Genomic DNA, 56,227 nt, shown 5'->3' with positions numbered 1-56,227 from the left:
ACTGGCGCGTGGACCTGGAAGACGTGCACATGAACATCGAGGCGCGCCTGACCGACCGCATCGGCATCGTCGGCAAGAAGCTGCACACCGGACGCAGCCGCAACGACCAGGTCGCCACCGACATCCGCCTCTGGCTGCGCGACGAAATCGACGTGATCCTCGGCGAAATCACTCGTCTGCAGCAGGGTCTGCTGGGTCTCGCCGAGGCCGAAGCCGACACCATCATGCCCGGCTTCACCCACCTGCAGACCGCCCAGCCTGTGACCTTCGGCCATCACCTGCTGGCCTGGTTCGAGATGCTCAGCCGCGACTACGAGCGCCTGGTCGACTGCCGCAAGCGCACCAACCGCATGCCGCTCGGCTCGGCCGCACTGGCCGGCACCACCTACCCGATCCAGCGGGAAATCACCTGCGAGCTGCTGGGTTTCGAAGCGATTTCCGGCAACTCGCTGGACGGCGTCTCCGATCGCGACTTCGCCATCGAGTTCTGCGCCGCCGCCTCCGTGGCGATGATGCACCTATCGCGCTTCTCCGAAGAGCTGGTGCTCTGGACCAGCGCCCAGTTCCAGTTCATCGACCTGCCGGATCGCTTCTGCACCGGCTCCTCCATCATGCCGCAGAAGAAGAACCCGGACGTGCCCGAGCTGGTACGCGGCAAGACCGGCCGCGTGTTCGGCGCGCTGACCGGTCTCCTCGCGCTGATGAAGGGCCAGCCGCTGGCGTACAACAAGGACAACCAGGAAGACAAGGAACCCCTGTTCGACGCCGCCGACACCCTGCGCGACTCGCTGCGGGCCTTCGCCGACATGGTTCCGGCGATCAAGCCCAAGCGCGAAATCATGCGCGAGGCGGCGTTGCGCGGCTTCTCCACCGCCACGGATCTGGCCGACTACCTGGTGCGCAAAGGCCTGCCCTTCCGCGACTGTCACGAGATCGTCGGCCATGCGGTGAAGTACGGCGTGCAGACCGGTAAGGATCTGGCCGAGATGAGCCTCGACGAACTGCGCCAGTTCAGCGATCAGATCGGCGACGACGTGTTCGCCGTGCTGACCCTGGAAGGCTCGGTGAACGCCCGTGACCATATCGGCGGCACGGCGCCTAATCAGGTGCGCGCCGCGGTCAAGCGCGGCCTGGCGCTGCTCGCGTCCCGCTGACCGGAGTCGGCCGACCGCTTGCGGTCGGCTGTTCAGCTTGCGGCCGACCCGGGCTGTCGCGCCGTCTGGCGCTACAGCTCGGTGACCGTCATCGGGCCGATGTACGGTTCCAGCGGCAGGCGATGGCCATCCCCACAAGCCCGCCAACTGGCGCAACAATGCGCTCACCCTCTCCCGTTCAGGAAGCTTGAGATGCCCCTCGACATTCGCCCCGCGGTTCGCGAAGACGCCGCATTGATCCTGCGCTTCATCACCGATCTGGCCATCTATGAAAAGGCCGAGCACGAGGTCAAGACCGACATCGCCGGCATCGAGAACAGCCTGTTCGCCGACGGCAGCAGCGCCCATGGTTTGATTTGCGAGCTGGACGGCGAGCCGATCGGCTATGCGGTGTACTTCTTCAACTACTCGACCTGGCTGGGCAAGCACGGCCTGTATCTGGAAGACCTCTACGTCACACCGCAGCAGCGCGGCGTCGGCGCCGGCAAGGCTCTGCTGCGTCATCTGGCCAAACTGGCGGTGGCACGCGGCTGCGGGCGCTTCGAGTGGTCGGTGCTGGACTGGAATCAGCCAGCCATCGACTTCTACGAATCCATCGGCGCCCGGCCGCAGAGCGAGTGGATCGGCTACCGCCTTGCCGGCGACGCACTGTCAGAGTTCGCGGCAGGTTGAGCAATCGTTCCAGCACGCCTGCGCCACCAGCCGCGATGCCGCCGCGCAAAGCGCGCCTGCCCTTTGCCAATGCCTGGTTCTTCCCGGCTGCCGCGCTCTACGCGGCGCTGATCCTGCCGTATTCGCTACTGGCACTACTTGGCCTGCTTCCCGCGTTGCCCGGGCTCGCCACATCCGCCGGTCACGCCCACGAAATGCTCTTCGGCTTCGCCCTGGCGGTGATCGCCGGCTACCTGCTCGGCCCGCAGCGACTGCGCTTTACCCTGACGCTGCTCGGCTGCTGGGCGCTCGCACGACTGAGCTTCCTGCTGTGGCCGGGCTCGTGGCTGGCACTGATCTGCGCCGCCGCCTTTGCCACCGGCCTTGCCTGGAAAGTGTTGCCGCGCTTTCTCGGCGCCGCGAAGAAATGGCGTAACCAGAGCGTCGCACCCGTGGTCGCCGGGCTGAGTCTGCTCAGCGCCATCGCCAGCGGCGGCTTTGGCGCTGGCTTCGACCGCCTCATGCTGGAGGAGGCGCTGCTATTGCTCGCCACCCTGATGTTCTTCATGGGCGGACGGATCATCGCGCCAGCCATCGCCGGGTACGCGCAGAGCCGGGGATGGCGACTGGATGCGCGGGTGCAGCCGCAGATCGAAGGCGCCGTGCTGATCCTGCTCGGCCTCGCTCTGCTGCTGAATCTTCTGCCCTGGCCGCTCATTCGGCACCTGACCGGCGCCGTACTGGTCGCCGCTGCCGTACTCACGACCATCCGCCTGCTGCGCTGGCAACCCTGGCGCTGCGCAAGGCCCGAGTTGCTGACGCTGCTGCTCGGCTATGCCTGGCTCGCCATTGGCCTGCTATTGCTTGGCCTGGGTACGCTGCTACCGGCGCTGCCATTGAACGCAACGCTGCACGCCTTGACCGTCGGCGCGCTGGGCAGCCTGACTTTCGCAGTCATGGCCCGCACGCGGCTGATCTACCGTTTCCGCGATCCCGCGGCGCAGCGCTGGATACAGGGCGTGGCGTTGCTGATCAGCTTGGCGGCGCTGGCTCGCGTGCTGCCCGCCGTGCTGAGTCAGCCTCACCCGGCCTGGCTGCTGCTCGCCGCCGGTTGCTGGTCGCTGGCCTTTATGGCGCTGACCTTGCTGCTCTGGCGTTGTCGCGACGCCCATTCGGATAGTCCTCGCGGCAACGCTAATCACTGAGTCATCGACCGGAACTCTCGCGCATTACGCTTGACCTACATGCAACCGCCGGCGACTGCTCCCATGTCCGCCGCCGCATTCGCCGAGGCCTGCATGACCGACCTGCGCACCCTGCTACTGAACCAGGACACCCAGGGAGCCGAGCTCTTCGACTCGCCCAAGGAGCGCCTGATCTTCTACCGCTCCGAAATACATTTCGAGTCCTCGCTGCTGGCCGAACGCACCAGCGCCTACCTGTCGTCGCAGTCGTTCCTGATGATTGCCTTCGCCTCGTCGATGGCCAACAGTAACCCTGAGTGGGGCGAGCTGTTCCGCCTGGTGGTGCCGGCGATTCTCTCGGTGCTCGGCCTCATCACATCGCTGCACGCGATGCCCGGCATCAAGTCCAATTTCGACGTCATCGAGCGCTGGCATCAGAAACAGTCCGAACTGCTGCAGCTCGAAGGCCGCGTCGGCATGCTGCCGAACAACGAATCGGCGCTGTTCGGCGAAGGCAGCAGCCCAGTCGGCGGGCCTCGCTACAAGCGCACCCTGCTGTTTTCACTGCGCACGCCGATCATCTTCTCGCTGGTCTGGAGCGCATTCGGCCTGCTCTGCCTGGCCCTGAGCCTGATGGACTGACGCGCCGCAGCATTGCTTCACGGGGCAGCCGGTGCTTAGCTGGATGCATCCGTATGGAGGAAGCCATGTCCGATCCAGACCGCCCCCGCTATCGCGTCGATGCCGATCGCCAGGCCGCTCAACGCCGGGTACGCTACGTCGAAACCAACCGCCCGGATGACGGCAGCTGCACGATATGCCAGCTGGACGCAGAAAATCCGGCCCCGCTCGACGAGACCCCTGCCATGGCGCAAGACACCCCTAGCAACGATGAAGATGAAGCGTTCGCCGAAGAAACCCTGATCCAGGCGATCGAGAATCAGCTTGAAGCCGGCGAGCCCGCGGCCACCCAGGCCACGCTGAACAAGCTGACGCTGGTCGGCTACGAGCGCGACGAATGCCTGCAGATGATGGCGCTGGTCCTCGCCCACGAGATCCGCGCGATGCTCAGCGAAGACCGCCCCTTCGACGGTGCGGCCTACGAGGCCATGCTGCGCAAGCTGCCGGAACTGCCGCAGGCATCCGAATAGGACCTGGATCAAGGCAGGGTCGCCGCCAGCATCTACACTCAGCGGACAGGGCATGAGCCCACCACCCGAAGGAGCGAGCATGTCGTACACCCCTGAGTTGGTCGCCGAACTGGAAGTGCTTTGCCAGTTCAATCTGGAAAACCTGCAGGAAGGGCTGAAAGTGCATCACGATGCCAGCCCGTCCACCATCGCCGCTTTCGGCCGCCTCCACGCCAAGGGCCTGATCACCCAGAACGATGGCGGCTACCTCACCAGCCTTGGCCGCGACGCCGCTGAACAGGCGCAGACCCTGCTTACCATCCTCTCGGAAACCGCCACGGCCTGACACCGCATTGCCGTTCCGCTTCGCCAGTCCAGGGTTACGGATGATGCCGACCCTGGCCGTTGGTCGCTCACAGCTGGCAAACTTGCGCCCCGCCTCAAGCCGCACGCCAAGTGGCCGATGAACAGGGGTTAGCCTCGCCTGCACGAACCACCATGACCCGCACCCAGCACATCCACCCGATTCTCGAAGACGGCATCGACCGCAAGGTGCTGGCCACGCTGCGGGCGCGCTTTCTGGCCATCAACAGTGCACGTCTGGAGCGCGCCGCCCAGGCCATGTCGACCCGACAGCAGCAGGTACTCAAGCTGCTGCCGCTGTTGTTTCACGTTAACCATCCGATACTGCCCGGCTACGTCTCGGCAAGCACTCCCGCCGGGCTGGCCCATTTCGAGCCGGATGCCGAGCAACTGGCCGAAGCCCAGCGCCTGAGCCGCTCGTTCGCCTACAAACCGGTGCGCGGCAAGACACTCCAACCCATCCTTGGCCTGTTCCTGATGGGTAGCCTGGGCACCGTCGCGCAGGATGAGCACAGCGATCTGGACGTTTGGGTCTGTCACGATCCGGAGCTGACGACGCAGCAGATCGAGGAACTGCATCGCAAGTGCGAGCTGTTACGCAGCTGGGCCGCGAGCCAGGGCAGCGAGGCGCACTTCTTTCTGGTCGACCCGCAGCGCTTCACCCAGGGCCAGCGCGAAGCCAAGCTGACTTCGGATGACTGCGGCACCACCCAGCATTACCTGTTGCTCGACGAGTTCTACCGCACCGCGCTCTGGCTCGGTGGCCGCACACCACTCTGGTGGCTGGTGCCGGATTACGAAGAGCATCGCTACGCCGAGTACGTCGCGACGCTGCTGGCCAAGCGCTTCGTGCGCGCCGACGAAGTGCTCGATCTCGGCCACCTTGGCCAGGTGCCGCCAGGGGAGTTCGTCGGTGCCGGTCTCTGGCAGCTGTACAAGGCCATCGACGCGCCCTACAAATCGCTGTTCAAGCTGCTGCTGGTCGAGGTCTACGCCAGCCAGTACCCACAGTTGCGCTGCCTGGCGCTGGATTTCAAGCAAGCCATCTATCAGGGTCGCCTCGACGCGCTGGACGAACTCGACCCCTACATCGCTGCCTACCAGGCCATCGAACGCTACCTCAGTGAGCGCGGCGACCGTGAGCGCCTGGAGCTGGCCCGACGTTGCCTGTACCTGAAGATCAACCGACCACTGAGCCGGCCACCGGTCAACCGCAGCAAGAGTTGGCAGCGCATCCTGCTGGAACGTTTTACCCGTGACTGGCGTTGGGACGAAAAACAGTTCTCCCTGCTCGACAACCGCAGCCGCTGGAAGGTCCGGCAGGTCAGCCAGGAGCGCCGCGCGCTGGTCAACGAGCTGACCTATGGCTACCGCTTTCTCAGTGAGTTCACCCGTCGCCTGCAGGCGACCAGCGCGCTCACCAGCCGCGACCTCGGCGTACTGGGGCGCCGCCTGTACGCCGCCATCGAGCGCAAGGCCGGCAAGGTGGAGGTGATCAACCTCGGCATATCGCCCGACATGAGCGAAGACAGCCTGACGCTCGTCCACGGCTACGATGCCGCAGGCGATGCCCATTGGTCGCTCTACCAGGGGCAGCTCACGGCACCGGAGCTGTCCAACTACGCCCCGCTCAAGCGCGCGCGCGAACTCGTCGCGCTGCTCGCCTGGTGCCATCGCAACGGTGTCGTCGATGCCAGTACCCACCTGTCGCTGTTTCCCGGCGACAGCGGCCTGAGCGAGGCAGAGCTGTTCGCGCTGTTCAGCGATCTGCGCCGCGTACTGCCCCTGCCCCTGCAGCCGGTCAGCGAGGAAGCGCTGCTCGCCGCCTGCCGCCCCAGCCGCGTACTGCTGCTGGTCAATGTCGGGCTGGATCCGATGCAGCTTGCACCGGAGCAGCCGACGATCGCCGAACAGGCCATCCAGAATGCGGCACCGGAAAACCTCGTACTGAGCATCGATCAGATCACCCTCAACAGCTGGAACGAGCTGATGGTGACCCGCTACGAGGGACCGACAGCCCTGCCACAATGCCTGCGCGACTATGTCGAGCAGACGACACGCGAGACGGAGCCGCAGCTGCAGGTATTCTGCTTCGCCCGCAACCGCGGCCAGGCCATCGGCCGGCGCGTCGAAGAAATATTCCACGATGCGTGCGCCAGCCTCGCCGCCGCCCCGGCTGCCCGCTACCTGCTGCAGGTCCGTCAGCACTTCCATGTGCTACAGCGTGACCACGACAGCCTGCGCGTGAGCAGCCTGAACGACCGCGACGCGCTGGTTGAACATCTCGCCGAGGCGCACCACGCCTACAGCCCGCTGCAGCTCGATCGCAAGGCGCTGGAGGGTGAGGAACTGGCGCTGATGCTGGCCCAAGGCCGCCCGGGCTGCCTGCAGGTGTTCTACCGTAGCCTGGGCGAAACGGCGGAGCTGAGCGTACTCGACGAATGCAACGCGCTCTGGCAGCAGACATTGCCTTATCGCGACGAGCGTTCGCTGCTCAAGCCATTGCTGCGCTTTCTCGAATCGATGCTCTATCGGCGCAGGGCGCAGCAGACCGCCACCATGGCGGAGACCACCGATCCGGCAATCCTGATCTACCGCATCCGCCCCGCCAGCACCACGCAACCAGCGCAGCTGGAACGCCGGCCGCTACCGCAAGGCGAGATCAACGATCCGTTCTACGACGTGCAAGCCATCGTCGATGCGAGCGAGAACGGCCGTTCCCAGGTCACGCTGTACTGCAACCAGCAGGAATTTTCCGGCCTGGAGTACGGTACAGACCTGTTCGCCGCCGTGGCGCGCACGATCCTCGCACACCGCCGCGCGGGCGAACGCTACCCCTGTTACATCACCGATCTTGACCTCTCCGGTTTGCACGGAAGCGGCCGTAGCCAGACGGTGCAATACCTGCGTTACAAGTCGCGGCTGGAGGCGGCACTGAACGCGGTCTTGGAACAATAGAAGGAAACTGACGGGGCCTCAGCGAACGTCGCGGCGCGAGGTTCTGGCCCGACGAACCAGCAGCAGGGTGCAGTGCTATCGAACGGTTGTTGCTTCAAGAGAGGCAGAGCTGCCGGAAGCTGTTACCAGCCCGAGCGCAGCGGCGGCCGGGCTGATCATTTCGCAAGCGCTGCCCGTCAGAACGGATCGCCGGCCGCTTCGGGCTGGTATTCGATGGCCAGCAGGGTGAGCTTGATCATTTTGCCGCCGGGGGCCGGCCAGTCGATGTGCTGGCCGACGCTCATGCCCAGCAGCGCAGTGCCGACCGGGGCGAGCACCGATACGGTGCCTTCCTTGCCGGCATCGTGTGGGTAGACCAGCGTCAGGTGGTAGTCCTTGCCACTGCCTTCATCGCGGCAATGCACACGCGAGTTCATGGTCACGACACCGGCAGGCATCTCGCTGCGTTCCACGATCTGCGCCCGCGACAGTTCCTGCTCGAGCGCTTCGGCGGCCGGACCGTAGTCGTCCAGACTGTCGAGCAGCCGCTCGAGGCGCTGCAGATCGAGTTTGGTAAGGATGATCGGCGGTGCACTGGTCATGGGTTCTGGCAAGCTCCTGCGAAAAATAAAACACGAAAAAAGCAAAACCCCGCCCGAAGGCGGGGTTTTGTTGACCTGCGAGAGACACTATCACAGCAGCCCGAATAAGCAAGGCCCCTGCCGACAGCCCCCGGAATACGGGGCCTGCGCGGCGCTGGCGTCACAAATCCTCGAACTCCAGCGACTCGCCGCCCTGCTCCAGCGTGACCCGCGAAAGCAACTCACCGAGCCGTTCGCCACTGGCATCGCACAACCACAACTGGCTGCCCTCGTCATAATCGAAATGAAAGCCACCGGAGCGCGCCGCCACCCACAGCTGGCGCAGCGCAGGCTGACGACTGAGGATCAGCTGGCTGCCATTGTCGAAGCGAACGGTCAGCACGCCACCGGAGTTTTCCAGGTCGACATCCAGGTTGGTGTCGTCGAATACGTCCTCGACGCTCTCCTGTACGGCATCGACCAGATCGTGATAACGGGCTTCACTCAGGCTCATGCAAGACATCCTCGAATTGTTCTGCGCGCGACGAGGCCGCGCTCAACGGCGGCGAGCTTAGCAGGCCCCGCCCGGATCAAGCGAGCCGGCGGCCAGCAACGCCGCCGTGTGACGTGCTGCTCGCATAGGCAATCTGCCGGGTGCTGGGTATACTCCGGCGATTAGATTTTTCAAGGATTCCAGCCCCCATGAAGCGCCTTCTGCTTCCCTTCATCGCCCTTGCCGTCTTCGCCGCCGCGCTCAGCGGTTGTGGCCAGAAAGGTCCGCTGTACCTGCCGGATGACGAGCAGACCGTCAAAGAACGTTCCAAAGACCGTTTCGAACTCTAAAGGAGGCTGTTCATGGAGGCCTTCTCGTACCGCGACGGTCAACTCTTCGCGGAAGGCGTGGCACTGCCCGCACTCGCGCAACGCTTCGGCACCCCGACCTACGTCTACTCCCGCGCGCACATCGAGGCCCAGTACCGGGCCTATGCCGATGCGCTGGATGGCATGCCGCACCTGGTCTGCTTCGCCGTCAAAGCCAATTCCAACCTTGGCGTGCTGAACGTGCTGGCGCGCCTCGGCGCCGGCTTCGACATCGTCTCGCGCGGTGAGCTGGAGCGTGTGCTGGCCGCCGGCGGACAGCCGGGCCGTATCGTCTTCTCCGGCGTCGGCAAGACCCGCGACGACATGCGCCGCGCGCTGGAAGTCGGCGTGCACTGCTTCAACGTCGAATCCACCGACGAGCTGGAGCGCCTGCAGCAGGTTGCCGCCGAGCTGGACATGAAGGCGCCGGTGTCGCTGCGGGTCAATCCGGACGTGGATGCCGGTACCCATCCATATATTTCCACCGGTCTGAAAGAGAACAAGTTCGGCATCGATATCGAAAACGCCGAGGCGGTCTACGCCCGGGCCGCCGAGCTGGCGAACCTGGACGTGGTCGGCGTCGACTGCCACATCGGTTCGCAGCTGACCAGCCTGCCGCCCTTCCTCGATGCCCTCGACCGCCTGCTGGCGCTGGTCGATCGGCTCGCCACCCGCGGCATCCAGATCCGTCACCTCGACCTCGGTGGCGGCCTTGGAGTGCGTTACCGCGACGAGCAGCCACCGCTGGCCGGCGACTACATCCAGGCCGTGCGCCAGCGCATCGAAGGCCGCGGGCTGGCACTGGTGTTCGAGCCGGGCCGCTCCATCGTCGCTAACGCCGGCGTGCTGCTGACCCGCGTGGAATATCTCAAGCACACCGCGCACAAGGACTTTGCCATCGTCGATGCGGCGATGAACGACCTGATCCGCCCGGCGCTGTACCAGGCCTGGATGAACGTGGTCGCGGTGCAGCCGCACGAAGGCGATACCCGTCGCTACGACATCGTCGGGCCGATCTGCGAGACCGGCGACTTTCTCGCCAAGGATCGCGAGCTGGCGCTGGTCGAAGGCGATCTGCTGGCGGTGTGTTCGGCCGGCGCCTACGGCTTCGTCATGAGCTCCAACTACAACACCCGCGGCCGCGCCGCCGAGGTGCTGGTGGATGGTGACCAGGCCTTCGAAGTGCGCCGTCGCGAGAGCGTTCAGGAGCTGTACGCCGGCGAAAGCCTGCTGCCCACTTGAGGCCAAGATCATGCTTCTGCGCTTTACCAAGATGCACGGTCTGGGCAACGACTTCATGGTCATCGATCTGGTCAGCCAGCACGCGCACATCCAGCCCAAGCACGCCAAGCAGTGGGGCGACCGTCACACCGGTGTCGGCTTCGATCAGCTGCTGATCGTCGAGCCGCCGCAGAACCCGGACGTCGATTTCCGCTACCGCATCTTCAACTCCGACGGTTCGGAAGTGGAGCAGTGCGGCAACGGCGCGCGCTGCTTCGCCCGCTTCGTGGTCGACAAGCGCCTGACCGTCAAGCGCAAGATCAAGGTCGAAACCAAGGGCGGCATCATCGAGCTGGATATCCGCCCCGATGGGCAGATCCGCGTCGACATGGGCCCGCCGCGACTGGTGCCGGCCGAGATTCCATTCCAGGCCGAGCAGGAAGCCCTGAGCTATCCGCTCGACGTCGATGGCCAGCGCGTAGAGCTGGCCGCCGTCTCCATGGGCAACCCCCATGCGGTGCTGCGCGTCGACAGCGTCGAGCAGGCGCCGGTGCATGAGCTGGGGCCGAAGATCGAGCATCACCCGCGCTTTCCGCAGCGGGTCAATGTCGGCTTCCTGCAGGTGGTCGACCGCCGCCATGCGCGGCTGCGCGTGTGGGAGCGCGGCGCCGGGGAAACCCAGGCCTGCGGCACCGGCGCCTGCGCGGCTGCGGTCGCGGCGATTCGCCAGGGCTGGATGGACTCGCCGGTACAGATCGAGCTGCCGGGTGGCCGTCTGTCCATCGAATGGGCAGGTCCGGGGCAGCCGGTTATGATGACCGGCCCCGCCGTTCGTGTATTTGAAGGACAGGTTCGCCTATGACCGACCAGACTCAGGGCAGCACCCCGCTACCCGACGCCGAAGCCGTCGCCGCCTACCTGCGCGCCCATCCGGAATTCTTCGTCGATCACGACGAGCTGATCCCCGAGCTGCGCATTCCCCATCAGCCGGGCACCGCCGTGTCGCTGGTGGAGCGCCAGGTCAAGCTGCTGCGCGAGCGCAACATAGAGATGCGCCATCGGCTGTCGCAATTGATGGACGTGGCACGCGACAACGACCGCCTGTTCGACAAGACCCGCCGCCTGGTGCTCGACCTGCTCGACGCCAGCAGCCTGGAAGAAGTGGTCAGCGCGGTGGAAGACAGCCTGCGCCACGAGTTCCAGGTACCCTACGTCAGCCTCATCCTGTTCAGCGACGCGACACTGCCGGTGGGCCGCTGCGTCAGCACCGGCGAGGCGCAGCAGAGCATCGGCGGCCTGCTCGACGGCGGCAAGACCATCTGCGGCGTGCTGCGTCCGCACGAATTGAGTTTCCTGTTCGGCGAAGATGGCGGCAGCGTCGGCTCCGCCGCGGTGGTCAGCCTCGACGACCAGCTGGGGGTTCTCGCCATCGGCAGCCGCGACCCGCAGCACTACAAGAGCTCGCTGGGCACCCTGTTCCTCGGTTATATCGCCGAAGTGCTCGCGCGCGTCTTGCCGCGCTTCGGCACCCCGCTGCGCTCGGTACGCTGAGCGCAGCCGCCGGCGTCGGCTGGCGCGGCCGTTCTTTTCGCGAGCGAGGGAGCCCGGTGCAGAACGAACTCGACGCCTACTTCGAATACCTGCGCAGCGCGCGGCAGCTGTCCGGCCATTCGCTGGATGCCTATCGTCGCGATCTGGACAAGGTTCTCACCTACTGCGAGCGCGAGCGCATCGCCGGCTGGCGCGACCTGCAGGGCCGCCATCTGCGCCACCTGATCGCCGAACAGCATCGCCAGGGACAGTCCAGCCGCAGCCTGGCACGCCTGTTGTCATCAGTGCGCGGACTGTATCGCTACCTCAACCAGGAAGGGCTCTGCGAGCACGACCCGGCCACCGGCCTGTCCGCCCCCAAGGGCGAACGCCGGTTGCCGCGCCTGCTGGATACAGATCGCGCCATGCAGCTGCTCGATGGCGGTGTCGAGGACGATTTCATCGCCCGTCGCGATCAGGCGATGCTCGAACTGTTCTATTCCTCCGGTCTGCGCCTGTCCGAACTGGTCGGTCTGAACCTTGACCAGCTCGACCTCGCCGCCGGTCTGGTGCGGGTACTGGGCAAGGGCAACAAGGTGCGCGAACTGCCGGTCGGCAGCAAGGCGCGTGAGGCGCTGCAGGCCTGGTTACCGTTGCGAACGCTGGCCGGGCCCGCCGACGGTGCGGTGTTCATCGGCCAGCAAGGGCGTCGCCTCGGCGCCCGTGCCGTGCAGCTGCGGGTGCGCCAGGCCGGTGTGCGCGAACTCGGTCAGCATCTGCACCCGCACATGCTGCGCCACAGTTTCGCCAGCCATCTGCTGGAATCCTCGCAGGACCTGCGCTCGGTGCAGGAGCTGCTCGGCCATGCCGACATCGGCACGACGCAGATCTACACCCACCTGGATTTCCAGCACCTGGCCAAGGTCTACGACCATGCGCATCCGCGCGCCAAGCGCAAGCAGGACACCGACACATGAGCATCCGCCTGATCACCTTCGACCTCGACGACACCTTCTGGGAAACCACGCCAGCCATCCAGAGCGCGGAAACCGCACTGCGCGACTGGCTCGCCGCCTATGCACCGCGGCTCGGCGATTTTCCCATCGAGGCGCTGGGTGCAATACGCCGCATGCTGGTGGAGCAGGAGCCGGCGCTGCGCCACCGCATCAGCGAGCTGCGCCGGCGCATTCTGCAACATGCCCTGCAGGATGCCGGCTACCCTGCCGACGAGGCGAACGGCCTGGCCGAGCAGGCGTTCCAGGTGTTCCTCGATGCTCGTCACGAGGTGCAGATCTTCCCCGACGTGCAACCCACCCTGGAGTTCCTGGCCAATCACTACACCCTCGGCGTGATCACCAACGGCAATGCGGATGTGCGCCGCCTGGGCCTGGCGGACTACTTCCAGTTCACCCTGTGCGCTGAGGATCTGGGCGTCGGCAAACCGGATCCGCATCCATTCCAGCAGGCCCTGCGCCTGGGTGATGCGCGCCCGGAACAGGCGGTGCACATCGGCGACCATGCCCTGGACGACATCGCCGGCGCACAGCAGGCTGGGCTACGCGCGGTGTGGTTCAACCCGAAGCGGATCGCCTGGGCGCACGACTACCAGCCCGACGCCGAGATCCAGCGCCTGGCCGACCTGCCCAAGCTGCTGCTCGCCTGGCGCGACAACTGAGCCACCGCCAGCGCGCCGCTGAAACGAAGAAGCCCGCTCAATAGCGGGCTTCTTCGTGATCCGTGCAGCTCAGATAGGACGGCTGCCGTACTTGCTATCCGGCTTCTTCGGCGGGTCGGCGACCACATTGGGTTCGACCTCCTGAACGCGGCCGCCACGTGCCAGGAACTCTTCCATGGCCCGCGCCAGCGCTTCGCGCTCCTTCTGCTTGGCTTCCAGGCTCGGCAGCTCGTCCGGCTCGGCGGACTTGGCCTTGGCCTTCTTGGTCGGCGTGGCCCGCTCGCTGTCGGTGCCCTCCTCGTCGAGGCTGTCGTCGCCGTCATCGGCAGCGTTCAGCTCCTCCCCTTCCTCCTCGTCGCCCACTTCCAGATCGTCTTGTTCTAGTTCTTCGTCGCTCATGTTCTACCTCATGGCTTGCCAAAGCGGAGTAAGTTATAGCCCAGCGATGCGGAATGACCGACATCACCAAAAAAAATTCAACTTGCCGTCCCGTGCAGCGTTGCCACTATCTGCCGCGCGCCACCCTGGTCGCGGTGCTCTCCGAGATAGACGCCCTGCCAAGTCCCCAGTGCCAGGCGCCCCGCGCTTACCGGCAGGCTCAGCTGGCAGCCGAGCAGGCTGGCCTTGAAGTGTGCCGGCAAGTCGTCCGGACCTTCGTAGTCATGCTCGTAACCGTCCTCGCCCTGCGGCACCAGACGATTGAAGAACCGTTCGAAATCGCGCCGTACCGCTGAGTCGGCATTCTCGTTGATCGTCAGCGAGGCCGAGGTATGCCGCAGCCACAGGTGTAACAGACCGACCTGACATTGCCGCAGTTCCGGCAGCGCGCCGAGCACCTCGTCGGTGATCAGATAAAAGCCGCGCGGCCGGGCGCGAAGGGTGATCAGGGTCTGTTGCCACATGTTCGAAGACTCATGTTCAACGACGGGTCGCGCGCATTCTAGCGTGGCGCCGAAAAAAACAAAGGGCGCCAAAAGGCGCCCTTGTCATGACCCTTTGAGTCGTTACTGACGAGTGAACTCCGGATAGGCTTCCAGGCCGCATTCGACAACGTCCACGCCCTCGTACTCTTCTTCCTCGCTGACGCGCAGGCCCATCACCGCCTTGATGATGCCCCAGACGATCAGGCTGGCGATGAACACCCAGAGGAAGATCGAGACCAGACCCAGCAGCTGGGCACCGAAGGTGGCATCGGCGTTGGTCAGCGGTACGGCCAGCAGGCCCCACATGCCGGCGACACCGTGCACGGAGATGGCACCGACCGGGTCATCGAGCTTGAGCTTGTCCAGCGCGAGAATGCTGAACACCACCAGCACGCCGCCCACGCCACCGATCAGCGTCGCCTGCAGGGCGCTCGGGGTCAGCGGCTCGGCGGTGATCGCCACCAGACCGGCCAGCGCACCGTTGAGCACCATGGTCAGGTCGGACTTGCCGAACAGCAGGCGCGCAGTGATCAGCGCCGCAATCAGGCCACCGGCCGCGGCGAGGTTGGTGTTGACGAAGACCTGGGCAACCGCGTTGGCGTCCTCGATGGTGCTCATTTTCAGCTGCGAGCCACCGTTGAAGCCGAACCAGCCCATCCACAGGATGAAGGCGCCGAGGGTCGCCAGCGGCAGGTTGGCACCGGGAATGGCGTTGATCTGGCCGTTCGGGCCGTACTTGCCCTTGCGCGGACCAAGCAGCAGGACACCAGCCAACGCCGCGGCCGCACCGGCCATGTGCACGATGCCGGAGCCGGCGAAGTCGAGGAAGCCGGCGGCATCCAGGAAACCACCGCCCCACTTCCAGAAGCCCTGAACCGGATAGATGAAGCCGGTCATCACCACCGCGAAGGCGATGAACGCCCACAGCTTCATGCGCTCGGCCACCGCACCGGAGACCACCGACATGCAGGTCGCGGCGAAGACGATCTGGAAGAAGAAGTCCGCGCGGGCCGAGTAGTAAGGCGCATCCTCACCACCGGCGGCGACCACATCGACCGCATGCTCGTCACCGATCAGGAAGCCCAGGCTCGGCAGGATGCCGCCTTCCGGGCTGGAGTACATGATGTAGTAGCCGACCAGCAGATACATGATCGACGCCAGCGCGTAGAGCACGATGTTCTTGGTGAGGATCTCAGCGGTGTTCTTGGCCCGGACCAGACCGGCTTCGAGCATGGCGAAACCCGCCGCCATCCACATCACCAGCGCTCCGCAGATCACGAAGTAGAAGGTATCGAGTCCGTACTGGACGGGTATCAATGCAGTGCTATCCATGTGTCACCTCTTGCTGTCGCGCTTTGTGCGCTGTTCGGTCGGCTGGCCACCGCATGCTGCATCGATGGCCAGCGCCGCTTTTCGGATTGGCCCCGGGTTGGCTCCGGGGCGCCCTGAATGGCTTACAGGTTGTAGCCGCGCTCGTTGTGCAGGCTGAGGTCGAGGCCGACGGTCTCCTGCTCCTCGTTGACCCGCAGCCCCATCACCATATCGATCGCCTTGAGGATCAGGTAGGTGACGATGCCGGTGTACACCACGGTGAACAGCACGCCCTTGAACTGAATCCACAGCTGCAGGCCGATGTTCTCCACCTCGCCGAAGCCACCCAGCATGGGCGCGGCGAAGATGCCGGTGAGCAGCGCACCGACGATGCCGCCCACGCCGTGCACACCGAAGGCATCCAGCGAATCGTCGTAGCCGAGCTTGCGTTTCAGGCTGGTGGCGCAGAAGAAGCAGACCACCCCCGAGACCAGGCCGATGATCAGCGCGCCCATCGGCCCGACGGTGCCGGCAGCCGGGGTGATGGCGACCAGACCGGCGACCACGCCCGAGGCGATGCCCAGCGCGCTGGGTTTGCCGTGGCCGATCCACTCGGCGAACATCCAGCCCAACGCAGCCGCGGCGGTGGCGATCTGGGTGACCAGCATGGCCATGCCGGCGGTGCCGTTGGCAGCCACGGCCGAACCGGCGTTGAAGCCGAACCAGCCAATCCACAGCATCGCCGCGCCGACCAGGGTCAGCCCCAGGTTGTGCGGTGCCATCGGCGTGGTCGGGAAGCCCTTGCGCTTGCCCAGGACCAGGCAGGCCACCAGACCGGCGATACCGGCATTGATGTGCACCACGGTGCCACCGGCGAAATCCAGCACGCCCCAGTCCCACATCAGGCCACCGTCGCCGCCCCAGACCATATGCGCGATCGGCGCATAGACCAGGGTGAACCACACGCCCATGAACACCAGCATCGCCGAGAACTTCATGCGCTCGGCGAAGGCGCCGACGATGAGCGCCGGGGTGATGATGGCGAAGGTCATCTGGAACGTGATGAAGACGCTTTCCGGGAAGGCGCCGACCAGGCTGTCAGGAGTCAGGCCGCTGAGGAACGCACGATCCAGACCACCGACGAAGGAATCGAAGTTGGTGACGCCCGCTTCCATACCGGTGGTATCGAATGCAAGGCTGTAGCCATAGACCATCCAGAGGATGCTCATCAGGCCGGTGATGGCGAAGCACTGCATCATCACCGAGAGGATGTTCTTCGAGCGGACCATGCCGCCGTAGAACAGCGCCAGTCCGGGGATGGTCATGAACAGCACCAGCGCAGTGGCCGTCAGCATCCATGCCGTATCGCCTGAATCCAGCGTTGCCTCCTGTGCCATGGCCAGGCCTGGGCTTAACAGAGACAAAAGGGCTCCTAGCCCTGCGAATCTTCGCAGAGTCATGGTTTTACTCCTGGGGCGTGGGGGTTCGGAGGTGCTGCTTAAATCGCGTCGGTATCGGTTTCGCCGGTACGGATGCGGATAGCCTGTTCCAGGTTGACCACGAAGATCTTGCCGTCACCGATCTTGCCGGTGTTGGCCGCCTTGGTGATGGCCTCGATGACGCGATCGAGCTGATCGTCGGCGATGGCCACGTCGATCTTTACCTTCGGCAGGAAGTCGACGACGTATTCGGCACCGCGATACAGCTCGGTGTGGCCCTTCTGACGACCGAAGCCTTTGACTTCGGTCACGGTGATGCCCTGTACGCCAATTTCCGACAGCGACTCGCGCACGTCGTCCAGCTTGAACGGCTTGATGATGGCAGTGACTAGTTTCATGAAAACTTCTCCCGTTTAGGTGGACTTGCCCCAGAAGTACGAACCCGGCTCAAGTCTAAGCTCAGTGTCTGGCTGTTGTAACGCTCCGGCTTCAGCCGGGCCGCGGACCGACACCACCAATCTCTCCGACGAAGCGTCGCGAATCGCTCATGCACCGCAACGAACCGGTACGTGCGTCAACGGGAGCAAAGCAGAATCGATGCCAGCTTTGCGCAAGCCGCTTGCTATGCGGGTTCGGCCGCAAACGAAGCGGCCCGACGGACGGTTCCGCCCGATGAACGCACATAAATGGTGCACAGCTGCACCAAGCTCTGCTCATTTTTTGTGCGCCACCTGCAAGAAAGGCAGAAAAATCACCGTGCTACACTGCGCCCCGTTCAACGACAGGTGTTTTCAATGTTGCCGCCAAAAGCTTTCCTAGATGCCATCGGCTCCCAGGCCTCGCGCCTGTTCAACGGCGAGACGCCGCTGCCGCGTGGCGAGTTCGAAGCCCAGCTCAAGGGTGTGGTGCAGGGCGCACTGAACAAGCTCGACGTGGTCAGCCGCGACGAATTCGACAGCCAGATGGTGGTGCTCGCCCGCACCCGCGCACGCCTGGAGGCGCTCGAAGCCAAGGTTGCCGAACTGGAAGAAAAGCTCACGCCGCCCGCGTCCTGACAGACCGGGCCGCGACACGATCAAAGGAGTGATCGCATGTCCCTGGCCATCGTTCATAGCCGCGCGCAGATCGGCGTCGAAGCGCCGGCGGTGACCGTCGAAGCCCACCTGGCCAACGGTCTGCCGGCGCTGACCCTGGTCGGCCTGCCGGAAACCGCGGTCAAGGAAAGCAAGGATCGCGTGCGCAGCGCCATCCTCAGCTCCGGCTTCGATTTTCCCGCACGACGCATCACCCTCAACCTCGCCCCTGCCGACCTGCCCAAGGACGGTGGCCGCTTCGACCTGTCCATTGCCCTGGGCATCCTTGCCGCCAGCGGACAGCTGCCCAGCGAACGCCTGGGGCAGCTGGAATGCCTGGGCGAACTGGCACTGTCCGGCGCCCTGCGCCCGGTGCAGGGCGTGCTGCCCGCCGCCCTCGCTGCACGTGCCGCCGGTCGTGCACTGCTGGTGCCGCGGGCCAACGCCGAGGAAGCCAGCCTGGCCTCAGGGCTAACCGTCTATGCCGCCGAGCACTTGCTCGAGGTCGCCGCGCACTTCAACGGCGTCACGCCACTCGAGCCCTATGTTGCCCAGGGCCTGCTACGGCAGGTCCAGCCCTACCCTGACCTGGCCGACGTGCAGGGCCAGCAGGCGGCCAAGCGCGGCCTGCTGATCGCCGCAGCCGGTGCGCACAACCTGCTGTTTTCCGGGCCACCCGGTACCGGCAAGACGCTGCTGGCCAGCCGCCTGCCCGGCCTGTTGCCACCGCTGGACGAACAGGAGGCGCTGGAAGTCGCCGCCATCCATTCGGTGGCCAGCCACAGCCCTCTGGAGCATTGGCCGCAACGCCCATTCCGCCAGCCCCATCACAGTGCATCAGGGCCGGCGCTGGTCGGTGGCGGCAGCCGCCCGCAGCCGGGTGAAATCACCCTGGCGCATCAGGGTGTGCTGTTTCTCGACGAACTGCCGGAGTTCGATCGCAAGGTACTCGAGGTCCTGCGCGAGCCGCTGGAATCCGGCCATATCGTCATCGCCCGGGCCCGCGACAAGGTGCGTTTTCCGGCGCGCTTTCAGCTCGTCGCGGCAATGAATCCCTGCCCCTGTGGCTACCTGGGCGACCCCAACGGACGCTGCCGCTGCACGCCGGAGCAGATCCAGCGCTACCGCAACAAGCTCTCCGGGCCGCTGCTCGACCGCATCGACCTGCACCTGACCGTGGCGCGCGAAGCAACCGCCCTCAACGCACCGCCGCAGACCGGCCAGAGCAGCGCGGTGCTCGCCGCGCAGGTCGCCGAGGCACGGCAGCGGCAACTTGCCCGTCAGGGCTGCGCCAACGCCTTTCTCGATCTGGCCGGCCTGCGCAGTCATTGCCAGCTCGGTGCCGACGACCAGGCCTGGCTGGAACGCGCCTGCGAACGCCTGGCGCTGTCGTTGCGCGCGGCGCACCGCTTGCTCAAGGTGGCGCGCACCCTCGCCGATCTGGAACAGGCCGAGCGAATTAGCCGTCAGCACCTTGCCGAAGCGCTGCAGTACCGCCCCGGCAGTCAAAGCTGAGCCTGCGCTAGCACGGGCTTCGCGTCGACTCGATCAGCTGCGGACAACCAGCATCCTTTGCGGTCTGTGTTAAGTTGGATGGCTTTCGCCACAGGCGGCCACTCCCCAGACACAACCCGAAGGAGCGCAGCATGGAGGCAAAACAGCCCTCGTCCTCTCACCTCAACGCCCCGGTCTTCTACGGCTCGGCGGTCATCATCCTGGCGCTGGTCATCTACAGCGTCGCCTTCCAGAGCCACGCGCAAACGCTATTCGGCGATACCCAGGCCTGGATCATCGCCAACGTCAGCTGGCTCTATATCCTCGCCGTTGCACTCATCCTGCTCATGGTGGTGCTGCTGGCCTTCAGTCGTTACGGCGATATCAAGCTCGGACCGGATCATAGCGAACCGGATTACAGCGCCCTGACCTGGTTCGCCATGCTGTTCTCGGCCGGCATGGGCATCGGCCTGATGTTCTTCGGTGTGGCCGAACCGGTGATGCATTTCCTTTCGCCGCCGACGGGCGAAGGCGGCACGGTCCTCGCCGCCCGCGATGCCATGAAGATCACCTTCTTTCACTGGGGCCTGCATGCCTGGTCGATCTACGCCATCGTGGCGATGATCCTGGCCTACTTCGCCTACCGCCACGGCCTGCCGCTGACCCTGCGCTCGGCGCTCTACCCGCTGATCGGCGAACGCATCCACGGGCCGATCGGGCACGCCGTGGACATTTTCGCCATCATCGGCACGGTGCTCGGCGTCGCCACCTCGCTGGGCCTGGGCGTCACCCAGATCAACACCGGGCTCAACCACCTGTACGGATTGCCGATATCGGTGCCGGTGCAGATCGGCCTGATCGTCGCCACTACACTGTTGGCGACGATCTCTGTGGTAACCGGCCTGGACAAGGGCGTGCGCCGGCTGTCGGAGCTGAACCTTTCGCTGGCCGCGCTGCTGATGCTGCTGGTGCTGGTCGCCGGGCCGACGGTGTTCATCCTGCAGACCTTCGTGCAGAACACCGGCAGCTACCTGTCGGACATCGTCGACAAGACCTTCAACCTCTACGCCTACGAACCGAACGACTGGATCGGCGGCTGGACGCTGTTCTACTGGGGCTGGTGGCTGGCCTGGTCGCCCTTTGTCGGCCTGTTCATCGCGCGCATCTCGCGCGGCCGGACGATCCGCGAGTTCGTCACCGGCGTGCTGCTGGTGCCTACCGCCTTCACCCTGCTGTGGATGACTGTGTTCGGTGATACAGCCATCCACATGATCCTCTGGGAACACGTGAGCAGTCTCGGCGAGGCCATCGAGAAGGACAGTTCGCTGGCGCTGTTCGCCTTCCTCGAGCACTTCCCCTTCTCGGGCTTTATCTCGCTGATCGCGATCATCATGGTGGTGGTGTTCTTCGTCACTTCGGCGGACTCCGGGGCACTCGTGGTTGACATGCTCGCCTCCGGCGGCCAGCAGGGCACCCCGGTCTGGCAGCGCATTTTCTGGGCCGCCTCCATGGGCGGCGTGGCCATCGCGCTGCTGCTCGCCGATGGTCTGACCGCGCTGCAGACGGCGACCATCGCCAGCGCCCTGCCCTTCACCATCGCGCTACTCTGTTCGATGTGGGGTCTGCTCAAGGCGCTGCGCCTGGATGCCACCAAACAGGGGCTGCGCTACCAGGCCCTGAGCACGTCACCCAGCGCACCGCGCAGTGCCGGTGGCTGGCAACGTCGCCTGCGTACGCTGATGCTGTTCCCGCGACGCGCCCATGTGGTGCGCTTCATCACCGAAGTGGTGCGTCCGGCCTACGAAGACATCGCCGAGGAAATGCGCAAGCAGGGCTATGCGGTGGAGATCAGCGAAGGTGACGATCGTCGCTTGCGCTTCGAAATCACCCACGAAGGCGAGCCGGACTTCATCTACGAGGTGCGCCCGCGGGCCTACGCCATGCCGAGTTTCGTCGCCACCAGCGAGGACGACGAGCGCGAGGAGCGCAAGTACTTCCGCGCCGAGGTGCATCTCAAGGAAGGCGGGCAGGATTACGACGTGATGGGCTGGAGCCGTGAGGACGTGATCGGCGACATCCTCGGCCAGTACGAGAAGCACATGCACTTCCTGCACATGGTCCGCTGAGGCGGACCGGGTTTCGCCGAGCGCTTCGGCTCAGTGCGTCAGGCCCGCAGCCTGGCGCTCGGCGTTCATGAAGCTCATCAGCTCGGCCAGCGGCAACGGCTGGCTGACCAGATAGCCCTGCACCTGCTGCGCACCAAACTGGCGCAGCAGCTCCAGTTGCTCAGCGGTTTCAACCCCCTCGGCGACCACTTGCAGCTCCAGTTCGCGGGCCAGGCCGATCATTGCCCGTACCAGCTGCATCTTCTCGGGGCGCGCGATCATCCCGGCGACGAAACTCTTGTCGACCTTCAGCAGGGTGATCGGCAGGCTGGACAGATGCACGAATGACGAGAAACCGGTGCCGAAGTCATCCAGCGAGAAGCGCACGCCTAGCTGACCGAGTGCGACCATGGCACTGCGGACCTGCTCGCTGCGGCGCATCACGGCGGTTTCGGTGAGCTCGAACTCCAGCCAGTGTGGATCGATGGCGCGCTCGTCGATCAGCCGCGTCAGCGTCGGCAGCAGCTGGCTGTCCTGGAATTGCCGGAACGACAGGTTGACCGCCATGTGCAGCGAGTCCGCACCCTGCTCGTGCAGACTCTGCAGGTCGCGCAGGGCCCGGGCGATGACCCAGTAGCCGAGCGGCACGATCAGTCCACTCTCCTCGGCCATGGGAATGAAGGCATCCGGCGCCAGCAGGCCGCGCTCGGGATGTAGCCAGCGCACAAGCGCCTCAAGCCCGACGACGCGGCCACTGTCCAGGCACAGGCGTGGCTGGTAGTGCAGCTCCAGCTCGCCGCGGCGCAACGCCCGGCGCAGTTCACCCTCCTGATCGGCCAGGCTGCGTGCGCTGCGGCTGACGTGCTCGTCATACAGACACCAGGTGCAGCCCTGGCTCGCCTTGGCCTGCCGCATGGCCAGTTGCGCGTGCCAGAGCAGCGCGTCGGCCGACGTCCCGGCAGTGGCTCGCGCCAGCCCGAGGCTGCATCCGAGCATCAGGCTCTCGCCGTCCACCCAGTAGGGCTCGGCCAGCGCCTCGACGATGCGATCGGCGATCGCATCGGCGCGGCCGGCATCGTCACCGGTATCCAGCAACAGCGCGAACTCGTCGCCACCCAGCCGGGCCAGCACGTCGCCCGCCTCCAGCTGCGCCTTGAGCCGGGCGACCACCTGCAGGATCAGGCGGTCCCCAGCCTCGTGGCCGAGGGCGTCGTTGACGTGGCGGAAATTGTCCAGGTCCAGGTAGCCGAGCTCCAGGCCATGACCGTCGTGCTCGCTCAGGGCGTCGAGCAGCTGCGCCTGGAAGCCCTGACGATTGGCGATGCCGGTGTGCGGGTCGCGCACCGCAAGCTTCTGCAGGGTGCCCTGCAGGTTGCAGCGCTCGCGCACGTAGCGCAGACAACGGCGCAGCACCTCGGCGCTGAGCTGGTCGGCCACCAGCCAGTCGACCGCACCTTCCGGGGTTTCTTCCGGCTCCTCGTCGAGCAGCAGGATCAGCGGCCAGGGAAAGCGCCCCGGTGCGGGTCGGCATTGCGGCGTCGCCAGGACCAGACAGGGAGATTCGAGCTGCTGGCTGACGGTTTGCCAGTCCGTCGCCACGACCAGCTGTTCGGCGTGGGCCGAACCCTGCAGGCAGGCGCGCAGCCGCACCGCCCAGTCTGGGCGATGCGCCAACAGCAACAGTGGCATGGGTTGGGCAGGCGCTGGCAAGCGGCCTCCGGACTCTTGAGCTGTTGAAGACACCAAAGGGTCTCCGATCCCACCAGTCCCTGTGCAACCACCCCAGCATCCTGCAGCGCGACAAGACTAATCGATTCTTGCCATTAGCCAAGCCCCACGCGCGACGACCGGCGTTTTATTGCGTCTGTAACGCGCCTGCATCACCCTTTCGGCCTGTTAAACTCGCGCCCCCGTTTCGAACGACCTGAACAACATGTCCCGACTCAATCCTCGGCAGCAGGAAGCCGTGAACTACGTCGGCGGCCCCCTGCTGGTGCTCGCCGGTGCCGGCTCCGGCAAGACCAGCGTGATCACCCGCAAGATCGCCCACCTGGTGCAGAACTGCGGCATCCAGGCCCGTCACATCGTCGCCATGACCTTCACCAACAAGGCGGCGCGGGAGATGAAGGAGCGCGTCGGCACCCTGCTCAAGGGCAGCGAGGCGCGCGGCCTGACCGTGTCCACTTTCCACAACCTGGGCATGAACATCATCCGCAAGGAATACGCGCGCCTGGGCTACAAGCCCGGCTTCTCGATCTTCGATGACGGCGACATCAAGGCGCTGCTCACCGACATCATGCAGAAGGAGTACGCCGGCGATGACGGCGCTGACGAGATCAAGAACCTCATCGACAGCTGGAAGAACGACCTGATCCTGCCCGACGAGGCCCTGGCCAAGGCGCGCGGCCCCAAGGAGCAGACCGCCGCCATCGTCTACCTGCACTACCAGCGCACGCTCAAGGCGTACAACGCGGTGGACTTCAACGACCTGATCCTGCTGCCGGTCAAGCTCTTCCAGGAACACCCCGACATCCTCGAGAAGTGGCAGAACCGCATCCGCTACCTGCTGGTGGACGAATACCAGGACACCAATGCCAGCCAGTACCTGCTGGTGAAGATGCTGGTGGGCATGCGCAACCAGTTCACCGTGGTCGGCGACGACGACCAGTCGATCTACGCCTGGCGCGGCGCGCGTCCGGAAAACCTGATGCTGCTGAAGGAGGACTACCCGTCCCTGAAGGTGGTGATGCTGGAGCAGAACTACCGCTCCACCAGCCGCATCCTCAAGTGCGCCAACATCCTCATCGCCAACAACCCCCACGTGTTCGAGAAGCAACTGTGGTCGGAAATGGGCCATGGCGACGAGATCCGCGTGATCCGCACGCGCAACGAAGAGGCCGAGTGCGAGCGGGTGGCACTGGAAATCCTCACCGAGCACCTGCGCACCCAGCGTCCCTACAGCGACTTCGCCATCCTCTACCGCGGCAACTACCAGGCCAAGCTGATGGAGCTGAAGCTGCAGCACCACCAGATTCCCTATCGCCTGTCCGGCGGCACCAGCTTCTTCGCCCGCCAGGAGGTGAAGGACCTGATGAGCTACTTCCGCCTGCTGGTCAACCCGGACGACGACAACGCCTTTCTGCGGGTGATCAACGTGCCGCGACGGGAGATCGGCTCCACCACCCTGGAAAAGCTTGGCAACTACGCCAGCGAGCGCGGCATCAGCATGTACGCTGCCGCTGACGAAATCGGGCTCGGCGCGCATCTGGACAGCCGCTATGCCGAGCGCCTGGCGCGCTTCAAGCACTGGATGGACAACGTGCGCCAGCAGTGCGCGCAGAACGACCCGATCGCCGCCATCCGCAGCATGGTGATGGACATCGACTACGAGAACTGGCTCAGGCAGAACGCCTCCAGCGACAAGGTGGCCGACGCGCGCATGGGCAACGTCTGGTTTCTCGTCGACGCGCTGAAGAGCACGCTGGAGAAAGACGAAGACGGCGACATGACCATCGAGGACGCCATCGGCAAGCTGGTGCTGCGCGACATGCTCGAACGTCAGCAGGAAGAGGAAGAAGGTGCCGAAGGCGTGCAGATGATGACCATGCACGCCTCCAAGGGCCTGGAGTTTCCCTCGGTGTACATCATCGGCTTCGAGGAAGAAATCCTGCCGCACCGTTCCAGCATCGAGGCCGACACCATCGAGGAAGAACGGCGCCTGGCCTACGTCGGCATCACCCGCGCCAAGCGCAACCTGGCGCTGACCTTCGCCGCCAAGCGCAAGCAGTACGGCGAGGTGATCGACTGCACGCCGAGCCGCTTCCTCGACGAACTGCCGCCAGAGGATCTGGTCTGGGAAGGCCAGGAAGACGCGCCGGTGGAGGTCAAGGCCGCGCGCGGCAACGACGCCCTGGCAGCGATGCGGGCGATGCTCAAGCGCTGATCGCAGCGCCTGGGTTCGAGGAGCGATCAACGCCGGTTTGTATCCCGTCATCTAACCGCGGCATGCTTGGCCGATCGCGGTTTCTGGAGGGCTTCGATGTACCACGGCGAACGCTTCAATGCCTGGACGCACCTGGTCGGTGCTGCGCTGGCGTGTCTCGGCGCGATCTGGCTGCTGGTCCTCGCCGCGCTCGACGGCTCGCCGCTGAAGATCGTCAGCGTGGCGATCTACGGTCTGAGCCTGATCCTGCTGTATAGCATCTCGACGCTCTATCACAGCCTGCGCGGGCGGGCGAAGGTGGTCATGCGCAAGCTCGACCACCTGTCGATCTACCTCTTGATCGCCGGCAGCTACACGCCGTTCTGTCTGGTCACCCTCGCTGGCGCCTGGGGCTGGACGCTGTTCGGTATCGTCTGGGGCCTGGCCGTGATCGGCATGCTGCAGGAGATCAAGCCGCGCTCCGAAGCACGGGTGTTGTCACTGGTGATCTACGCGGTGATGGGCTGGATCGTGCTGGTGGCGGTCAAGCCGCTGTTCGCCGCCCTGGGTGGCGCCGGTTTCAGCTGGTTGCTGGCCGGCGGCATCTGCTACACGGTGGGCATCGTCTTTTTCGTCTTCGACGACCGCTTCCGGCACTGGCACGGCATCTGGCACATCTTCGTGATGGTCGGCAGCCTGCTGCACTTCATCGCCATTCTGTTCTACGTGCTCTGATCGGCCTCCAGCGCCGCCGCGCTGCCGAGCACCGCCTCCAGCTCGTTTGCCGCGGCCCGCATCCGTGGCACGAACGCCAGCAGCTGCACCATCGAACAGCGAATGACCGGCGCGTGGCTGAACAGGCAGGCCAGCAGTTCGCCGTCGGATGCACGTACCGGCACCGCACAGGCGACCATGCCGTCGATGAACTCCTCGCAGTCGGTTCCCAGCTGTTCTTCGCGCACGCGGGCCAGGTCATCGCGCAGCGCGCTGAGGTCGGTGAGGGTGTTGCGCGCCATCCGTTGCAGCGGCAGGCGCGGCAGCACGCGCTCCAGTTGCTCCGGCGGCAGCGAGGCCAGATAGAGCTTGCCGCTGGCGGTGCACCAGAGCGGCGTGCGGCTGCCGATCGGCAGGTTGATCTGCAGCGGCCAGTTGGTCTGCACCCGATCGAAATAGAGCATGTCCAGCCCGTCCGGGATCGCCAACCCGCAGGTCTCGCCGATGGCTTCGGAGAGCTGGCGCAGCATCGCCTGGCGCAGCGCCTTGTGCCGGCTGCTGCGCAGGATGTTCAGCGCCGCGACATGCAGACGCTCGCCCGGCAGCAGCCCGCCGCGCAGGCCGAACTGCAGGAAGCCTTCCTTTTCCAGAGTCTGCACCAGCCGGTGCGCGCTGGCCTTGGGGATGTCCAGGCGCTCGGCCAGCGCGGTCGGGCTGAGCGGCTCCTTCGCCGCCGCCACCGCCTCGATGATTTCCAGCACGCGGGTGATGGAAGAGCCTTTCTCGCGGGGAGTGCTGCGCATCGTCTGCCTTGTCGTTCATTGAAGATGGACGCCCCGCAGGGCGCCCCGGAGTGTAGCGACCGGCACCGCCAGTGCAACGGTGCCGCGCGGGCTACTTCATGGTCGGCATGGCGAAGTCGGCGCCGGCACGGATACCGGTGGGCCAGCGCCGGGTCACGGTTTTCATCCGGGTGAAGAAACGCACCCCATCCGGGCCGTGCATGTTCAGCGGGCCGAACACCGAGCGCTTCCAGCCGCCGAAGCAGTGGAAGGCCATCGGCACCGGAATCGGCACGTTGACGCCAACCATGCCGACCTTGACGTTCTCCTCGAACTGCCGCGCGGTGTCGCCGTCACGGGTGAAGATCGAAGTGCCGTTGCCGAACTCGTGGTCGTTGATCAGTTGCAGCGCCTCATCGAAGCCTTTGACCCGCACCACGGCCAGCACCGGGCCGAAGATTTCCTCGCGGTAGATGCGCATGTCTGGCGTGACCCGGTCGAACAGCGTCGGGCCGACATAGAAGCCGTTCTCGTGGCCCTCGACCTTGATGCCGCGGCCGTCGCAGACCAGCGTTGCACCTTCCTCCACGCCCAGATCGATGTAGCCGCTGACCTTCTGCTGGTGCTCGCGGGTTACCAGCGGGCCCATGTGCGGCTCGGGCTCGACGCCCAGGCCCGGGCCGGTGCGCATCTGGCTGATTTCGCCTTTGAGCATTTCGACCAGCTTGTCAGCCACCTCGTCGCCGACACACACCGCGACGGAAATCGCCATGCAGCGCTCGCCGGCGGAGCCGTAGGCCGCGCCCATCAGCGAGCTGACCACCTGCTGCGGATCGGCGTCGGGCATCACCACCATGTGGTTCTTCGCCCCGCCCAGCGCCTGGCAGCGCTTGCCGTGGGCCGAGGCGGTGGCATAGATGTATTCGGCGATGGGCGTCGAGCCGACGAAGCTGACCGATTGCACCCGCTCATCGGTGAGCAGCACGTCCACCGCCTCTTTGTCGCCGTTGACGATGTTCAGCACACCAGCCGGCAGCCCCGCCTCGGCCAGAAGTTCGCCGATCAGCATCGTCGCGCTGGGGTCCTTTTCCGAGGGCTTCAAGACGAAGGTGTTACCGCAGGCGATGGCCACCGGCAGCATCCACAGCGGCACCATGGCCGGGAAGTTGAACGGGGTGATCCCGGCGCAGACACCGAGCGGCTGCATCAGCGAATTCGAATCGATGTCGCGGCCGACGTTGGAAGAAAACTCGCCCTTGAGCAGATGCGGGATGCCGCAGGCGAACTCCACCACTTCCAGCCCGCGGGTCACTTCGCCCTGGGCGTCGGAAAACACCTTGCCGTGCTCGCTGGTGATCAAGCGGGCGACGTCGTCGCGGCGGCGCTCGAGCAGTTCCTTGAAGCGGAACATGACCCGCGCGCGCACCAGCGGCGGCGTCTTCGACCAGCCATCGAAGGCGGCCTGGGCGGCGGCAATCGCTTCGCGGGTCTCGTCCGCCGAGGACAGCGAGACATACAGGCGCGGCTCGCCGGTCGCCGGGTTGTAGACGGTGGCATGGCGCTCGGAGCGGCCGGCGACGGCCTCGTTGTTGATCAGGTTGCCGAGGGTCTGCATGGCTTCACTCCTGGTTCCAGACGGTTTCGTAGAGGTCGATGATTTCCGCTTCCGTGGGCACGCGCGGGTTGTTGCCCGGCGAGCCGGAGGCCAGCGCCTGCTTGGCCATGGTCGCGCGCAGCTCGAAGAAGCGTTCGCGGGCGATGCCGAATTGTTCCGGGCTCGGCACTTTCAGCTCCTGATTGATCGCCCGCAGCTCGGCGAGCAGCTTGTCGTTCGCCACCTCGACGCCGTCAGTCTGTGCGGCGACGCCCATCGCCCGCGCACAGTCGGCGTAGCGCTCGGGCGCCGCGGGAATCGAGAAGGCGGTGATCGCCGGCAGGAGCATGGCGTTGGACAGCCCGTGCGGCACATGAAAGAAGGCACCGATCGGCCGGCTCATGCCGTGCACCAGCGCCACCGAGGCGTTGGAGAAGGCGATTCCGGCCAGTGTCGCGCCGAGCATCATCGCTTCACGCGCGGCGCGGTCGTCCGGCTGGTGGAACGCTGTGCGCAGGTTCGGCGCCAGCAGGCGCATGGCTTCCAGCGCCTGAGAGTCGCTGTAGAGGCTCGCCTTGCGGCTGACATAGGCCTCGATGGCGTGGGTCAGCGCGTCGATGCCGGTGTCGGCGGTGACCCGCGGCGGCAGCGAGAGGGTCAGCTCGTAGTCGATCAGCGCGGCGATGGGCATGAAACCGAGGCCCGCGCAGAGCATTTTCTCGTCGCTGGTCTCGTCGGTGATGATGGTGAAACGCGTCGCCTCCGAGCCGGTGCCGGCGGTGGTGGGGATGGCGATGAGCGGCAGGCCGGCTTCGCTGACATCGCGCGGGAAGCGGTAGTCGCGCATCTCGCCGCCGAACTTGCCGAGGATGCCGATGGCCTTGGCCGAATCGATCGGGCTGCCGCCGCCGAGGGCGACGATGGAATCGAAATCGCCCTGGCGGACCATTTCGACGCCGGCGCGAATGGAGGCAGCGGTCGGTTCGGGCAGGGTATCGGCAAAGCACTGGCTGGCGATGCCGGCCTCTTCCAGTTGCCCAGCGATGCGCGCGACATAGCCGAGTTCGACCATCATGCGGTCGGTGACGATCAGCGGGCGACTGCAGCCAAGTTCCTGCAACACGCGGGCGAGTTGCCCGCTGGCGCCAGCGCCGACTTCCATCAGACGCGGCAGGACGATGCGATGGCTCATGAGCATTCTCCGAGGTGGGCCGCCTGAGACATGGCGGCCTCTTATTATGAGACTTTATGTCTCACTATCGAGCCTGGAGAGTAGAAAGCGAATGGGTAGGCGTCAATAAAAAACGAGACCGATGGTCTCGTTTTATTCGTTGCGCAGTGCGCGTGCTGATCAAACCGAACGTTGCCGATGCCGCCCCACTGCCATGGCCAGCCGCTCGGCCCGCACCTGCACTCGCTCGCGCACCTGCGCGTCGTCCAGCCCTTGCAGGTCGGCGTCGACATTGAGCAGCACGGCATCGACACAGGCGACCAGCAACAGGACGGCAGCCTCGACGTCGCACCGTAGCGCGGGTTCGACCAGCGGCACGGCACGCTCGGCTATGCCCAGCGCCTCGATACAGGCATGGGCCGTGGCCAGCGGCACGGCACAGGCCTGTCGCGACAGTTTGGGCGCCCGCCTCTCGTCGCCCTTCAGAAAATCCGAGAAGACCGCCACATCGTCATCGGCAAAGGCACCAGGACGGCCGAGCAGCGCCCGCGCCTCGTCGAGCAACGCGCTGCAGCGGTCATCGTCGCGCTGCCCGGCCGTGACCCGCAGCGCCTTGACGATCAGCGCTACGGCGAGGTCCGCGGTCACCGCCGCGACCGCGCCGCAGCCGGGCAGCGCGCGCTCGGCCACGGCATTGCGAAACTGCGCGAGGGGCAGTTGCCAGAGCCCCTGCCCCACACCAGGTCGGTCGGCGTCGGTCATCCGGCGTTGGCGCCTTGCCAGTGCAGCAGCACATCGAGCATGCGGTTGGAGAAGCCCCACTCGTTGTCGTACCAGGCCATCACCTTGACCAGCTCACCCTGCACGCGGGTCTGGCTGAGGTCGGCGACGCAGGAGGCGGGATAGCCGTTGAAGTCGCAGGACACCAGCGCCTCGTCGTTGCACTCCATCACACCGGCCGGCAGCTTCTGCGCACCGTCGCGCAGGATCTGGTTGATCGCCTCGACGCTTGCCGGCGCGTTCTCGGCGATGAAGGTCAGGTCCACCAGCGAGACGTTCGGCGTCGGCACACGCACCGACAGCCCGTCCAGCCGCCCGGCCAGTTCCGGAAGCACCAGGCCGATGGCCTTGGCCGCACCGGTGGTGGACGGAATCATCGACAGCCCGGCGGCGCGGGCTCGATAGAGGTCCTTGTGGGCCTTGTCCAGCAGGTTCTGGTCGTTGGTGTAGGAGTGCACGGTGTTGAGCAGCCCCTGGCGGATGCCGACCGCCTCGTGCAGCACCTTGGCCAGTGGTGCCAGGCAATTGGTGGTGCACGAGGCGTTGGAGATCACCCGCTGGTCGGCCAGCAGCTGATGGTTCACTCCGTAGACCACGGTCAGGTCGCCGCCATCCAGCGGATGCGAGGCGAACACCCGGCCGGCACCGGCCTGCAGGTGCTGCTCGATGGCCGCGCGCTGCTTGAACTTGCCGGTGCACTCGAGCACCACATCGACGCCCAGCTCCTTCCACGGCAGTTGGGTGGCGTCGCGTTCGGCCAGCAGGCGGATGGACTGGCCGCGCACCACCATCGAGTCGCCCTCGAGCGTCACCGGCTCGGGAAAACGACCGAAGGTCGAGTCGAAACGGGTCAGGTGCACCAGCGTGTTGTGTTCGCTGAGGTCGTTGATGGCGACCACCTGCACCTGATTCTGCAGTCCGCGCTCGAACAGCGCGCGCACCACCGCGCGACCGATACGCCCATACCCATTGATGGCAATACGCAGCATGGCAAATCTCCTCGGAGGGGTTGAAAGTCAGTCGTTAGCTTAGGCGCAGTATCCACCCTTGCGTTCTCCATGAGCCGACCGGGATCAAGGGAAGTGGCGAACCCGTGTCCCGCTTGCCAGTCGTATGGCTGACAAGGCGGCGTTGCCGAGCCGCCGCGACCTCAGACGAATCAGGGGGTACGCTGCATGAGCGAGACAACGCGAACGCCGTGGTGGATGGGTGCGACCGTTTATCAGATCTACCCGCGATCCTTCGCTGACAGCAACGGCGACGGCATCGGCGACCTCCAGGGCGTACTGCGGCACCTCGACTACCTCAAGCAGCTGGGGGTCGATGCCCTGTGGCTGTCGCCGATCTTCCGCTCGCCGATGGCCGATGCCGGCTACGACATCAGCGACTACTGCGACATCGACCCGCTGTTCGGCTCGCTGGCCGACATCGACCGGCTGATCGCAGAGGCCCATGCCCGCGATATTCGCGTGCTGCTGGACTTCGTGCCCAATCACACCTCGGACGAGCATCCCTGGTTCGTCGAGTCGCGCAGCTCGCGAGACAACCCCAAGCGCGACTGGTACATCTGGCGGGACCAGCCGAACAACTGGCGCGCTGCGCTGGGTGCCGGCAGCGCCTGGACCTGGGACGAGCACACCCAGCAGTACTACCTGCACCTGTTCCTGGCCAAGCAGCCGGACCTGAACTGGCGCAACCCCGAAGTGGTCGCGGCAATGCACGACGTGCTGCGCTTCTGGCTCGATCGCGGCATCGATGGCTTTCGCATCGACGTCATTCACTGCACCGGCAAGGATCCGAGCTTCGCCGACGATCCGCGCTGCCAGGCCGGTCAGCCGCTGTCGGACTTCAACGACCAGCCCTACAGCCACGAGGTGCTGCGCGGCCTGCGCAAGCTGGTCGACAGCTATCCCTGTGATCGCATGCTGGTCGGCGAGGTGAACATCCGCTCCACCGAGCGCGTGCTGCAGTACTACGGCGCCGGCGATGAGCTGCACCTGGCCTTCAACTTCAATCCGCTCGATGCGCCCTGGGACCCGGTGCTGTTTCGCACCTGCATCCGTGAGGTCGAGCACTGGCTGCAGCCGGCCGGCGCCTGGCCGACCTGGGTGCTGTCCAACCACGACAATGTGCGCCAGCGCAGCCGCTACCAGGGCTCCGAGCGCGCCGCCCGCGCTGCCGCGGTGCTGTTGCTGACGCTGCGCGGCACACCGTTCATCTACCAGGGCGAGGAACTGGGCCTGGAAGACGCACACATCGCCGACGAGGCGCGCATCGACCCGGGCGGCCGCGACGGCTGTCGTGCTCCCATTCCCTGGCTGGCCGAACCGCCCCATGACTGGAATGGTGCCTCACCCTGGCTGCCCTTTCCGCCCGATGCCGACGAGCTGGCCGCGGAACGGCAGGTCGGCGCGGCGAACTCGATGTTCGCGCTCTACCAGCGCCTGCTAGCCGCGCGCAAGGCCAGCCCGGCGTTACGTCACGGCGACTTCGAGGAACTGCCCTCGCACCCCGAGGTGCTGGCCTACCGCCGGCAGCTGAGCGATGACCTGCGGCTGGTCTGCATCAATTTCGCCGAAGCGGCGCATGCCTGCCCGCAGAGTGGCGACTGGACGGTGGAAATCGCCAGTGATGGCATTGGCGAAGGCGAACCCTTCACTGGCACCCTGATGGCCGGGCAGGCATTGATCCTGCGTCCGGCGGAGAGCTGAGCATGCGCCCACTCTGGTATCGCAACGCGGTGATCTATCAGGTCGACCCGGCCCTGTTCCGCGACAGCAACGGCGACGGCTGTGGCGATCTGCGCGGCATCACCGAACGCCTGGACTACATTCGTGGGCTGGGCGCCACCGCGGTGTGGATCATGCCCTGCTACGCTTCGCCGTTCCGCGATGCCGGCTACGACGTCACCGACCACCTGCAAATCGCCCCCCGTTTCGGCGACTTGGCCGACATGGTCGCGCTGCTGGAAAAGGCCGAGGAGCTGGGCCTGCACGTGATCGTCGAACTGCTGGTGCAGCACACCTCCAGCGAGCACAAGTGGTTCCAGGAGGCGCGCCGCGACCGCAACTCGCCGTACCGCGACTATTACATCTGGGCCGACGAGCCGGACGACTCCATCGAGCCGATCTTTCCCACGGTGGAAGACAGCGTCTGGACCTGGGACGAGCAGGCCGGCCAGTACTATCGCCATCTGTTCTACAAGCATGAGCCGGACCTGGACCTGACCAACCCGCGGGTAATCCACGAGATCGAGCGGATCATGTCGTTCTGGCTACGCCTGGGCGTGTCGGGCTTTCGCATCGACGCCGCGGTGCACATGGTGCGCCAGGCCGGCGGTGGCGACCTGCGCCAGGGTTACTGGCTGCTGGAACACATGCGCGACTTCGTCACCATGCGCCGCCCGGAAACCGTGCTGCTCGGGGAGATCGACACCGACCCGGAGAAGTACATCGAGTACTTCGGTGACGAGGCCGACCGCGTCACCCTGCTGCTGGACTTCTGGGTCAACAACCACCTGTTCCTCGCCCTCGCCAGGCAGCAGGCCGAGCCGCTCTGTCGCGCGCTGAACAGCCAGCCGCTGCCACCCAGCCATTCGCAATACGCCCTGTGGATTCGCAACCACGATGAGCTGAGCCTGGATCGGCTGGAGGAGGATGAGCGCACCGAGGTCATGGACACCTTCGCCCCCGATCCGAAGATGCGCGCCTACAACCGCGGCATCCGCCGACGGCTCGCGCCCATGCTCGACGGCGATGAGCGCCGGATAGCGGCGACGCACGCCCTGCTCTTCTCCTTGCCCGGCACACCGATCATCCGCTACGGCGAGGAGATCGGCATGGGCGACGACATGGAGCGCCCCGAACGCGAGGCCGTGCGCACGCCGATGCAGTGGTCCAACGAGCCCAACGCCGGTTTTTCCTGCACCACCGGCGAGCTAGCTGCGCCCTTGATCGACGAAGGCCCGTTCACCTACGAGAAGATCAACGTGTTCGCCCAGACCCTGCGCAGCGACTCGCTGATGGCGCGCACCGGCAACATGGTCCGCACCCGCATCGGCCTGCGCGAGATCGGCATCGGTAAGCGCCAGACCGTCGAGGTCGACGATCCGGCGGTGTTCGCCATCCGCCACGACAACGGCTCCACCGTGCTCATGCTGGTCAATCTCGCCGACCGGGAAACCACGGTCGAGATCACCGACGACGATCTGCAGGACATGGTCGACGTGCTCGCCGACTGCGACTACGACCAGCCGGAAGGCACACCGCTGCAGGTTCACCTCGGGCCGTACGGCTACCGCTGGCTGCGGCGCAAGCAGCAACTGTTCGGATAGGAGCGACCCATGATTCTCGACGCAACGCAGTGGCGTGCCTGGCACGGCGATGACTTTCCCGAGGGCAGCTGGTACCGCGACGAGGAGCAGCTGTGCGCCATCGTCGGTGCGCCGCGGATCGACCTGATATCCCGCGAGCGCTACGCGAACTTCATCCTGCGTTTCGAATACGCGCTGCCGGTCGGCGGCAACTCCGGGGTGTTCTACCGCGTCGACGAGGCCGCCGAACTCGCCTGGCAAAGCGGGCCGGAAATGCAGCTGCTGGACGATGCCGTGCATCCCGACGGCGCCGAGCCGACCACACGCAACGGCGCCCTGTACGGCCTGCGGGCAACGCAGCAGGAAACGCCGATCGAACCGGGCAGTTTCATGGAAGGCGCGCTGGTGGTTCGCGACGCGGACGTCGAACACTGGCTGGACAACCGCATGGTGCTTTCTTATCGCCTGGATGACCCGGATCTGCGCATGCAGATTCGGACCAGCAAGTTCGCCGACAAGCCGTTGTATGCACAGGCCACCGCCGGCCACATCGTGCTGCAGCACCATGGCGAGGCCGTGCGCTTTCGCCGCCTGTCGATCGAACCGCTCAGCTGAACGTCGCCCTTGGATCGGCGCCGCGAATTGAGCGAGAATGCGCGGCTTTTCCAGGCTGCGAAACGCAGTGACGGCAGAAGCGCCACCGCGCCGAGCGTCAGGCAAGCCGCGGCCGCCCACGCTTGAGGTAGCGTTCGTGGAACAGCTGAAAGATAAGATTCGCAGTCATGGCATCGTGCTTTCCGACCGGGTTCTCAAGGTCGACGCGTTCCTCAATCACCAGATCGACCCGGTGCTGATGCAGGCCATCGGCCGAGAATTCGCTCGTCGCTTCCGCGATGACGGGATCACCAAGATCGTCACCATCGAGGCCTCGGGCATCGCACCGGCCGTGATGGCCGGCCTGGAGCTGGGCGTACCGGTGATCTTCGCCCGCAAGCATCAGTCGCTGACCCTGCATGACAACCTGCTCACCGCGACCGTCTATTCGTTCACCAAGCAGGTGGAAAGCACCATCGCTGTATCGACGCAGCACCTGTCTGCCAACGACCGCGTGCTGATCATCGATGACTTCCTGGCCAACGGCAAAGCCGCCAAGGGCCTGATCTCGATCATCAATCAGGCCGGGGCCAGCATCGCCGGCCTCGGTATCGTCATCGAGAAGTCCTTCCAGACCGGGCGCAAGGAGCTGGAAGAAGCCGGCTACCGCGTCGAGTCACTGGCCCGGGTCGCCTCGCTGGCCGATGGCGCCGTGCAGTTCATCGACTGAACGCGATCTGCGCATGCGCCGTTCATGAGGCGACCGGCGCGGCCTTCCCGCGCCACAGCGTAACCAGCGCACCCTGCGTGCCTGCCAGCGGATCGCTGACGGGCACGCCGACGCGGGCGATCCGCGCCTTCGAGTCGTCATGGCTGGCCGCCTCGGGGCGCTGCATGTCGTACTGCTGATCGACCGGATAGCCGGCTACCACCTGAAAATCCTCGCTGGCCTCCAGTGCGCAATGCCCGGTGCCGGCCGGCAGCACCAGCGCATCGCCGGCACGCAGTTCCACTTCCTCGCCATGCTCCCCACCGAGCATCAGCCGTGCCCAGCCGCAGGCCACGCCGAGTACTTCGTGGGCGGTGGAGTGGTAATGGTGGTAGTCGTAAACCGTCCCGCGCCAGGCCGACGGCCAGAGATGGCTGTCGAACAACCGCTCGAACGCCTCGGCCGGACTTGGCCCTGCCAAGGGCAGCTGACGATAGATCAGCACCGGGTGCGGGCTGTTGGGCGTGCGCCCGTCACTGGTGAGCTGCAACTGTTCGGGATGCGGCGCGGTACTGGGCATGCAGGCCTCCGTCTCGGGTCGATGAATCGGCCAGGCGGCCGTGTCAGTTTCGACTCGGGGCAGCCGCGCTTTGCTCCCGCCAGAAACGACAAAGCCGCCCGGAGGCGGCTTTGCTGGTGACGCCTGGCGCTCGATCAGAGGCCGGACATGTGCTGGATGGCGGCCTTCAGCTCGTCATCGGAGCAGTCGCCACAGGTGCCCTTCGGCGGCATGGCGTTGATACCGCTGATGGCATTCTTCAGCAAGCCGTCCAGGCCACCCGATGCATCGGCACGGGCCGTCCAGGCTGCACTGTCACCGGTCTTCGGCGCGTTCAGCAGACCGGAGCCATGGCAGGCGGTGCAGAACTTGCCGTACACGTCGGAACCGCTACGAGCGGCACCACCGGCGGCTGCGGCAGCGCCGGCACCAGCGGCTGCGCACTCTTCACCTTGAATACATACTTCGCCCACCGGCTTGAGGCGCTCGGCGATTGCTTCGTCGGTCGCAGCCTGAGCGCTCATTGCCCACAGGGCCAATACGGCAGTCTGTGCTACCAGGATCTTCTTAATCAGGTTCACCTTACACCCTCATTGTGGCTAGACACGCTCGCGGCCACGGTATCGCGAGCGGCGGTCAGTATAACGGCAAGCCATGCCGGCCGAAACAATACGAAAGGCCCGGCGTTTCTCCGCGACGCTTTGTCGCATCGCAACTTTCGGATGAACCTAGGCCGGTAGTGGTTAAAAGTTGGCCGGTGTCGTCGCGCTGATCAACCGCGCCGGCGCATCGAACGGATTGCGAAAACGATGCGGCTTGGCGCTCTCGAAATAGTAGCTATCGCCGCTCTCCAGCACATAGACCTGACCATTCACGGTCAATTCGAGACGCCCTTCGACCAGCATGCCGGCCTCCTCGCCCTGATGCGAGAGCATGTCCATTCCGGTGTCGGAGCCGGGCGGATAGGTCTCGTCGAGAAAGGCGATGGCACGTCCCGGGTGCGCCTTGCCCACCAGCTTCATGCTCACCGCCCCGTCCGAGATATCGATCAGCTCGCCAGCCTTGTAGACCACCTGGGTATCGCTGTCCTGATCGAAGTCGGGCGAGAAAAACTCCACCAGCGACATCGGGATGCCGCCCAGTACCTTTTTCAGCGAGCTGATCGACGGGCTGACGCTGTTCTTCTCGATCATGGAAATGGTGCTGTTGGTCACGCCTGCGCGCTTGGCGAGTTCACGCTGGGACAGGCCCTTGAGCTTACGGATGGTTTGCAGTCGAACGCCGACGTCCAATACGGGAGCCCCCTTTCAAGAGCGAAGCGATGAGGGGGCTTATGATGGCAACGGCGTTCAAAATTTACAACACTGCTTCCGGCCGAGCCGGCGCCCGGTTCACGTGGCCCTCCCAGGCCTCAGAGTACCGGGCCGGCGAGATCTGGCATGGCCGCTACAACGGTGATCTCGACCCGTACATCCGATGAATACATCAGTGCCTGAACGGTCGTCCGTGCCGGTGCCGTTCCAGGCGCGACCCATGCATCCCACACCTCGTTCATGCCGGCATAGTCGCCAGCGATGTCCTTCAAATGGATGGTCGCCGACAGCAGGCGGGCCTTGCTGGTGCCCGCCTCGTCCAGCAGACGCTCGATGCTGGCAAGCGTTTCGCGGGTCTGCTGGCGGATGTCACCGGCCAGATCATCGGCCAGTTGCCCGGACAAATAGACCGCGCCGTTATGGATCACCGCCTCGCTGTAGCGCGTCTCAGTGTGCAGCCGCCGGATGGGCATGTTTGTGATTCTCCTTGTGCTTGCCGTAACGGAAGATATCCAGCCCCTCGGTGCTGATCTGCGGGCGCTTGGAGGCGAGTAGATCGGCGAGCACCCGGCCGGAGCCGCAGGCCATGGTCCAGCCCAGCGTGCCGTGACCGGTGTTGAGGAACAGGTTGCGATAGGGTGTCGCACCGATGATCGGCGTACCGTCGGGCGTGGCCGGTCGCAGGCCGGTCCAGAATAGCGCTTCGCTCGGGTCGCCGCCCAGCGGGAACAGATCGCCCACCACCATTTCCAGAGTCTCGCGGCGGCGCGGGTTGAGCGACAGATCGTGTCCGGCGATCTCCGCCATGCCGCCGACGCGGATACGCTGATCGAAGCGGGTGATGGCAACCTTGTAGGTCTCGTCGAGCACGGTGGACTGCGGCGCCATGGCCGGATCGCTGATCGGCACGGTCAGCGAATAGCCCTTGAGCGGGTAGACCGGCGCGCGGATGCCCAGCGGCTTGAGCATCTGCGGGCTGTAGCTGCCCAGCGCCAGCACGTAGCGATCGGCGACTTCCAGCTTGCCGTCGATCCACACCCCGGCGATCCGGTCGCCGGCATGCTCCAGACGCTGGATGTTCTGCTCGAAACGGAACTCGACGCCCAACTCTCGAGCCATCTCCGCCAGGCGGGTGGTGAAGAGCTGGCAGTCGCCGGTCTGGTCGTTGGGCAGGCGCAGGGCGCCGCTGAGCTTGTCCGCTACCTTGGCCAGGGCCGGTTCGACCCGGGCGATACCGGCGCGATCGAGCAGCTCGTAGGGCACGCCGGAGCGCTCTAGCACGGCAATGTCCTTGGACGCGGCATCCAGCTGGGCCTGGGTGCGGAACAGCTGCGTGGTGCCGAGCTGCCGCCCTTCATAGGCGATACCGGTTTCGGCGCGCAGCTCGTCGAGGCAGTCACGGCTGTATTCGGACAGCCGCACCATGCGCTCCTTGTTCACCGCATAACGTGCAGCGGTGCAGTTGCGCAGCATCTGCGTCATCCACAGATACTGGTCGACGTCACCGGTGAGCTTGATGGCCAGCGGTGCATGGCGCTGCAGCAGCCACTTCATCGCCTTCAGCGGTACACCCGGCGCAGCCCAGGGAGAGGCATAACCCGGCGAAACCTGGCCGGCGTTGGCGGAACTGGTTTCCATCGCCACGGCCGGTTGCCGATCAACCACCACCACCTCGAAACCGGCCCGCGCCAGATAGTAGGCGCTGGCGGTGCCGACGACTCCGCTACCCAGTACCAGTACACGCATTGCAGCCTCCCCGCCCGTTGGAACGGGCTTTTCCGGATTCACTATTGATTCGGAGTATAGGAAGGACTGAGCAGTGTTATTCACTATATAAAAAGCTATCTTTGGCCATTATTCACGCCAGCGAAGCTTTATTTGGAGGGTTTATCCCTTGAGAACGCGCCACCAGAGCCGCCGCGAACTGGACAAGATCGACCGCCATATACTGCGCATCCTGCAGGCCGAAGGACGCCTGCCGTTCACCGAGCTGGGCGAGCGCGTCGGCCTGTCCACCACGCCCTGCACCGAGCGCGTCCGGCGCCTGGAGCGCGAGGGCATCATCATGGGCTATTCGGCGCGGCTGAACCCGCAGTATCTGAAGGCGGGGCTACTGGTATTCGTCGAGATCAGCCTGGCGTACAAGTCCGGCGACATCTTCGAGGAGTTCCGTCGCGCCGTGCTCAAGCTGCCGCACGTGCTCGAATGCCACCTGGTTTCCGGAGACTTCGATTACCTGGTCAAGGCACGGATTTCGGAGATGGCGTCCTACCGCAAGCTGCTCGGCGACATCCTGCTGAAGCTGCCTCACGTACGCGAATCGAAGAGCTATATCGTGATGGAGGAGATCAAGGAGTCCCTTGACCTGCCGGTCCCGGACTAGAGCCGCTGACAACACATTTCATAATGCCGCGACGGACCTTGTACGCCGCCGTCGGTCCGAGCCGCCTTTGCTCCGGGATACCGCTCCGGTCTACCCTAGAAAAATGCAGACTCTTCATGACACTTCAGTGAACCACCGTGCATCCGCTTCGAACACCAGCGACCATGCACCCTCCTACTATGCCGCGAGCGTCAACCGCGAGCTGACCCTTGAGCCGCTGCAGGGCGAACAGCGGGCCGACGTGTGCATCGTCGGTGGTGGCTTTTCCGGCCTCAATACCGCCATCGAACTGGCCGAACGCGGGCTCAGCGTCATCCTCCTGGAAGCGCACCGCATCGGCTGGGGTGCCAGTGGCCGCAACGGCGGCCAGCTGATCCGCGGCGTCGGCCATGATGTCGAGCAGTTCAGCAAGACTATCGGCGAAGAGGGTGTCGACGAACTCAAGCGCATGGGCTTCGAGGCGGTGGATATCGTTCGCCAGCGCATCGAGCGCTACGCCATCGATTGCGATCTGACCTGGGGCTACTGCGACCTGGCAACCAAGCCGCGTCACCTCAAGGGCTTCGACGAAGACTATTCCGACCTGCTACGCCTGGGCTATCCGCATCAGTTGCAGCGCGTTTCGCGGCCGAACCTGGCCACCGTGGTCGGCTCGCAGCGCTATCTCGGCGGGCTGCTGGACATGGGTTCCGGGCACCTGCACCCGCTCAATCTGGCGCTTGGCGAAGCGGCCGCGGCGCAGTCGCTGGGCGTGCGGCTGTTCGAACAGTCGGCAGTCGAACGCATCGAGTACGGCCCGCAGATCAAGGTGCATACCGCGCAGGGCGTGGTGCACGCGGACAATCTGGTGCTCGCCTGCAACGCCTACCTCAACGGCCTGCAGCCGAAGCTCGCCGGCAAGGTGCTGCCGGCCGGTAGCTACATCATTGCCACCGAACGCCTGCCCGAACCGTTGCGCCGTGAGTTGCTGCCGCAGAACACGGCCGTCTGCGATCAGCGCGTGGCGCTCGACTACTTCCGCCTCTCCGCCGATGGCCGGCTGCTGTTCGGCGGCGCCTGCCACTACTCCGGCCGCGATCCGAAAGACATCGCCGCCTATATGCAGCCGAAGATGCTCGAAGTGTTCCCGCAGCTGATCGGCATCGGCATCGACTACCAGTGGGGCGGCATGATCGGCATCGGCGCCAATCGCCTGCCACAGATCGGTCGCCTGCCGGAGCAGCCCAACGTGTTCTATGCCCAGGCCTATTCCGGGCACGGGCTGAACGCCACTCACCTGGCCGGTCGGCTGCTGGCCGAGGCCATCGCCACCCAGGAAAGCCAGGGCTTCGACCTATTCGCCAAGGTGCCGCATCCGACCTTCCCTGGTGGCCGGGCGTTGCGTTCGCCTTTGCTGGCGCTCGGCATGCTCTGGTACAGGCTGAAGGACCGCTTCTGAATTTTCCGACGAAGCGCAGCGTCCAAGCATGAATGAATGGATGCAGATCCGGAGTCACCTTGCGCGCCTATCTGACGCTGTTGCTGCTTGTGCTGCTGGCCGGTTGTGCCAGCCATCCTGCGCCATCCGAGTCCTATGCGGTCGCCGCCGACGCCTCACCGCTCGGCCGTAGGATCCAGCAGCTCGCCGCCGACCATCCTGACGGCCACTCGGGCTTTCGCCTGCTTCCCGAGAGCACCGAGGCGTTCACCGCCCGCAGCGAGATGATCCGCGCGGCCCAGCTCAGCCTGGACGTGCAGTACTACATCGTCCATGACGGCCTGACCACGCGGGCGCTGATCGACGAACTGCTGCAGGCTGCCGATCGCGGCGTGCGCGTGCGCTTGCTGCTGGACGACACCACCAGCGACGGACATGACTACCGGATCGCGACGCTCGCGGCGCACCCCAACATCCAGGTCCGCGTGTTCAATCCGCTGCATATCGGCCGCAGCAACGCCGTCACCCGCACCCTGGGACGGCTGCTGCACCTGTCTCTGCAGCACAGGCGCATGCACAACAAGCTGATGCTGGTCGACAGCAGCCTGGCGATCGTCGGCGGACGCAACCTTGGCGACGAGTACTTCGAGGCGGACCAGGCGATGAATTTCACCGACATCGACCTGCTCGGTGCCGGCCCGGTGGCCGAACAGCTGGCGCGGAGCTTCGATGAATACTGGAACAACCAGCTCAGCGTGCCCATCCAGCGCTTTCTCTGGTCGCAGCCCAAGGCCAGCCGCCTGGACAAGGCGCGGCAGGAGCTGCGTGACTACCTGCAACAGGCACGACAGGACAACAGCAAGCAGTACCAGCGGCTGATGCAGTACAAGCAGCGTCCGCAACTGCAACAGTGGCTGGAGGAACTGATCTGGGCGCCCGGCGAAGCCATGTGGGACGCGCCGGAAAAACTGCTGACCGAGGGCGTGCCTGCTGCCTCCTTGCTGCTGACCGCCCAGCTGGCTCCCTCCATGCAGGCGGTCAGCCACGAGCTGACGCTGGTCTCCGCCTATTTCGTGCCGACCGACAGCGGCGTCGACTACCTGGCCGACCGGGCCGATGCCGGCGTCGTCGTTCGCGTCCTGACCAATTCGCTGGAAGCCACCGACGTTCCGGCGGTGCATGGCGGCTACGCGCCCTACCGCGAGCGGATGCTGGAGCTCGGGGTCCGCCTGTTCGAACTGCGCCGGCAGCCGGAGCAGGAACCGTCTTACAGCTTTCTCGGCGAATCGGAGTCGAGCCTGCACAGCAAGGCGGCGGTGTTCGATCAGGAAAAAGTCTTCATCGGCTCGCTCAATCTCGACCCACGCTCGATCCTGTGGAACAGCGAAGTCGGCATTCTGGTGGAAAGCCCCGAGCTGGCCCGCGAGGTGCATCGCCTGACGCTGGAAGGCATGTCGCCGGCGGTGAGCTACGAGGTTCGCCTGGAGGAGCGCGGTGGACAGCGGCAGCTGGTCTGGATCGCGGAGGACGGGGGCCGACTGCGCGTCATCGAAAAAGAGCCGGGCGGCCTGTGGCGACGTTTCAACGCGTGGTTCTCCAACGTGATCGGCCTGGAGAAAATGCTCTAGGTTCGCCGCTCGCCGCTCGCCGCTCGCCGCTGCGCGATAGCGACACAAATGACTACAAAGCGCTACAAATCATTCTTTGGGGTGATACCACTTGGCCAGCGCTCCGTTAGGCTCAATTCGCGGCTGCCAGCACGCAACGCTTCTATAAAAATAAGAAAGGAGCACAACAATGGAACGTTTCACCCGCCTCTGGCTATTGCTGATACTTGCGATGCTGCCCGGTTTCACCGAGGCGGCGCCAAGCGAACCTGCCACTGCCCTGCAGAACATGCAGATCCATGCCAACCGCGCCACCAGCAGCCTGCTGCTCTACCGTGGCGAAGGCTTCCAGAAAGCCCATCTGTTACGCCTGGAGGACGACATCCGGGCGCTGAATGCGGCCATGCTCGAAGTGCCCAACCCCACCAGCGCGCTGAGCGAAGGTCATCAGGAGCTGCTCGCGCGTTTGCGTGAGGGAGCGGGCTTCGGCTACGAGGAAGACGATATGCCCTGGGGCTGGCCACTGCAGATGAGCAAGGCCCTGCGCGATTTTCTCACCGCGGTTCGCGCGCAACAGGGCGCCGATGCTCGAGCGGAATTGCCGGCCAAGGTCGAGTACCTCGCGGTGCAGTACCTCAGCCGTGCCTACATAGGCTCCTTCGAGATTGCCCGCGAGCAGCCGGATACCTACCTGGGTCAGGATGAACGCCAGCTGGTGCCGGCCATCGATACACAGCTGGCCGAGCTGGACGGCAAGCGTGATCCGACGCTGGCGAAGCTCAAAACGCGCTGGGATTTTCTCAAGGTGGCACTGGAGGACATGAACAGCGCCAGCAACAACTTCAGCACCGCCTCGGGCCGCCCCTTCGCGCCGATCATGGTCGACCGCCACGCGCGCAGCCTCAGCGACCAGTGGATGGCCGCACGGCCCTGACGCGCTTCAGCTACGCGCGGTCGACTCGCGCAGACGCACCGGGCCGACGCGCGCCTCGATGGCGAGGCGCAGCGGCTCGCGCAAACCGAGCATGAAACCGAGTTCCGCCGCAACGAACAGCGGGCCGATGATCAGGCCGGTCAGGTCATCGACGAAGGCCGGCTTGCGCCCCTCGAAATAGTGCCCGACGAACTGAATGATCCAGCCGAGCACGAACATCCCCACGCCCGCGCTCAGCCAGAGCGGCGTGCCGGCGCTCGCCAGGCGTGCGCCCAGCCACAGGCAGACCAGCAGCACGGCGCTCATAAGCAGGCCATAGCGCCAGTCAAGACGAAGATAGAAGACCGCAGCGGCAAGCGATACCAATGCTGCCGGACTGAGCCAAAGGCCGCCCCACTCGATGGCGGGAAGCGAAAGAAGCACGGCCACGGCGAGAACGATCAGCGGGATGCCGATGAAGTGGCTGAGCAGATTGCGCGGGTCACGGTGGTAGGCGGCGTATTGCGCCAGGTGATCGGTCAGGCTTTTCATGGTGCTGTCCCAGACAACGGCGGTTCGCCAAGCTTAGTCGCTGCCTGCGGAGCCGTCCCGCCCAGGCGCACGGCTATAGCGCCAAGCTGCAGGACCGAAAGGCTATTCCTCGGGCCGATAACCCAGGCGCAACCCGCCCCAGTGGCGCCCGCCGACCATGATCGGCACCGACAGATCATGCATCAGCTCACCGGTATCACGACTGTAGGTCTGCAGCAGCACGCGGCGCTGGTGGCTACCGCAGCGTCCACCGGTGCGATCGTTGAACAGGCGCTTGCTGCGACTCTTCACCCGGTCGATCTCAGGATTGCCCACCGGCGGCTGGCTGAACGCCCGATTATGGGTCGGCACATAACCTTCCGGAGTCGTGGCGATGGCGTAGACCAGTGACTGATGCTGCCCTAGCAACGGCTCCTGAATGGCCGGCAAGACCTCATCAGCATAACGGTCGAAGCGCGTCTGGTACTTCACCGGATCGGTATTGGGCAACGCGCGGTAGTTGCGATCGAAGAGGTCTTCGAGGTTGATCCGCCCGGCCTGGACGTCGGCCTCGAAGCGCGCGGCGATGGCCGCTGCGCCTTCGCGGGCCAGGTCATAGATCGCCTGGTGGTAATCGTCCAGCTGCACCTCGGCCAACTGCTCGCTGGCGCTCTCGGCCTGGGCGACCAACCGTTCGGCGGCCTGCTCGAGCTGGCGGGTCTGCTTCTCGCTGTCCAGCGCATCGGCGCGCAGCTGGTCGAGGGCGACGAACTGCCCGGTAAGCCGCTGATGGTTGTCGGCGGTACCGGTGGTGATCTGCTCCACCTGGCTTTCGACGCTACCGGCCAGTTCGGCGATGCCGCTGAGCTGTTCGCCGGTAGCGGCGATCTGTTCGGCCGCAACGTCAAGCTCGCTGCCCTGCCGCTGGATGTAACTGACCACCGCTTCGCTCTGCTCACGGATGTCGGTCACCATGCGTCCGACTTCCTCGGTGGCGCTGGATGTGCGCGCCGCCAGGCTGCGAACCTCGTCGGCGACCACGGCGAAGCCACGACCTGCCTCGCCGGCGCGGGCGGCCTCGATGGCGGCATTGAGCGCAAGCAGATTGGTCTGACTGGCAATGGACTGAATCACATCGGTGATCCGACGGATCTCTTCGGTGCGCGCGGACAGGCCATCGATCAGCTCACGGCTGGCATGGGTCTGCGCGCTGAGCTGCTGCATGCGCTCGATGGCGCGCTGCAGCTCGGTCTGACCTGCATCACTGCGCTGGCGTACCGCCTGCGCCGCGTCCAGCGTATGACGCGCGCGCTCGGCGCTGTCCTGCTCAGTGGCGGCGATGGCTTGGGCACCATTGGCGATCTCACTCACCGCCTGTAACTGCGACTGAAGCCGGCTGGCCAGTTGTTCGGCGCTATAGGCCACCTGTGCGGCGGACAGCGCGTTGTGGCAGGTATTGCGCGACAGGTTCTTGCTCAACTTGGTGAAGCTCTGGGAAGCATCCCCCTCGGCCGACGTACCATCCTGCGCAGCCCGCCCGAGTAGGAACCACGGCAGGAGCGCCGCGAGCAAGAGCAGGACCGCCGTGACCAGCACGGGCGGCGCCAGCCAGTGATGCGCGAACAGCAGTCCGATGATCAGCGCGGCGTGCAACACGATGGCCTGGGGATGGCGTTTGGCAGGGCTCATAGCGGCCTCTTGTTCTTGTCGGGGCGATCCGACGTTGTACCCATACGCTCCGCTAAAGAACAGTAGTGCCTTAGTAGCAACGTGCCGTTATCGGAGGCTCACTTCCGATTTAACGGCCGCTTCGCGCCAAACTGAAGGCACCACGCCTGCCACCGGTCAGCATCGCCGGTCTCGGATCACCCCGGCCGATCGGCCGCCGCGAGAGGCAGCGCCAGCTGCACGCGTCGGCGCAACCAAGGGCTCGGCCGGTAGCGCGCCTCGCCGCCATAGCAGAGCTGCATCGCCTCGAGAATGGCGAGGACGCGCGCCGCACCGTAGTGCTCGGCAAACCCCAGCGGCCCTTTTGGGTAGCCAAGCGCGAGAGTGATTGCCCGGTCCAGCGTATGCGGATCGGCGATGCCCTTCTGGGCGATCTCACAGCCCAGGTTGACGATGCTGGCCACGACGCGCTGGCTGACGAACCCCGGCGAATCGTTGATCACCTCCACCGGCACGCCGTCGCCGCCCAGCGCCTGCCGCGCCTGGGCTTCCAGTGCGGGGTCGAGCGCGGGCGTACGCATCAGCACGCGTCGCCGTTCGCGATCGCAGAACAGGTCGTAGGCGATGCAACGCTCCGCCGGCAAATCCAGACGCGCGATCATCGCGCTGGCGTCCTCACCCAACGGCGTGATCAGGCAGATCGCCTGTTCCGACGGCGTCTCGCCCGACTCCAACTGTGCACCCGCCAGGCCCAGCAAGGCCGCCAGCCAGCCGCGCAGCTCGGCGTCCTGGCTGTCCAGCCAGAACGGGCGGTCGACCGGGGCTGGCTCGACGGCCGGCTCCGGCGTCCGCATCTGCTGACCATTGTCGTAGCGGTAATAGCCCTGACCGGTCTTGCGCCCGAGCAGGCCGGCGGCGACCCGCTGCGCTGCCTGGTAGGACGGCGTATAGCGCGGGTCCTGATAGAACTGCTGATACACCGACTCCATCACGGCATGGGAAATATCCAGGCCGGTGAGATCGAACAGCTCGAACGGCCCCATGCGAAAGCCCGGGCCGTCGCGCAGGATGCGGTCGATCTGCTCGGCATCAGCGATACCCTCGGCGAGGATGCGCTGCGCCTCGGTGCTGTAGGCGCGACCGGCATGGTTGACCAGAAAGCCGGGCGTATCCGGCGTGATCGCGGCGAAATGCCCAGCCTCTTCGGCCAGCTTGACCAGCCGCTCGATCACCTGCGGATCGCTGCGCTCGCCGCGTACCACCTCCACCAGCTTCATCAACGGCACCGGGTTGAAGAAATGAAAACCCGCTACCCGCTGCGGGCGGCGGCAGGCCGCGGCGATCCGCGTGACCGACAGCGACGAGGTATTGGTCGCCAGCACCGCGTCCTCGGCGACCAGCGCCTCCAGCTCGACGAACAGCGCCTGCTTGGCCTCGAGGTTCTCGACGATGGCCTCGATCAGCAGGTCGCAACCGGCCAGTTCCTGCAGCGTCGCCGCCGGCCGCATCCGCGCCAGGGTTGCGTCGAGCGCCTCGGTGCTCAGGCGGCCCTTGGCCAGGCTGCGCTCCAGCAGCTCGCGATTGAAACGCAGCGCCTCGGCGACCGACTCGCCACGCGCATCGTAGAGCCACACCTGCTTGCCCGCGCTGGCAAACAGCTGAGCGATGCCCCGCCCCATGGCGCCGGCACCGATGATTCCGATACGTTCGAACATCCCAAACCCTCCTCACACACCGCATATTCCGCAGTGCGGAATGACATTCCGTCAGATTGACCAGCAGGCTAAAGGCTGCCACTCTGCGGCGCAACTTCCTACCGATACGCCCTTATGTCCGAGCATTCACGCCAGCAGGTCGAAGCCTCCATAACCGGCTTCTTTCAGGATCTCGGCTGCCGCCTGACCGAGTACGGCCCCGAGCGGGTGGTGATCGAACTGCTGCTGCAGCCACGCCACCTGAACAACGCCAGCAACCTGCACGGCGGCGTCAGCGCAACCCTGCTCGACGTGGCGATGGGCCTGTGCGGCACCTGGACCGAGCAGGCGGACCAGCGCCGCGTGGCGACCACTCTGTCGATGAACGTCAATTTCAGCGCACCGGCGCCAGCCGGCAGCCGCATCCGCGCGGTGGCACGCTGCCGGTCCTCCGGGCACAAGGTATTCATGGCCAGCTGCGACCTGCTGGACGAGGAAGATCGCCTGCTGGCCTTCGGTGAAGGCGCCTACCAGCGCGGCAAGCTGCGCAGCGAGCTGCCCTGACCGATGCTGGCCCTGCTGCCCCTAGCGCTCGCCTGCGAACTGTTCGCGCTGGTCTCTCGCCTGCAATGGCCGAGCGTGATCAGCGGCGCCCTGCTGATGCTGTTCTTCGTCTGGCATTGGCGCTCGCTGATGCCCTACCCGCGCCGGTTGGGGCTGGTCACGCTCGCTCTGCTCGCTTACTGGTTGCTGCTCGACACGCCCAGCTGGGAGCAGGCGCAGCGGATGCTGGCCGCCGCCGCCTATTACGGCGCATTCATCGGCGCGCTGGGGCTCGCGCACTGCGCGGTCAAGCGTCTGCCGCAACTGGGCGAACTGCACCGCTTGCTGCTGCGCCAACCGCGCCGACGCCTCTATCCGAGCTATCTGCTGAGCACCTTCGCGATAAGTTCGGTGCTGAGCTTCGGCATGCTCAATCTGGTCTGCGGCTCGCTGGAACGTCATCTGGACGGCCGCGGCTACAGTCCGGCACAGCGGCGCGAGGGCGCCCGCGGGGTGATGGTCACGGCATTGCGCGGCTTCGCCCTGGTGCCCTTGCTGGCACCCACCAGCGTTGCCGTGGCGATTCTCACCCGCGAGCTGCCAGGGCTCAGCTGGAGCGCACTGCTGCCGTTCGGGCTGCTCTGTGCGGCAATCCTGCTGGTGGTCGGCTGGACGATGGACAATCACCGGTTGCAGCAACTGCAAGCGGACGGCGAACTGCCGCCCGCTCCGGCCGGAGAGCTGCGCGGGCTGCTGTACGGCAGCCTCTTGGGCATCGCGCTGATCGCTCTACTGGCCAGCCTGACCTGGCTGTCGGCGACCCAGGCAGCCATGCTGCTGGTGCCGCTCGCCGTGGTCGGCCTGTTGTTCCGTCAGGGCGGCTCACCAAGCGACATCTATGGCGAGGTACGCGACACCCTCGCCGGAATGCGTAACGAGACCTTCATCTTCGCCTGCTCCGCCTTGCTGGGCGGGCTGACCGCCATCCTGATTCCGGTCGAGCGCCTGGCCGGCCATTTCAGCAGCACGCCGCTAGCGCTGTTCGGCCTCGGCGCCATCGGCATGCTCGCCATCATCGCGCTGGCGCTGCTGGGTGTCGCCCCGATCATCTCGCTGAGCCTGTGCGCCGCACTGCTGGCCCAGCTGGCGGGCCACGGCGTCGCGGTGATGCAGCCGGCGGTGGCGCTGCTGGTGGGCTTTTCCCTGGCGATGCTGTTGTCGCCCTATGGGCCGTCGGCGCTGATGCTGGCGCGCCACGCGGGGATCTCTCCGTGGCGCATCGCCTTCGGCTGGAACGGCCGCTTCGTCCTGCTGGTGCTCGGTCCGCTGCTGCTGGTGCCGCTGCTGGCGTAGCGACGCTCACATCCAGCCATATTCGGCCATCGACAGCGGCTCGCCGTCACCGACGATGAAATGATCGAGCACCCGCACGTCGATCAGCGCCAGGGCGTCTTTCAGCCGCTGGGTCAGCTGACGATCGGCCTGACTCGGCTCGGCCACACCGGACGGGTGATTGTGGGTGAGGATCACCGCCGCTGCATTCTGCGCCAGGGCGCGCTTGACCACCTGCCGCGGGTAGACGCTGGCACCATCGATGGTGCCGTGGAACAGCACCTCGAAGGCCAGGACCCGGTGCTTGGCGTCGAGAAACAGGCAGCCGAACAGCTCGTGCGGTTCGTGGCGCAGGCGCGCCTTGAGGTAATCGCGTACCGCCTGCGGCGATTCCAGCGCCGAATCGCGGCGCAGCCGTTCGGCCAGGTGCCGGCGCCCCATCTCCAGCACGGCCTGCAACTGGGCGAACTTGGCCGGCCCAAGCCCCAGGTGTGCGCTGAACTGATCGAGATCCGCCTCCAGCAACGCGCGCAGGCTGCCGAACTCGGCGAGCAGGTAGCGCGCCAGGTCCACCGCGCTCTTTCCGGCGACGCCGGTGCGCAGGAATATCGCCAGCAATTCGGCATCGGAAAGCGCCGCAGCGCCCTGTTCGAGAAGCTTCTCCCGCGGCCGCTCCGCCGCCGGCCAGTCACGTATGCTCATGTCATCTCCCTGTCGAGCAGGCCCACTATTCCGTTGTGGGCGCTGTGCTATCTTAGCCCGTCATTTTTCCGGGGTACCGGGCGACTTCTGACCTGGTTCTCACTCCGGACATCCCTACCAGATAACAAGGCAGGCCTATGCAGCGGCTGTATCGTAAACGCATCGTCCTGGGCGTCGGCGGCGGCATCGCCGCCTACAAGAGCGCCGAACTGGTCCGTCGCCTGCGCGACCATGGCGCCGAAGTCCGGGTGGTGATGACCCAGGGCGGGCGCGAGTTCATCACCCCCCTCACGCTGCAGGCGCTCTCCGGCCATCCCGTCCACCTGGACCTGCTCGACCCGGCGGCCGAAGCCGCCATGGGCCATATCGAACTGGCCCGCTGGGCCGACCTGGCGCTGATCGCGCCGGCCACTGCAGACCTTATGGCGCGTCTGGCCCAGGGCGTCGCCGATGACCTGCTGACCACCCTGGTGCTGGCCACCAACGCGCCGGTCGCCTTGGCACCGGCCATGAACCAGGCCATGTGGGCCGACCCGGCTACCCAGGCCAATCGCGAGCTGCTGCTGGCACGTGGCATTCGCCTGTTCGGACCCGGCTCCGGCAGCCAGGCCTGCGGCGACATCGGCATGGGGCGCATGCTCGAAGCCGAGGAGCTGGCGCGCGCCGCCGCCGACTGCTTCGAGACCGGCATGCTGACCGGCAGGCACCTGCTGATCACCGCCGGCCCCACCCAGGAAAACATCGACCCGGTGCGCTACATCACCAACCACAGCTCGGGAAAGATGGGTTTCGCCCTCGCCGAGGCCGCTGCCGAAGCCGGCGCGCGGGTCACCCTGGTGACCGGCCCGGTGTTCCTGCCCACTCCCGATCGCGTGCAGCGCATCGACGTCGTCAGTGCCCGTGACATGCTCGCGGCCTGCGAAGCGGCGATGCCCTGCGACATCCTCATCGCCGCAGCAGCCGTCGCCGATTACCGTCCGGAAGTGGTGGCCCCCCATAAACTGAAGAAAGACCCCAGCACTGGCGATGGCCTGCTGCTGCAGATGGTGCGCAACCCGGACATCCTCGCCACGCTAGCCAGCCGCACGGACCGTCCGTTCTGCGTCGGTTTCGCCGCAGAAACCGAGAATCTGCTGGCGTACGCCACGCGCAAGCTGCGCGACAAGAACCTCGACCTGATCGTCGCCAACGACGTGGCCAACCCCAGCATCGGCTTCAACAGCGAAGACAACGCCGTCAGCGTGATCGACCGCCAGCAACACGAAACCCGCTTCGGCCAGGCCAGCAAGGGACATATCGCCCGCGCGCTGGTGGCCTTTATCGCCGACCGCTACAAAGAGTCCTGACATGCACGCACTTCAAGCCAAGATTCTCGACCCTCGCCTCGGCCAGGACTTCCCCCTTCCCGAATATGCGACACCGGGCTCCGCCGGTCTCGATCTACGCGCCATGCTGCAGCAGGACGCCGTGCTTGAGCCGGGCCAGACGCTGCTGATTCCCACTGGCCTGGCCATCCACATCGGCGACCCGGGACTCGCGGCCCTGATCCTGCCGCGCTCGGGGCTGGGCCATAAGCACGGCATCGTGCTCGGCAACCTGGTCGGGCTGATCGACTCCGACTACCAGGGCGAGCTGATGGTGTCGTGCTGGAACCGTGGCCAGAGCGCCTTCACCATCGCTGTCGGCGAGCGCATTGCGCAGCTGATGCTGGTACCGGTGGTCCAGGCTCGCTTCGAACTGGTCGACAGCTTCGACAGCAGCGACCGCGGCGCTGGCGGCTTCGGACACTCCGGCAGCCACTGAGTCGCTGCGCACCGCTTACCTTTCAGGATGATTCGAGGAGCTTCATGGCACTCTTCAAGCGCACCGCCAAGGATTCAGGCGTTCTGAACCCGGCCGAGACCCGCAGCAAGCGCGGCGGTTTCACCCTCAAGCCATTACTGGGTGGCCTCGCAGCCAGCCTGATCGGGCTGGGTGCGGCTGCCGCGCTGATCTGGTTCGGCCTGCAGGCCGCCCAGCAGCAGCAACAGACCCAGCTCGCCGACGCCTGGAGCCAGAGCCAGGCCAGCGCATTGCAGCAGGCGCTGCGCCAGCTGCGTGCCGATGCCCAGAAAACGGTGGAACAGCAACGCCTGGTGGACGTCGTCCGTGCTGACACCGAGCTCAGACGCGAAGCCGAACGGCGCCTGCGGGAATTGCCCGGCGTGGTCGACGCGCATCTCAATCCACGCGGCAGGGTAGTGCCGGACACCAGCCGCCCGGGCCCGCTGAACTTCGCTGCGCTCGATCTACTGCAGCGGGTCGAAGCAGGCCAGTCGGCCGCTCCTGAAGCCTACAAGGTCGACAACCGCTGGCTGCTCTACAGTGCGATTGCGCTGCGCGCCGAGGGTGAGCAGGCGATTCGCGGCACGTTGCTGCTGGTCAGCGACCTCCAGCATCTGCTCGCGACACTCCCGGTGCTGCCCGACGACGCGGGCCAGCTGCGGCTGACCCAGCAGTTCTCCGGCGCACCCGAACAGCTGCTGCTGCAGCGCGGCACCGCGGCGGACAGTGCTTCGGCACTGACCCTCGCCAGTGGCAACGCCAACTGGAAGCTGACCTACCTGCCCGGCGCTATCGATCAGCCGACCCTCATGCCGCTGCTCCTGCTTGCAGCCGCCCTGGCGGCGCTGGCCGGCATGCTGATCGGCCTGCAACTGGTACTCGGCAGCCAGCAGCGCAAGCTGCGCCAGGACGTGTTGCAGATCAGCCGGCTGCTACAGGAACTCTCCACCGGCAAGACCATCCAATTACCGGCCTTGAGCCTGCCGGTACTCGACGCACTGGCAAGGAACATGGTCCGACTGCCCATCCGCCCCGCCGGATCGGCCCCGACTCAGGCACCTGCCGCGGCCCCCGCCGTTCGGCCCGCCAAACCTACCGAGTACGTCGCTCCGCCCTTGCCGGAGACCGATATTCTCGACATCGATATTCTCGACGAGGACCAGGACATCTTCGGCCTCGACACCAAGGAGCGAGAAACCGCAATGAGCAGCGCCAAAGCCCCGAATTTGCCCGCCAGTATCTTCCGCGCCTACGACATCCGTGGTGTCGTCGGCGAAAGCCTGACCACCGAAACCGCCTACTGGATCGGCCGCGCCATCGGGTCCGAGAGCCTCGCCAAGGGTGAGCCCAACGTCTCGGTTGGCCGCGACGGTCGCCTGTCCGGCCCGGAGCTGGTCCAGCACTTGATCCAGGGCCTGCTCGACAGCGGCTGCGACGTCAGCGACATCGGTATGGTGCCGACCCCGGTGCTCTACTACGCGGCCAACATTCTCGCCGGCAAATCTGGGGTGATGCTCACCGGCAGTCACAACCCGCCGGACTACAACGGCTTCAAGATCGTCATCGCCGGCGACACCCTGGCCAACGAGCAGATTCAGGTACTGCGCAAACGGATCGAGAGCAACGACCTGTCCAGCGGTGTCGGCAAGGTCGAACAGGTCGATGTACTGGAGCGCTATTTCCAGCAGATCCGCGGCGACATCGCCATGGCCCGGCCGATGAAGGTGGTGGTCGACTGTGGCAACGGGGTTGCCGGCGTCATTGCGCCCCAGCTCATCGAGGCGCTGGGCTGCAAGGTGATCCCGCTGTACTGCGAGGTAGACGGCAACTTCCCCAATCACCATCCAGATCCGGGCAAGCCGGAAAACCTGGTCGACCTGATCGCCAAGGTGAAATCCGAGAAGGCCGACCTGGGCCTGGCCTTCGACGGCGACGGCGACCGCGTTGGCGTGGTGACCAACGCCGGCACCATGATCTATCCGGACCGCCTGCTGATGCTGTTCGCCAAGGATGTGGTCTCGCGCAACCCCGGAGCCGACATCATCTTCGACGTCAAATGCACCCGCCGCCTGACCCCGCTGATCAGCGGCTACGGTGGCCGCCCGGTGATGTGGAAGACCGGCCATTCGCTGATCAAGAAGAAGATGAAGGAATCCGGCGCATTGCTGGCCGGCGAGATGAGCGGCCACATCTTCTTCAAGGAACGCTGGTTCGGCTTCGACGACGGCATCTACAGTGCTGCACGCCTGCTGGAAATCCTCAGCCAGGACAAGCGCGACGCCGAACAGGTGTTCGCCGCGTTCCCCGGCGATATCTCGACGCCGGAGATCAACATCACGGTGACAGAGGAAAGCAAATTCACCATCATGGACGCCCTGCAACGTGACGCTCAGTGGGGCGAAGCCAACCTGATCACCCTCGACGGTGTGCGGGTCGACTATCCCAAGGGCTGGGGCCTGATCCGCGCCTCCAACACCACCCCGGTGCTGGTACTGCGCTTCGAGGCCGACAGCGAAGAAGAGCTCAGCCGCATCCAGGACGTCTTCCGCGGCCAGCTGCTCAGCGTTGCACCCGACCTCAAACTGCCGTTCTGATTTTGCGGAGTCCTGCATGACCCTCAGCCGTGAAGCTGCCACCCAATTCGCCAAGGTCCTGTCCGAAGCGCTGCCCTACATCCGCCGATTCGTCGGCAAGACGCTGGTCATCAAGTACGGCGGCAACGCGATGGAGAGCGAGGAGCTGAAGACCGGCTTCGCCCGCGACATCGTGCTGATGAAGGCGGTGGGCATCAACCCGGTGGTGGTGCACGGCGGCGGCCCGCAGATCGGCGATCTGCTCAAGCGCCTGAACATCGAAAGCCACTTCATCGACGGCATGCGGGTCACCGACAGCCAGACCATGGATGTGGTGGAGATGGTCCTCGGCGGCCAGGTCAACAAGAGCATTGTCAGCCTGATCAACCAGCATGGCGGCAGCGCCATCGGCCTGACCGGCAAGGATGCCGGCCTGATCCGCGCCAGGAAGCTCAAGGCGACCCGTCAGACGCCGGAGATGACCAAGCCGGAAATCATCGACATCGGCCATGTCGGCGAGGTTACCGGCGTCAACGCCGAGCTGCTGGAAATGCTGGTGCAGGGCAACTTCATCCCGGTCATCGCGCCGATCGGCGTAGGCGAGAACGGCGAGTCGTACAACATCAACGCCGACCTGGTTGCCGGCAAGGTGGCCGAGGCGCTGAAGGCCGAGAAGCTGATGCTGCTGACCAACATCGCCGGCCTGATGGACAAGCAGGGCAACGTGCTGACCGGCCTGTCCACCGCCCAGGTCGACGCACTGATCGCCGATGGCACCATCTACGGCGGCATGCTGCCGAAGATCCGCTGTGCACTGGAGGCGGTGCAGGGGGGCGTCAACAGCGCCCATATCATCGACGGTCGCGTGCCCAACGCGGTGTTGCTGGAGATCTTCACCGATGTCGGCGTCGGCACACTGATCACCAACAGTCAGGGTTGAAGCAGACGCAAAAGAAAA

General features: G+C 65.5%; 54 protein-coding genes (1 of these 54 cut by a window edge). 32 read left to right on the top strand and 22 right to left on the bottom strand.

Annotated elements, in window-relative coordinates:
- The 7 genes from argH to HZR81_RS15010 all read left to right on the top strand — a co-directional run.
- Window positions 1-1,154 carry the 3' portion of an argininosuccinate lyase gene (gene argH, locus HZR81_RS15040; protein WP_500128596.1) on the top strand. Its footprint begins 241 nt before the window's first position, so the window shows 1,154 of its 1,395 coding nt (coding positions 242-1,395); the start codon falls outside the window, past its left edge; it ends in the stop codon at window positions 1,152-1,154.
- Between the two features lie 192 nt (window positions 1,155-1,346).
- Window positions 1,347-1,826 carry a GNAT family N-acetyltransferase gene (locus HZR81_RS15035; RefSeq protein WP_500128595.1) on the top strand — a complete coding sequence of 160 codons (480 nt, stop codon included), beginning with the start codon at window positions 1,347-1,349 and terminating at the stop codon, window positions 1,824-1,826.
- Window positions 1,827-1,861: 35 nt separating this feature from the next.
- A complete protein-coding gene (locus HZR81_RS15030; RefSeq protein WP_278401938.1) occupies window positions 1,862-3,010 on the top strand; it encodes an NnrS family protein in 1,149 nt (382 codons plus the stop codon).
- Window positions 3,011-3,103: 93 nt separating this feature from the next.
- On the top strand, window positions 3,104-3,631 hold the full coding sequence (locus HZR81_RS15025; RefSeq protein WP_031297359.1) for a hypothetical protein: 528 nt from the start codon (window positions 3,104-3,106) through the stop codon (window positions 3,629-3,631).
- Between the two features lie 65 nt (window positions 3,632-3,696).
- Window positions 3,697-4,140 carry a hypothetical protein gene (locus HZR81_RS15020; RefSeq protein ID WP_270053180.1) on the top strand — a complete coding sequence of 148 codons (444 nt, stop codon included), beginning with the start codon at window positions 3,697-3,699 and terminating at the stop codon, window positions 4,138-4,140.
- 79 nt (window positions 4,141-4,219) lie between these two features.
- Window positions 4,220-4,465 carry a TIGR02647 family protein gene (locus HZR81_RS15015; RefSeq protein ID WP_063539585.1) on the top strand — a complete coding sequence of 82 codons (246 nt, stop codon included), beginning with the start codon at window positions 4,220-4,222 and terminating at the stop codon, window positions 4,463-4,465.
- A gap of 152 nt (window positions 4,466-4,617) precedes the next feature.
- A complete protein-coding gene (locus tag HZR81_RS15010; RefSeq protein WP_267936731.1) occupies window positions 4,618-7,440 on the top strand; it encodes a class I adenylate cyclase in 2,823 nt (940 codons plus the stop codon).
- A 176-nt stretch (window positions 7,441-7,616) separates the two neighbouring features.
- On the opposite strand, the gene rnk is transcribed toward HZR81_RS15010, so the two are convergent.
- Together rnk and cyaY are read right to left on the bottom strand one after the other, a co-directional pair.
- Window positions 7,617-8,021 (bottom strand): nucleoside diphosphate kinase regulator, encoded by a 405-nt coding sequence (gene rnk / locus HZR81_RS15005; protein WP_020306712.1) that lies wholly within the window; start codon window positions 8,019-8,021, stop codon window positions 7,617-7,619.
- Window positions 8,022-8,181: 160 nt separating this feature from the next.
- On the bottom strand, window positions 8,182-8,514 hold the full coding sequence (gene cyaY, locus HZR81_RS15000; RefSeq protein WP_020306713.1) for an iron donor protein CyaY: 333 nt from the start codon (window positions 8,512-8,514) through the stop codon (window positions 8,182-8,184).
- A gap of 188 nt (window positions 8,515-8,702) precedes the next feature.
- Here cyaY and lptM point away from each other — a divergent pair, with 188 nt between their 5' ends.
- From lptM to HZR81_RS14970, 6 genes are read left to right on the top strand one after another with little or no spacing between them, the layout of a single operon-like run.
- Entirely contained in the window at window positions 8,703-8,843 is a 141-nt protein-coding gene (lptM, locus tag HZR81_RS14995; protein WP_003283423.1) for an LPS translocon maturation chaperone LptM, read from the top strand.
- 12 nt (window positions 8,844-8,855) lie between these two features.
- Window positions 8,856-10,103 (top strand): diaminopimelate decarboxylase, encoded by a 1,248-nt coding sequence (lysA, locus tag HZR81_RS14990; RefSeq protein WP_063539583.1) that lies wholly within the window; start codon window positions 8,856-8,858, stop codon window positions 10,101-10,103.
- 10 nt (window positions 10,104-10,113) lie between these two features.
- Complete coding sequence (dapF, locus tag HZR81_RS14985) at window positions 10,114-10,944, top strand: diaminopimelate epimerase (protein ID WP_063539582.1); 831 nt, start codon at window positions 10,114-10,116, stop codon at window positions 10,942-10,944.
- The gene (locus tag HZR81_RS14980; RefSeq protein WP_500128594.1) at window positions 10,941-11,633 is read left to right on the top strand and encodes a DUF484 family protein; all 693 of its coding nucleotides are present in this window, start codon (window positions 10,941-10,943) and stop codon (window positions 11,631-11,633) included. Before dapF ends, HZR81_RS14980 begins: the two co-directional genes overlap by 4 nt.
- 56 nt (window positions 11,634-11,689) lie before the next feature.
- Complete coding sequence (gene xerC, locus HZR81_RS14975; RefSeq protein WP_011911741.1) at window positions 11,690-12,589, top strand: tyrosine recombinase XerC; 900 nt, start codon at window positions 11,690-11,692, stop codon at window positions 12,587-12,589.
- On the top strand, window positions 12,586-13,287 hold the full coding sequence (locus HZR81_RS14970; RefSeq protein WP_063539580.1) for an HAD family hydrolase: 702 nt from the start codon (window positions 12,586-12,588) through the stop codon (window positions 13,285-13,287). The genes xerC and HZR81_RS14970 overlap by 4 nt, the downstream gene beginning before the upstream one ends.
- A gap of 69 nt (window positions 13,288-13,356) precedes the next feature.
- Here HZR81_RS14970 and sutA read toward each other — a convergent pair whose 3' ends face one another.
- The 5 genes from sutA to glnK form a co-directional block, all read right to left on the bottom strand.
- On the bottom strand, window positions 13,357-13,686 hold the full coding sequence (gene sutA, locus HZR81_RS14965; RefSeq protein ID WP_011911739.1) for a dormancy-specific transcriptional regulator SutA: 330 nt from the start codon (window positions 13,684-13,686) through the stop codon (window positions 13,357-13,359).
- Between the two features lie 77 nt (window positions 13,687-13,763).
- On the bottom strand, window positions 13,764-14,189 hold the full coding sequence (locus tag HZR81_RS14960) for a secondary thiamine-phosphate synthase enzyme YjbQ (protein WP_063539579.1): 426 nt from the start codon (window positions 14,187-14,189) through the stop codon (window positions 13,764-13,766).
- Window positions 14,190-14,291: 102 nt separating this feature from the next.
- Window positions 14,292-15,542, bottom strand: coding sequence for an ammonium transporter (locus HZR81_RS14955; RefSeq protein WP_125868763.1), 1,251 nt, complete (start codon window positions 15,540-15,542; stop codon window positions 14,292-14,294).
- A gap of 122 nt (window positions 15,543-15,664) precedes the next feature.
- Window positions 15,665-16,981: an ammonium transporter gene (locus tag HZR81_RS14950; RefSeq protein ID WP_500128593.1), complete on the bottom strand. Its 1,317-nt coding sequence runs from the start codon at window positions 16,979-16,981 to the stop codon at window positions 15,665-15,667.
- A gap of 38 nt (window positions 16,982-17,019) precedes the next feature.
- The gene (gene glnK / locus HZR81_RS14945; RefSeq protein ID WP_003096476.1) at window positions 17,020-17,358 is read right to left on the bottom strand and encodes a P-II family nitrogen regulator; all 339 of its coding nucleotides are present in this window, start codon (window positions 17,356-17,358) and stop codon (window positions 17,020-17,022) included.
- 396 nt (window positions 17,359-17,754) lie between these two features.
- Between glnK and HZR81_RS14940 the strand changes: the two genes are divergently transcribed.
- The 3 genes from HZR81_RS14940 (at window position 17,755) to HZR81_RS14930 (ending at window position 21,653) form a co-directional block, all read left to right on the top strand.
- Complete coding sequence (locus HZR81_RS14940; RefSeq protein ID WP_013981620.1) at window positions 17,755-18,015, top strand: accessory factor UbiK family protein; 261 nt, start codon at window positions 17,755-17,757, stop codon at window positions 18,013-18,015.
- 36 nt (window positions 18,016-18,051) lie between these two features.
- Complete coding sequence (locus tag HZR81_RS14935) at window positions 18,052-19,548, top strand: YifB family Mg chelatase-like AAA ATPase (protein WP_500128592.1); 1,497 nt, start codon at window positions 18,052-18,054, stop codon at window positions 19,546-19,548.
- Window positions 19,549-19,679: 131 nt separating this feature from the next.
- Window positions 19,680-21,653: a BCCT family transporter gene (locus HZR81_RS14930; RefSeq protein ID WP_500128591.1), complete on the top strand. Its 1,974-nt coding sequence runs from the start codon at window positions 19,680-19,682 to the stop codon at window positions 21,651-21,653.
- A 30-nt stretch (window positions 21,654-21,683) separates the two neighbouring features.
- Here the strand turns inward: HZR81_RS14930 and HZR81_RS14925 are convergent, their stop codons facing one another.
- The gene (locus tag HZR81_RS14925) at window positions 21,684-23,321 is read right to left on the bottom strand and encodes a putative bifunctional diguanylate cyclase/phosphodiesterase (protein ID WP_500128603.1); all 1,638 of its coding nucleotides are present in this window, start codon (window positions 23,319-23,321) and stop codon (window positions 21,684-21,686) included.
- A gap of 244 nt (window positions 23,322-23,565) precedes the next feature.
- Here HZR81_RS14925 and rep point away from each other — a divergent pair, with 244 nt between their 5' ends.
- Complete coding sequence (rep, locus tag HZR81_RS14920) at window positions 23,566-25,575, top strand: DNA helicase Rep (protein ID WP_500128590.1); 2,010 nt, start codon at window positions 23,566-23,568, stop codon at window positions 25,573-25,575.
- A gap of 96 nt (window positions 25,576-25,671) precedes the next feature.
- The gene (trhA, locus tag HZR81_RS14915; RefSeq protein WP_500128589.1) at window positions 25,672-26,289 is read left to right on the top strand and encodes a PAQR family membrane homeostasis protein TrhA; all 618 of its coding nucleotides are present in this window, start codon (window positions 25,672-25,674) and stop codon (window positions 26,287-26,289) included.
- Here trhA and HZR81_RS14910 read toward each other — a convergent pair.
- The 5 genes from HZR81_RS14910 to gap form a co-directional block, all read right to left on the bottom strand.
- Complete coding sequence (locus tag HZR81_RS14910) at window positions 26,277-27,071, bottom strand: IclR family transcriptional regulator (RefSeq protein WP_500128588.1); 795 nt, start codon at window positions 27,069-27,071, stop codon at window positions 26,277-26,279. The genes trhA and HZR81_RS14910 overlap by 13 nt on opposite strands.
- 91 nt (window positions 27,072-27,162) lie before the next feature.
- Window positions 27,163-28,665, bottom strand: a complete 1,503-nt coding sequence (locus HZR81_RS14905; RefSeq protein ID WP_500128587.1) for a CoA-acylating methylmalonate-semialdehyde dehydrogenase — start codon at window positions 28,663-28,665, stop codon at window positions 27,163-27,165.
- 4 nt (window positions 28,666-28,669) lie between these two features.
- Window positions 28,670-29,836 (bottom strand): iron-containing alcohol dehydrogenase, encoded by a 1,167-nt coding sequence (locus tag HZR81_RS14900; RefSeq protein ID WP_500128586.1) that lies wholly within the window; start codon window positions 29,834-29,836, stop codon window positions 28,670-28,672.
- A 159-nt stretch (window positions 29,837-29,995) separates the two neighbouring features.
- On the bottom strand, window positions 29,996-30,577 hold the full coding sequence (locus tag HZR81_RS14895; RefSeq protein WP_500128585.1) for a cyclodeaminase/cyclohydrolase family protein: 582 nt from the start codon (window positions 30,575-30,577) through the stop codon (window positions 29,996-29,998).
- Window positions 30,574-31,584, bottom strand: coding sequence for a type I glyceraldehyde-3-phosphate dehydrogenase (gene gap / locus HZR81_RS14890; RefSeq protein WP_011911725.1), 1,011 nt, complete (start codon window positions 31,582-31,584; stop codon window positions 30,574-30,576). The genes HZR81_RS14895 and gap overlap by 4 nt, the downstream gene beginning before the upstream one ends.
- Before the next feature lie 186 nt (window positions 31,585-31,770).
- On the opposite strand from gap, the gene HZR81_RS14885 reads away from it, so the two are divergent.
- The 4 genes from HZR81_RS14885 to HZR81_RS14870 all read left to right on the top strand — a co-directional run bounded on the left by HZR81_RS14885 (window position 31,771) and on the right by HZR81_RS14870 (window position 36,231).
- Complete coding sequence (locus tag HZR81_RS14885; protein WP_500128584.1) at window positions 31,771-33,306, top strand: alpha-amylase family glycosyl hydrolase; 1,536 nt, start codon at window positions 31,771-31,773, stop codon at window positions 33,304-33,306.
- 2 nt (window positions 33,307-33,308) lie between these two features.
- Window positions 33,309-34,928, top strand: a complete 1,620-nt coding sequence (locus HZR81_RS14880) for an alpha-amylase family protein (protein ID WP_500128583.1) — start codon at window positions 33,309-33,311, stop codon at window positions 34,926-34,928.
- 9 nt (window positions 34,929-34,937) lie between these two features.
- Entirely contained in the window at window positions 34,938-35,522 is a 585-nt protein-coding gene (locus tag HZR81_RS14875) for a 3-keto-disaccharide hydrolase (protein WP_500128582.1), read from the top strand.
- A gap of 136 nt (window positions 35,523-35,658) precedes the next feature.
- A complete protein-coding gene (locus HZR81_RS14870) occupies window positions 35,659-36,231 on the top strand; it encodes a xanthine phosphoribosyltransferase (protein WP_013981607.1) in 573 nt (190 codons plus the stop codon).
- Window positions 36,232-36,253: 22 nt separating this feature from the next.
- Here the strand turns inward: HZR81_RS14870 and HZR81_RS14865 are convergent, their stop codons facing one another.
- The 5 genes from HZR81_RS14865 to dadA all read right to left on the bottom strand — a co-directional run bounded on the left by HZR81_RS14865 (window position 36,254) and on the right by dadA (window position 39,828).
- Window positions 36,254-36,790, bottom strand: a complete 537-nt coding sequence (locus HZR81_RS14865) for a DNA-binding protein (RefSeq protein WP_500128581.1) — start codon at window positions 36,788-36,790, stop codon at window positions 36,254-36,256.
- Between the two features lie 134 nt (window positions 36,791-36,924).
- Window positions 36,925-37,350: a c-type cytochrome gene (locus tag HZR81_RS14860; RefSeq protein ID WP_090521942.1), complete on the bottom strand. Its 426-nt coding sequence runs from the start codon at window positions 37,348-37,350 to the stop codon at window positions 36,925-36,927.
- A gap of 162 nt (window positions 37,351-37,512) precedes the next feature.
- Window positions 37,513-38,061 (bottom strand): cupin domain-containing protein, encoded by a 549-nt coding sequence (locus HZR81_RS14855; protein ID WP_020306743.1) that lies wholly within the window; start codon window positions 38,059-38,061, stop codon window positions 37,513-37,515.
- Between the two features lie 119 nt (window positions 38,062-38,180).
- On the bottom strand, window positions 38,181-38,555 hold the full coding sequence (locus tag HZR81_RS14850; protein WP_500128580.1) for a RidA family protein: 375 nt from the start codon (window positions 38,553-38,555) through the stop codon (window positions 38,181-38,183).
- Window positions 38,530-39,828, bottom strand: a complete 1,299-nt coding sequence (dadA, locus tag HZR81_RS14845) for a D-amino acid dehydrogenase (RefSeq protein WP_500128579.1) — start codon at window positions 39,826-39,828, stop codon at window positions 38,530-38,532. The genes HZR81_RS14850 and dadA overlap by 26 nt, the downstream gene beginning before the upstream one ends.
- A gap of 148 nt (window positions 39,829-39,976) precedes the next feature.
- Here dadA and HZR81_RS14840 point away from each other — a divergent pair, with 148 nt between their 5' ends.
- The 4 genes from HZR81_RS14840 to HZR81_RS14825 all read left to right on the top strand — a co-directional run bounded on the left by HZR81_RS14840 (window position 39,977) and on the right by HZR81_RS14825 (window position 44,423).
- Window positions 39,977-40,465, top strand: a complete 489-nt coding sequence (locus tag HZR81_RS14840; RefSeq protein WP_053526900.1) for an Lrp/AsnC ligand binding domain-containing protein — start codon at window positions 39,977-39,979, stop codon at window positions 40,463-40,465.
- A 103-nt stretch (window positions 40,466-40,568) separates the two neighbouring features.
- On the top strand, window positions 40,569-41,903 hold the full coding sequence (locus tag HZR81_RS14835; protein WP_500128578.1) for an NAD(P)/FAD-dependent oxidoreductase: 1,335 nt from the start codon (window positions 40,569-40,571) through the stop codon (window positions 41,901-41,903).
- A 59-nt stretch (window positions 41,904-41,962) separates the two neighbouring features.
- Window positions 41,963-43,510 (top strand): phospholipase D family protein, encoded by a 1,548-nt coding sequence (locus HZR81_RS14830; RefSeq protein ID WP_500128577.1) that lies wholly within the window; start codon window positions 41,963-41,965, stop codon window positions 43,508-43,510.
- 169 nt (window positions 43,511-43,679) lie between these two features.
- Window positions 43,680-44,423 (top strand): hypothetical protein, encoded by a 744-nt coding sequence (locus HZR81_RS14825; protein WP_500128576.1) that lies wholly within the window; start codon window positions 43,680-43,682, stop codon window positions 44,421-44,423.
- A 6-nt stretch (window positions 44,424-44,429) separates the two neighbouring features.
- Here HZR81_RS14825 and HZR81_RS14820 read toward each other — a convergent pair whose 3' ends face one another.
- The 3 genes from HZR81_RS14820 to HZR81_RS14810 all read right to left on the bottom strand — a co-directional run bounded on the left by HZR81_RS14820 (window position 44,430) and on the right by HZR81_RS14810 (window position 48,316).
- Window positions 44,430-44,954, bottom strand: a complete 525-nt coding sequence (locus HZR81_RS14820) for an Mpo1 family 2-hydroxy fatty acid dioxygenase (protein WP_500128575.1) — start codon at window positions 44,952-44,954, stop codon at window positions 44,430-44,432.
- A gap of 102 nt (window positions 44,955-45,056) precedes the next feature.
- The gene (locus HZR81_RS14815; protein WP_500128574.1) at window positions 45,057-46,622 is read right to left on the bottom strand and encodes a methyl-accepting chemotaxis protein; all 1,566 of its coding nucleotides are present in this window, start codon (window positions 46,620-46,622) and stop codon (window positions 45,057-45,059) included.
- Window positions 46,623-46,798: 176 nt separating this feature from the next.
- A complete protein-coding gene (locus HZR81_RS14810; protein WP_500128573.1) occupies window positions 46,799-48,316 on the bottom strand; it encodes a 3-hydroxyacyl-CoA dehydrogenase in 1,518 nt (505 codons plus the stop codon).
- Window positions 48,317-48,430: 114 nt separating this feature from the next.
- Between HZR81_RS14810 and HZR81_RS14805 the strand changes: the two genes are divergently transcribed.
- Window positions 48,431-48,859, top strand: a complete 429-nt coding sequence (locus HZR81_RS14805) for a PaaI family thioesterase (RefSeq protein WP_500128572.1) — start codon at window positions 48,431-48,433, stop codon at window positions 48,857-48,859.
- Between the two features lie 3 nt (window positions 48,860-48,862).
- Complete coding sequence (locus HZR81_RS14800) at window positions 48,863-50,191, top strand: hypothetical protein (protein ID WP_500128571.1); 1,329 nt, start codon at window positions 48,863-48,865, stop codon at window positions 50,189-50,191.
- Window positions 50,192-50,197: 6 nt separating this feature from the next.
- On the opposite strand, the gene radC is transcribed toward HZR81_RS14800, so the two are convergent.
- Window positions 50,198-50,872, bottom strand: coding sequence for a RadC family protein (radC, locus tag HZR81_RS14795; protein WP_500128570.1), 675 nt, complete (start codon window positions 50,870-50,872; stop codon window positions 50,198-50,200).
- Window positions 50,873-51,009: 137 nt separating this feature from the next.
- On the opposite strand from radC, the gene coaBC reads away from it, so the two are divergent.
- The 4 genes from coaBC to argB are packed head-to-tail and all read left to right on the top strand — an operon-like array spanning window position 51,010 to window position 56,209.
- Window positions 51,010-52,218, top strand: coding sequence for a bifunctional phosphopantothenoylcysteine decarboxylase/phosphopantothenate--cysteine ligase CoaBC (gene coaBC / locus HZR81_RS14790; RefSeq protein WP_500128569.1), 1,209 nt, complete (start codon window positions 51,010-51,012; stop codon window positions 52,216-52,218).
- Between the two features lies 1 nt (window position 52,219).
- Window positions 52,220-52,675, top strand: coding sequence for a dUTP diphosphatase (dut, locus tag HZR81_RS14785; protein ID WP_200600511.1), 456 nt, complete (start codon window positions 52,220-52,222; stop codon window positions 52,673-52,675).
- Window positions 52,676-52,719: 44 nt separating this feature from the next.
- On the top strand, window positions 52,720-55,290 hold the full coding sequence (locus tag HZR81_RS14780) for a phosphomannomutase/phosphoglucomutase (protein ID WP_500128568.1): 2,571 nt from the start codon (window positions 52,720-52,722) through the stop codon (window positions 55,288-55,290).
- A gap of 16 nt (window positions 55,291-55,306) precedes the next feature.
- Complete coding sequence (gene argB / locus HZR81_RS14775; RefSeq protein WP_437198689.1) at window positions 55,307-56,209, top strand: acetylglutamate kinase; 903 nt, start codon at window positions 55,307-55,309, stop codon at window positions 56,207-56,209.
- The last annotated feature ends 18 nt before the right edge of the window (window positions 56,210-56,227 follow it).

The organism is Pseudomonas sp. LM13 (assembly GCF_041381355.1).
In the GTDB taxonomy this organism is placed as follows: Bacteria; Pseudomonadota; Gammaproteobacteria; order Pseudomonadales; family Pseudomonadaceae; genus Stutzerimonas; species Stutzerimonas frequens.
The sequence above is the reverse complement of the archived record's forward strand: the minus strand, read 5'-3'. Positions and strand labels throughout refer to the sequence as shown.

Excerpts from the sequence above, each read along its gene's own strand:
- HZR81_RS15035 (WP_500128595.1), top strand. The coding sequence starts at position 1,347 with ATGCCCCTCGACATTCGCCCCGCGGTTCGCGAAGACGCCGCATTGATC.
- HZR81_RS15030 (WP_278401938.1), top strand. The coding sequence starts at position 1,862 with ATGCCGCCGCGCAAAGCGCGCCTGCCCTTTGCCAATGCCTGGTTCTTC.
- HZR81_RS15025 (WP_031297359.1), top strand. The coding sequence starts at position 3,104 with ATGACCGACCTGCGCACCCTGCTACTGAACCAGGACACCCAGGGAGCC.
- HZR81_RS15020 (WP_270053180.1), top strand. The coding sequence starts at position 3,697 with ATGTCCGATCCAGACCGCCCCCGCTATCGCGTCGATGCCGATCGCCAG.
- HZR81_RS15015 (WP_063539585.1), top strand. The coding sequence starts at position 4,220 with ATGTCGTACACCCCTGAGTTGGTCGCCGAACTGGAAGTGCTTTGCCAG.
- HZR81_RS15010 (WP_267936731.1), top strand. The coding sequence starts at position 4,618 with ATGACCCGCACCCAGCACATCCACCCGATTCTCGAAGACGGCATCGAC.
- rnk (WP_020306712.1), bottom strand. The coding sequence starts at position 8,021 with ATGACCAGTGCACCGCCGATCATCCTTACCAAACTCGATCTGCAGCGC.
- cyaY (WP_020306713.1), bottom strand. The coding sequence starts at position 8,514 with ATGAGCCTGAGTGAAGCCCGTTATCACGATCTGGTCGATGCCGTACAG.
- lptM (WP_003283423.1), top strand. The coding sequence starts at position 8,703 with ATGAAGCGCCTTCTGCTTCCCTTCATCGCCCTTGCCGTCTTCGCCGCC.
- lysA (WP_063539583.1), top strand. The coding sequence starts at position 8,856 with ATGGAGGCCTTCTCGTACCGCGACGGTCAACTCTTCGCGGAAGGCGTG.
- dapF (WP_063539582.1), top strand. The coding sequence starts at position 10,114 with ATGCTTCTGCGCTTTACCAAGATGCACGGTCTGGGCAACGACTTCATG.
- HZR81_RS14980 (WP_500128594.1), top strand. The coding sequence starts at position 10,941 with ATGACCGACCAGACTCAGGGCAGCACCCCGCTACCCGACGCCGAAGCC.
- HZR81_RS14970 (WP_063539580.1), top strand. The coding sequence starts at position 12,586 with ATGAGCATCCGCCTGATCACCTTCGACCTCGACGACACCTTCTGGGAA.
- sutA (WP_011911739.1), bottom strand. The coding sequence starts at position 13,686 with ATGAGCGACGAAGAACTAGAACAAGACGATCTGGAAGTGGGCGACGAG.
- HZR81_RS14960 (WP_063539579.1), bottom strand. The coding sequence starts at position 14,189 with ATGTGGCAACAGACCCTGATCACCCTTCGCGCCCGGCCGCGCGGCTTT.
- HZR81_RS14955 (WP_125868763.1), bottom strand. The coding sequence starts at position 15,542 with ATGGATAGCACTGCATTGATACCCGTCCAGTACGGACTCGATACCTTC.
- HZR81_RS14950 (WP_500128593.1), bottom strand. The coding sequence starts at position 16,981 with ATGACTCTGCGAAGATTCGCAGGGCTAGGAGCCCTTTTGTCTCTGTTA.
- glnK (WP_003096476.1), bottom strand. The coding sequence starts at position 17,358 with ATGAAACTAGTCACTGCCATCATCAAGCCGTTCAAGCTGGACGACGTG.
- HZR81_RS14940 (WP_013981620.1), top strand. The coding sequence starts at position 17,755 with ATGTTGCCGCCAAAAGCTTTCCTAGATGCCATCGGCTCCCAGGCCTCG.
- HZR81_RS14935 (WP_500128592.1), top strand. The coding sequence starts at position 18,052 with ATGTCCCTGGCCATCGTTCATAGCCGCGCGCAGATCGGCGTCGAAGCG.
- HZR81_RS14930 (WP_500128591.1), top strand. The coding sequence starts at position 19,680 with ATGGAGGCAAAACAGCCCTCGTCCTCTCACCTCAACGCCCCGGTCTTC.
- HZR81_RS14925 (WP_500128603.1), bottom strand. The coding sequence starts at position 23,321 with ATGCCACTGTTGCTGTTGGCGCATCGCCCAGACTGGGCGGTGCGGCTG.
- rep (WP_500128590.1), top strand. The coding sequence starts at position 23,566 with ATGTCCCGACTCAATCCTCGGCAGCAGGAAGCCGTGAACTACGTCGGC.
- trhA (WP_500128589.1), top strand. The coding sequence starts at position 25,672 with ATGTACCACGGCGAACGCTTCAATGCCTGGACGCACCTGGTCGGTGCT.
- HZR81_RS14910 (WP_500128588.1), bottom strand. The coding sequence starts at position 27,071 with ATGCGCAGCACTCCCCGCGAGAAAGGCTCTTCCATCACCCGCGTGCTG.
- HZR81_RS14905 (WP_500128587.1), bottom strand. The coding sequence starts at position 28,665 with ATGCAGACCCTCGGCAACCTGATCAACAACGAGGCCGTCGCCGGCCGC.
- HZR81_RS14900 (WP_500128586.1), bottom strand. The coding sequence starts at position 29,836 with ATGAGCCATCGCATCGTCCTGCCGCGTCTGATGGAAGTCGGCGCTGGC.
- HZR81_RS14895 (WP_500128585.1), bottom strand. The coding sequence starts at position 30,577 with ATGACCGACGCCGACCGACCTGGTGTGGGGCAGGGGCTCTGGCAACTG.
- gap (WP_011911725.1), bottom strand. The coding sequence starts at position 31,584 with ATGCTGCGTATTGCCATCAATGGGTATGGGCGTATCGGTCGCGCGGTG.
- HZR81_RS14885 (WP_500128584.1), top strand. The coding sequence starts at position 31,771 with ATGAGCGAGACAACGCGAACGCCGTGGTGGATGGGTGCGACCGTTTAT.
- HZR81_RS14880 (WP_500128583.1), top strand. The coding sequence starts at position 33,309 with ATGCGCCCACTCTGGTATCGCAACGCGGTGATCTATCAGGTCGACCCG.
- HZR81_RS14875 (WP_500128582.1), top strand. The coding sequence starts at position 34,938 with ATGATTCTCGACGCAACGCAGTGGCGTGCCTGGCACGGCGATGACTTT.
- HZR81_RS14865 (WP_500128581.1), bottom strand. The coding sequence starts at position 36,790 with ATGCCCAGTACCGCGCCGCATCCCGAACAGTTGCAGCTCACCAGTGAC.
- HZR81_RS14850 (WP_500128580.1), bottom strand. The coding sequence starts at position 38,555 with ATGCCCATCCGGCGGCTGCACACTGAGACGCGCTACAGCGAGGCGGTG.
- dadA (WP_500128579.1), bottom strand. The coding sequence starts at position 39,828 with ATGCGTGTACTGGTACTGGGTAGCGGAGTCGTCGGCACCGCCAGCGCC.
- HZR81_RS14835 (WP_500128578.1), top strand. The coding sequence starts at position 40,569 with ATGCAGACTCTTCATGACACTTCAGTGAACCACCGTGCATCCGCTTCG.
- HZR81_RS14825 (WP_500128576.1), top strand. The coding sequence starts at position 43,680 with ATGGAACGTTTCACCCGCCTCTGGCTATTGCTGATACTTGCGATGCTG.
- HZR81_RS14820 (WP_500128575.1), bottom strand. The coding sequence starts at position 44,954 with ATGAAAAGCCTGACCGATCACCTGGCGCAATACGCCGCCTACCACCGT.
- HZR81_RS14815 (WP_500128574.1), bottom strand. The coding sequence starts at position 46,622 with ATGAGCCCTGCCAAACGCCATCCCCAGGCCATCGTGTTGCACGCCGCG.
- HZR81_RS14810 (WP_500128573.1), bottom strand. The coding sequence starts at position 48,316 with ATGTTCGAACGTATCGGAATCATCGGTGCCGGCGCCATGGGGCGGGGC.
- HZR81_RS14805 (WP_500128572.1), top strand. The coding sequence starts at position 48,431 with ATGTCCGAGCATTCACGCCAGCAGGTCGAAGCCTCCATAACCGGCTTC.
- HZR81_RS14800 (WP_500128571.1), top strand. The coding sequence starts at position 48,863 with ATGCTGGCCCTGCTGCCCCTAGCGCTCGCCTGCGAACTGTTCGCGCTG.
- radC (WP_500128570.1), bottom strand. The coding sequence starts at position 50,872 with ATGAGCATACGTGACTGGCCGGCGGCGGAGCGGCCGCGGGAGAAGCTT.
- coaBC (WP_500128569.1), top strand. The coding sequence starts at position 51,010 with ATGCAGCGGCTGTATCGTAAACGCATCGTCCTGGGCGTCGGCGGCGGC.
- dut (WP_200600511.1), top strand. The coding sequence starts at position 52,220 with ATGCACGCACTTCAAGCCAAGATTCTCGACCCTCGCCTCGGCCAGGAC.
- HZR81_RS14780 (WP_500128568.1), top strand. The coding sequence starts at position 52,720 with ATGGCACTCTTCAAGCGCACCGCCAAGGATTCAGGCGTTCTGAACCCG.
- argB (WP_437198689.1), top strand. The coding sequence starts at position 55,307 with ATGACCCTCAGCCGTGAAGCTGCCACCCAATTCGCCAAGGTCCTGTCC.